The 57335-nt window shown below is 66.4% G+C and carries 54 protein-coding genes, 1 tRNA gene and 1 riboswitch (2 of these 56 cut by a window edge); of the genes, 42 read left to right on the plus strand and 13 right to left on the minus strand.

Annotation, left to right across the window (positions count from 1 at the left end; all coding sequences use genetic code 11):
- The 6 genes from VGM20_09390 to VGM20_09415 all read left to right on the plus strand — a co-directional run.
- Window positions 1-443, plus strand: the 3' portion of a protein-coding gene (locus tag VGM20_09390; GenBank protein HEY4101077.1) for an efflux RND transporter periplasmic adaptor subunit. Its footprint begins 805 nt before the window's first position; only the last 443 of its 1248 coding nucleotides appear in the window; its start codon lies beyond the left edge, outside the window; it ends in the stop codon at window positions 441-443.
- Window positions 440-3619, plus strand: coding sequence for a multidrug efflux RND transporter permease subunit (locus tag VGM20_09395; GenBank protein ID HEY4101078.1), 3180 nt, complete (start codon window positions 440-442; stop codon window positions 3617-3619). The genes VGM20_09390 and VGM20_09395 overlap by 4 nt, the downstream gene beginning before the upstream one ends.
- A complete protein-coding gene (locus VGM20_09400) occupies window positions 3616-5106 on the plus strand; it encodes an efflux transporter outer membrane subunit (protein HEY4101079.1) in 1491 nt (496 codons plus the stop codon). Before VGM20_09395 ends, VGM20_09400 begins: the two co-directional genes overlap by 4 nt.
- Before the next feature lie 113 nt (window positions 5107-5219).
- Window positions 5220-5519, plus strand: a complete 300-nt coding sequence (locus VGM20_09405) for a hypothetical protein (protein HEY4101080.1) — start codon at window positions 5220-5222, stop codon at window positions 5517-5519.
- Between the two features lie 74 nt (window positions 5520-5593).
- A tRNA-Ala gene (locus tag VGM20_09410) sits at window positions 5594-5666 on the plus strand.
- Window positions 5667-5702: 36 nt separating this feature from the next.
- The gene (locus tag VGM20_09415; GenBank protein HEY4101081.1) at window positions 5703-7118 is read left to right on the plus strand and encodes a peptidylprolyl isomerase; all 1416 of its coding nucleotides are present in this window, start codon (window positions 5703-5705) and stop codon (window positions 7116-7118) included.
- A gap of 45 nt (window positions 7119-7163) precedes the next feature.
- Here the strand turns inward: VGM20_09415 and VGM20_09420 are convergent, their stop codons facing one another.
- Window positions 7164-7664 (minus strand): hypothetical protein, encoded by a 501-nt coding sequence (locus VGM20_09420; protein ID HEY4101082.1) that lies wholly within the window; start codon window positions 7662-7664, stop codon window positions 7164-7166.
- Window positions 7665-7759: 95 nt separating this feature from the next.
- Here VGM20_09420 and VGM20_09425 point away from each other — a divergent pair, with 95 nt between their 5' ends.
- From VGM20_09425 to VGM20_09510, 18 genes are all read left to right on the plus strand, one after another.
- Window positions 7760-8998, plus strand: a complete 1239-nt coding sequence (locus tag VGM20_09425; GenBank protein HEY4101083.1) for a hypothetical protein — start codon at window positions 7760-7762, stop codon at window positions 8996-8998.
- A gap of 45 nt (window positions 8999-9043) precedes the next feature.
- On the plus strand, window positions 9044-9652 hold the full coding sequence (locus VGM20_09430) for a superoxide dismutase (GenBank protein HEY4101084.1): 609 nt from the start codon (window positions 9044-9046) through the stop codon (window positions 9650-9652).
- Between the two features lie 7 nt (window positions 9653-9659).
- The gene (locus VGM20_09435; protein HEY4101085.1) at window positions 9660-10127 is read left to right on the plus strand and encodes a redoxin domain-containing protein; all 468 of its coding nucleotides are present in this window, start codon (window positions 9660-9662) and stop codon (window positions 10125-10127) included.
- A gap of 45 nt (window positions 10128-10172) precedes the next feature.
- Window positions 10173-10643 carry a nuclear transport factor 2 family protein gene (locus tag VGM20_09440; protein HEY4101086.1) on the plus strand — a complete coding sequence of 157 codons (471 nt, stop codon included), beginning with the start codon at window positions 10173-10175 and terminating at the stop codon, window positions 10641-10643.
- Window positions 10619-12088 (plus strand): ATP-binding protein, encoded by a 1470-nt coding sequence (locus tag VGM20_09445; GenBank protein HEY4101087.1) that lies wholly within the window; start codon window positions 10619-10621, stop codon window positions 12086-12088. The genes VGM20_09440 and VGM20_09445 overlap by 25 nt, the downstream gene beginning before the upstream one ends.
- Window positions 12085-12753, plus strand: a complete 669-nt coding sequence (locus VGM20_09450; protein HEY4101088.1) for a response regulator transcription factor — start codon at window positions 12085-12087, stop codon at window positions 12751-12753. The genes VGM20_09445 and VGM20_09450 overlap by 4 nt, the downstream gene beginning before the upstream one ends.
- Window positions 12754-14220 (plus strand): ATP-binding protein, encoded by a 1467-nt coding sequence (locus tag VGM20_09455; protein HEY4101089.1) that lies wholly within the window; start codon window positions 12754-12756, stop codon window positions 14218-14220. It begins immediately after the preceding gene.
- A gap of 128 nt (window positions 14221-14348) precedes the next feature.
- Window positions 14349-15053, plus strand: a complete 705-nt coding sequence (locus VGM20_09460; GenBank protein ID HEY4101090.1) for a TonB family protein — start codon at window positions 14349-14351, stop codon at window positions 15051-15053.
- A 95-nt stretch (window positions 15054-15148) separates the two neighbouring features.
- A complete protein-coding gene (locus VGM20_09465; protein ID HEY4101091.1) occupies window positions 15149-15880 on the plus strand; it encodes a MotA/TolQ/ExbB proton channel family protein in 732 nt (243 codons plus the stop codon).
- The gene (locus tag VGM20_09470) at window positions 15861-16313 is read left to right on the plus strand and encodes a biopolymer transporter ExbD (protein ID HEY4101092.1); all 453 of its coding nucleotides are present in this window, start codon (window positions 15861-15863) and stop codon (window positions 16311-16313) included. The genes VGM20_09465 and VGM20_09470 overlap by 20 nt, the downstream gene beginning before the upstream one ends.
- A gap of 1 nt (window position 16314) precedes the next feature.
- Window positions 16315-16725, plus strand: a complete 411-nt coding sequence (locus VGM20_09475) for a biopolymer transporter ExbD (GenBank protein HEY4101093.1) — start codon at window positions 16315-16317, stop codon at window positions 16723-16725.
- Window positions 16726-16739: 14 nt separating this feature from the next.
- A complete protein-coding gene (locus tag VGM20_09480; protein ID HEY4101094.1) occupies window positions 16740-17552 on the plus strand; it encodes a hypothetical protein in 813 nt (270 codons plus the stop codon).
- On the plus strand, window positions 17553-19046 hold the full coding sequence (locus VGM20_09485) for an amino acid permease (GenBank protein HEY4101095.1): 1494 nt from the start codon (window positions 17553-17555) through the stop codon (window positions 19044-19046).
- A 15-nt stretch (window positions 19047-19061) separates the two neighbouring features.
- On the plus strand, window positions 19062-19730 hold the full coding sequence (locus VGM20_09490) for a response regulator transcription factor (protein ID HEY4101096.1): 669 nt from the start codon (window positions 19062-19064) through the stop codon (window positions 19728-19730).
- Window positions 19731-19738: 8 nt separating this feature from the next.
- Window positions 19739-21040, plus strand: coding sequence for an ATP-binding protein (locus VGM20_09495; GenBank protein ID HEY4101097.1), 1302 nt, complete (start codon window positions 19739-19741; stop codon window positions 21038-21040).
- 152 nt (window positions 21041-21192) lie between these two features.
- Window positions 21193-22341, plus strand: coding sequence for a TolC family protein (locus tag VGM20_09500; protein ID HEY4101098.1), 1149 nt, complete (start codon window positions 21193-21195; stop codon window positions 22339-22341).
- The gene (locus VGM20_09505; GenBank protein ID HEY4101099.1) at window positions 22338-23399 is read left to right on the plus strand and encodes an efflux RND transporter periplasmic adaptor subunit; all 1062 of its coding nucleotides are present in this window, start codon (window positions 22338-22340) and stop codon (window positions 23397-23399) included. Before VGM20_09500 ends, VGM20_09505 begins: the two co-directional genes overlap by 4 nt.
- On the plus strand, window positions 23396-26491 hold the full coding sequence (locus VGM20_09510) for an efflux RND transporter permease subunit (GenBank protein ID HEY4101100.1): 3096 nt from the start codon (window positions 23396-23398) through the stop codon (window positions 26489-26491). Before VGM20_09505 ends, VGM20_09510 begins: the two co-directional genes overlap by 4 nt.
- Here the strand turns inward: VGM20_09510 and VGM20_09515 are convergent.
- From VGM20_09515 to VGM20_09525, 3 genes are all read right to left on the minus strand, one after another.
- Window positions 26481-27545: a hypothetical protein gene (locus VGM20_09515; protein ID HEY4101101.1), complete on the minus strand. Its 1065-nt coding sequence runs from the start codon at window positions 27543-27545 to the stop codon at window positions 26481-26483. The two genes, VGM20_09510 and VGM20_09515, sit on opposite strands and share 11 nt — an antisense overlap.
- Before the next feature lie 125 nt (window positions 27546-27670).
- Window positions 27671-28555 (minus strand): BadF/BadG/BcrA/BcrD ATPase family protein, encoded by an 885-nt coding sequence (locus VGM20_09520; GenBank protein ID HEY4101102.1) that lies wholly within the window; start codon window positions 28553-28555, stop codon window positions 27671-27673.
- Window positions 28556-28568: 13 nt separating this feature from the next.
- Entirely contained in the window at window positions 28569-29981 is a 1413-nt protein-coding gene (locus VGM20_09525) for a sodium:solute symporter (protein ID HEY4101103.1), read from the minus strand.
- Window positions 29982-30135: 154 nt separating this feature from the next.
- Between VGM20_09525 and VGM20_09530 the strand changes: the two genes are divergently transcribed.
- Window positions 30136-30900 carry an AIM24 family protein gene (locus VGM20_09530; protein HEY4101104.1) on the plus strand — a complete coding sequence of 255 codons (765 nt, stop codon included), beginning with the start codon at window positions 30136-30138 and terminating at the stop codon, window positions 30898-30900.
- Between the two features lie 76 nt (window positions 30901-30976).
- Here VGM20_09530 and VGM20_09535 read toward each other — a convergent pair whose 3' ends face one another.
- From VGM20_09535 to VGM20_09545, 3 genes are all read right to left on the minus strand, one after another.
- Window positions 30977-31351 (minus strand): iron-sulfur cluster assembly accessory protein, encoded by a 375-nt coding sequence (locus VGM20_09535; protein ID HEY4101105.1) that lies wholly within the window; start codon window positions 31349-31351, stop codon window positions 30977-30979.
- Between the two features lie 109 nt (window positions 31352-31460).
- Window positions 31461-32660 (minus strand): serine hydrolase domain-containing protein, encoded by a 1200-nt coding sequence (locus VGM20_09540; protein HEY4101106.1) that lies wholly within the window; start codon window positions 32658-32660, stop codon window positions 31461-31463.
- The gene (locus VGM20_09545; GenBank protein HEY4101107.1) at window positions 32657-34423 is read right to left on the minus strand and encodes a glycoside hydrolase family 3 N-terminal domain-containing protein; all 1767 of its coding nucleotides are present in this window, start codon (window positions 34421-34423) and stop codon (window positions 32657-32659) included. The genes VGM20_09540 and VGM20_09545 overlap by 4 nt, the downstream gene beginning before the upstream one ends.
- Between VGM20_09545 and VGM20_09550 the strand changes: the two genes are divergently transcribed.
- Window positions 34418-35671: a DUF1343 domain-containing protein gene (locus tag VGM20_09550; GenBank protein HEY4101108.1), complete on the plus strand. Its 1254-nt coding sequence runs from the start codon at window positions 34418-34420 to the stop codon at window positions 35669-35671. The two genes, VGM20_09545 and VGM20_09550, sit on opposite strands and share 6 nt — an antisense overlap.
- A gap of 29 nt (window positions 35672-35700) precedes the next feature.
- Here VGM20_09550 and VGM20_09555 read toward each other — a convergent pair whose 3' ends face one another.
- Window positions 35701-36045: a hypothetical protein gene (locus tag VGM20_09555; GenBank protein HEY4101109.1), complete on the minus strand. Its 345-nt coding sequence runs from the start codon at window positions 36043-36045 to the stop codon at window positions 35701-35703.
- A gap of 170 nt (window positions 36046-36215) precedes the next feature.
- Here VGM20_09555 and VGM20_09560 point away from each other — a divergent pair, with 170 nt between their 5' ends.
- The 5 genes from VGM20_09560 (at window position 36216) to VGM20_09580 (ending at window position 40171) form a co-directional block, all read left to right on the plus strand.
- A complete protein-coding gene (locus VGM20_09560; protein HEY4101110.1) occupies window positions 36216-36845 on the plus strand; it encodes a CDP-alcohol phosphatidyltransferase family protein in 630 nt (209 codons plus the stop codon).
- Between the two features lie 66 nt (window positions 36846-36911).
- Window positions 36912-38189 carry an inositol-3-phosphate synthase gene (locus tag VGM20_09565; GenBank protein ID HEY4101111.1) on the plus strand — a complete coding sequence of 426 codons (1278 nt, stop codon included), beginning with the start codon at window positions 36912-36914 and terminating at the stop codon, window positions 38187-38189.
- Window positions 38190-38203: 14 nt separating this feature from the next.
- Window positions 38204-38494: a hypothetical protein gene (locus VGM20_09570; GenBank protein HEY4101112.1), complete on the plus strand. Its 291-nt coding sequence runs from the start codon at window positions 38204-38206 to the stop codon at window positions 38492-38494.
- A gap of 15 nt (window positions 38495-38509) precedes the next feature.
- Complete coding sequence (locus VGM20_09575) at window positions 38510-39136, plus strand: DUF47 family protein (GenBank protein HEY4101113.1); 627 nt, start codon at window positions 38510-38512, stop codon at window positions 39134-39136.
- 3 nt (window positions 39137-39139) lie between these two features.
- Entirely contained in the window at window positions 39140-40171 is a 1032-nt protein-coding gene (locus tag VGM20_09580; GenBank protein ID HEY4101114.1) for an inorganic phosphate transporter, read from the plus strand.
- 28 nt (window positions 40172-40199) lie between these two features.
- Here VGM20_09580 and VGM20_09585 read toward each other — a convergent pair whose 3' ends face one another.
- Together VGM20_09585 and VGM20_09590 are read right to left on the minus strand one after the other, a co-directional pair.
- Entirely contained in the window at window positions 40200-41816 is a 1617-nt protein-coding gene (locus VGM20_09585) for an HD domain-containing phosphohydrolase (protein HEY4101115.1), read from the minus strand.
- Window positions 41817-41820: 4 nt separating this feature from the next.
- A complete protein-coding gene (locus tag VGM20_09590; protein ID HEY4101116.1) occupies window positions 41821-42375 on the minus strand; it encodes a hypothetical protein in 555 nt (184 codons plus the stop codon).
- 157 nt (window positions 42376-42532) lie between these two features.
- Window positions 42533-42624, minus strand: a riboswitch (cyclic di-GMP riboswitch).
- Window positions 42625-43043: 419 nt separating this feature from the next.
- Here VGM20_09590 and VGM20_09595 point away from each other — a divergent pair.
- From VGM20_09595 to VGM20_09605, 3 genes are read left to right on the plus strand one after another with little or no spacing between them, the layout of a single operon-like run.
- Window positions 43044-44552: a peptide ABC transporter substrate-binding protein gene (locus tag VGM20_09595; GenBank protein HEY4101117.1), complete on the plus strand. Its 1509-nt coding sequence runs from the start codon at window positions 43044-43046 to the stop codon at window positions 44550-44552.
- Entirely contained in the window at window positions 44552-45529 is a 978-nt protein-coding gene (locus VGM20_09600) for an ABC transporter permease (GenBank protein HEY4101118.1), read from the plus strand. The genes VGM20_09595 and VGM20_09600 overlap by 1 nt, the downstream gene beginning before the upstream one ends.
- The gene (locus VGM20_09605) at window positions 45526-46461 is read left to right on the plus strand and encodes an ABC transporter permease (protein HEY4101119.1); all 936 of its coding nucleotides are present in this window, start codon (window positions 45526-45528) and stop codon (window positions 46459-46461) included. Before VGM20_09600 ends, VGM20_09605 begins: the two co-directional genes overlap by 4 nt.
- On the opposite strand, the gene VGM20_09610 is transcribed toward VGM20_09605, so the two are convergent.
- Window positions 46458-46922, minus strand: coding sequence for a nuclear transport factor 2 family protein (locus VGM20_09610; GenBank protein ID HEY4101120.1), 465 nt, complete (start codon window positions 46920-46922; stop codon window positions 46458-46460). The two genes, VGM20_09605 and VGM20_09610, sit on opposite strands and share 4 nt — an antisense overlap.
- A gap of 132 nt (window positions 46923-47054) precedes the next feature.
- Between VGM20_09610 and VGM20_09615 the strand changes: the two genes are divergently transcribed.
- Together VGM20_09615 and VGM20_09620 are read left to right on the plus strand one after the other, a co-directional pair.
- A complete protein-coding gene (locus VGM20_09615) occupies window positions 47055-48170 on the plus strand; it encodes a sensor histidine kinase (protein ID HEY4101121.1) in 1116 nt (371 codons plus the stop codon).
- On the plus strand, window positions 48167-48910 hold the full coding sequence (locus VGM20_09620) for a LytTR family DNA-binding domain-containing protein (protein HEY4101122.1): 744 nt from the start codon (window positions 48167-48169) through the stop codon (window positions 48908-48910). Before VGM20_09615 ends, VGM20_09620 begins: the two co-directional genes overlap by 4 nt.
- A 68-nt stretch (window positions 48911-48978) precedes the next feature.
- On the opposite strand, the gene VGM20_09625 is transcribed toward VGM20_09620, so the two are convergent.
- Together VGM20_09625 and VGM20_09630 are read right to left on the minus strand one after the other, a co-directional pair.
- On the minus strand, window positions 48979-51636 hold the full coding sequence (locus VGM20_09625; protein ID HEY4101123.1) for an ABC transporter permease: 2658 nt from the start codon (window positions 51634-51636) through the stop codon (window positions 48979-48981).
- Window positions 51633-51986, minus strand: a complete 354-nt coding sequence (locus VGM20_09630; GenBank protein HEY4101124.1) for a PadR family transcriptional regulator — start codon at window positions 51984-51986, stop codon at window positions 51633-51635. The genes VGM20_09625 and VGM20_09630 overlap by 4 nt, the downstream gene beginning before the upstream one ends.
- Before the next feature lie 157 nt (window positions 51987-52143).
- On the opposite strand from VGM20_09630, the gene VGM20_09635 reads away from it, so the two are divergent.
- The 6 genes in view from VGM20_09635 to VGM20_09660 are tightly spaced (at most 58 nt apart) and all read left to right on the plus strand, a layout consistent with a single transcriptional unit that may run on beyond the window.
- Window positions 52144-53244 (plus strand): thiamine pyrophosphate-dependent dehydrogenase E1 component subunit alpha, encoded by a 1101-nt coding sequence (locus VGM20_09635; protein HEY4101125.1) that lies wholly within the window; start codon window positions 52144-52146, stop codon window positions 53242-53244.
- Window positions 53237-54214, plus strand: coding sequence for an alpha-ketoacid dehydrogenase subunit beta (locus VGM20_09640; GenBank protein HEY4101126.1), 978 nt, complete (start codon window positions 53237-53239; stop codon window positions 54212-54214). Before VGM20_09635 ends, VGM20_09640 begins: the two co-directional genes overlap by 8 nt.
- 22 nt (window positions 54215-54236) lie before the next feature.
- On the plus strand, window positions 54237-55628 hold the full coding sequence (locus tag VGM20_09645; GenBank protein HEY4101127.1) for a dihydrolipoamide acetyltransferase family protein: 1392 nt from the start codon (window positions 54237-54239) through the stop codon (window positions 55626-55628).
- Window positions 55629-55686: 58 nt separating this feature from the next.
- The gene (locus tag VGM20_09650; protein HEY4101128.1) at window positions 55687-55956 is read left to right on the plus strand and encodes a hypothetical protein; all 270 of its coding nucleotides are present in this window, start codon (window positions 55687-55689) and stop codon (window positions 55954-55956) included.
- Window positions 55953-56789, plus strand: a complete 837-nt coding sequence (locus VGM20_09655; protein HEY4101129.1) for a PHP domain-containing protein — start codon at window positions 55953-55955, stop codon at window positions 56787-56789. Before VGM20_09650 ends, VGM20_09655 begins: the two co-directional genes overlap by 4 nt.
- Window positions 56790-57335, plus strand: partial view of an SDR family oxidoreductase gene (locus VGM20_09660; protein HEY4101130.1) — the 5' portion only. 189 nt of this gene lie beyond the right edge of the window; 546 of the gene's 735 nt are visible here — the first part of the coding sequence; the start codon lies at window positions 56790-56792; its stop codon lies beyond the right edge, outside the window.

Below are 57335 nucleotides of genomic sequence, written 5' to 3' on the forward strand. Positions count from 1 at the left end.
TTGACTTCGTTGCACCGGTGGTCGACTCGGCGACCGGGACGCAGGAGTACCGCGCCGAGGTTCCCAATCGCCAGCATCTCCTGGTGCCGGGACAGTTCGTGCGCGTCCGCCTCGAAGGGATCACGCGCGACAGCGCGCTGCTGATTCCGCAGCGCGCCGTGGTGCAATCGCTTGGCCGGCAATCGGTGTATCTCGTCGGCCCGGGCGACACGGTTCGTGCCACGGACGTCCGCGCCACGGCGTGGGTCGGTGAGCGGTGGCTGATCGACTCCGGTCTCGTGGCCGGGGATCAGGTGATCGTCGATGGCGTGCAGAAGGTGCGGCCTGGTGGCGTCGTGCATCCCACGCCGATGGGGACCGACAGCAGCGGGACGGTGCAGCCGCCCGCAGCGTCGTCGGGAGCCGCCGCACCCTCGCCCAAGCCGGGGGCGAAGCAGCCATGACCGTGCATTCGCGCGGCACGAACGGCGAGATCAAGTACTTCTTCATCCGGCGGCCAGTGATGGCCGGCGTGATCGCGATCGTGATCACGCTGCTCGGTCTGGTCTCGCTCAAGTATCTGCCGGTCAATCGCTATCCGTCGATTTCGCCGCCGTCGATCCGGATTACGGCCGTGTACCCGGGCGCGACGGCAGAAGACGTCGCGCGGGCCGTCGCCGCACCGATCGAGCAGCAGCTGTCGGGGCTGCGCGGACTGCTCTATTTCAAGTCGTCCAATTCGAGCGACGGGACGATGAGCCTGCAGGTGTTCTTCGACATCAACCGCAGCCAGGATCTCGCCGCGGTCGACGTGCAGAACGCCGTCAAGCTTGCCGAACCGCAGCTGCCGCAGGAAGTCACCCGCAACGGCGTGGTGATCACCAAGGCGCAGACCGACATTCTCCTCGTCGCGGCGCTTACGTCGGATGACCCGCGCTACGACGCGAATTACCTCACCAACTACGCGACGCTGTACGTCGCGGACGAAGTGAAGCGGCTTCCAGGCGTCGGCGATGCCACGGTGTTCGGCGGCGGGCAGTTCGCGATGCTGCTGCAGCTTGATCCGGAGCGGATGTCACAACTTGGCCTCACGGTCGATGACGTCGCGGGCGCGGTGCGCGAACAGAACGCGCCGGCGCCGGCGGGGCGGATCGGCCGCGAGCCTGCGACACCGGGAACGCAGTTCACCCTGCCGGTCACGGCCGAAGGCCGGCTGACCACGGTCGACCAGTTCAAGAACATCATCGTGCGCGCCGAGAAGAACGGCTCGGTGGTGCATCTGAGTGACATCGCCAACGTGACGCTCGGCGGCCAGAATTCGGATCTGGAAGGCCGGCTCAACGGCAAGCCGACGACGTTCTTCCTGCTCTACCTCCAGCCCGGTGCCAACGCGCTCAACGTCAAGAAGGAACTGGTCACGCGACTTGACCAGCTGCAGGGATCGTTCCCGGCGGGGATTCACTGGTCGATTCCATTCGACACCACGCCGTTCATCGCGGCCTCGATCGAAGAAGTGTCGATCACCCTGCTCGAGGCGATGGCGCTGGTGACGCTGGTGGTCTTCATCTTCCTGCAGAGCTGGCGTGCCACCCTGATTCCGGTGCTGGCGGTGCCGGTCTCGGTCGTCGGCACCTTCGTCGGCCTGCTGGCCCTCGGCTTCTCCGTCAACGTGCTCACCCTCTTCGGGCTGGTGCTCGCGATCGGCATCGTCGTCGACGACGCGATCGTGGTGATCGAGAACGTCGAACGCATCATGAGCGACGAGGGGGTCGACGCGCAGCACGCCGCCGACAAGGCGATGCAGCAGGTCGCCGGTGCCCTCGTGGCGATCGTGCTGTCACTCTGTTCCGTGTTCATTCCGGTCGCGTTTCTCGGCGGGATCACCGGGTCGATGTTCCGGCAGTTCGCCGTCACCATCGTGATCGCGGTGGTCCTCTCCGGGATTGTGGCGCTGACGCTGACGCCGGCGCTCTGTGCGGCGCTCCTCAAGGATTCGCCGGAGCATGCCGAGCACGGCCGCTTCTTCACCTGGTTCAATCGATTCTTCGACCGGCTCCGCACCGGCTACGTCGGCAGTGTCGTCGGCGTGACCCGGCGGCCGCGGACCTTCCTCGCCGTCTTCGGGGTGATCGTCGCCTTGATCGTCGTGCTCTACCACCGCGTGCCGACCGGCTTTCTCCCGACCGAAGACAAGGGATTCTTCGTCGTCGCGGCGCAATTGCCGAGCGGCGCCTCACTGCAGCGTACCCGGGCGGTGGTGCAGCATCTGGAAGGGATCCTGCATGCGGATTCCGGGGTCAACGCCACCGTCGCACTGGTTGGGCTGGACATTCTTTCCGGCGCCAACCAGCCGAATTCCGCGGTGATCTTCGTGGGCCTCAAGCCATGGGAGGACCGCGGCAAGAACGAAAGTGCCGACGCCATTCTCGGTCGCATCAACGGCGCGCTGTATGGCATGCCCGACGCGCTCGCGTTCGCGTTCAACTTTCCCGAAATCCCCGGGGTCGGAACGACGTCGGGGCTGGAGCTGAATCTCCAGGCGCGCGGTGGCCAGGACGTGGTCGCGTTCAACGACCAGGTGAACCAGTTCATGGGAGCGATGGCGAAGCTCCCCGAGGCGACCGGCGCAGCCTCCAACTTCCGGATCGATGCGCCGCAGATCTTCCTCAACGTCGATCGCGACGCGGTGAAGGCGCACAACGTCCAGCTGGGCACGCTCTTCACCACGCTGCAGACGATGTTGTCGACACTCTACATCAACGACTTCAACCTCTACGGCCGCACCTACCGGGTGCAGGCCGAGGCGCTGCCGCAGTACCGGCAATCGCCCGAGGACATCGGCAAACTCTTCGTGCGATCGCAGGACGGCCAGATGATCCCGGTCTCGACGCTCGAGCGCCCGGAGTTTCGCACCGGACCAAGCATTCTCACGCGCTTCAACGGATTCACGTCGGCGCTCGTGACGGCGACGCCATCGCCGGGACACAGTTCGGGAGAGTTGATGGGCGCCGTTGAACACCTGATCGACCGCGACTTCGCGTCGAAGGGGGTGGGATACGCCTACAGCGGACAGTCCTACCAGGAAAAGGTCGCCAGCGGGCAGGGCGGCATGATCTTCGGTCTGGGCATCATCCTGGTCTTCCTGGTGCTCGCGGCGCAATACGAGAGCTTCAGCATTCCGTTCGCCGTGCTTCTCGGCCTCCCGTTCGGCGCCCTCGGCGCACTGATCGGTGTCTGGCTGCGCGGCATGCCGGACGACATCTACTTCCAGGTGGCGCTGATCACGGTGATCGGGCTCGCAGCCAAGAATGCGATCCTGATCGTCGAATTTGCCAACACGTTGCGCGAGCAGGGGCATTCGATCGTTGATTCCGCGCGCGAAGCGGCAAAGGAGCGATTCCGGCCGATCCTGATGACGTCACTCGCATTCATCTGCGGCGTCTCACCGCTCCTCCTTGCCGGCGGCGCAGGCGCGCAGAGCCGCCATTCATTGGGGACCGGCGTCTTCTTCGGCATGCTGATCGCCACCAGCGTCGGCATCTTCTTCATTCCGCTCTTCTTCGCGCTGATCCGACGCGTGTCGGAAGGGAAGCGGAGTCGCGACCACGACGCGGTGCCACCGGCCGAGGTGACGTCATGATCGCGATCCGTTCCATCGGAAGGCGACCGGCCGCGCTGGCCGCCGCGATCGCCACCTGTGGTGTCATCACCACCGGCTGCGCGATCGGGCCGCGGCACATCGTGCCGGAGGTTGTCCCGCAGACGGCGCAGCTGGGGACCGCGCCGACACCGCAGTCGCCACTGTTCGATTCGCTGGCGCGCGCGGCGCAGATTCCGACACCGGCCCCTCCCGGCGCGATCTTCTCGTCGCAACCCGTCGACGCTGCGGCATGGCTCGAGGTGCTCCGCGACACCACGCTCGTCGGTCTGGTGCACAGCGCGCTCACCAACAATCGCGACATCCGCCAGGCGCTGGCGCGAGTCGACGAGTATCGTGCGATGGTCGGATCGGCACGCAGCGAGCTCTTTCCCGAGCTCGACGCCAACGCGTCGGCGAGCTCCAATCAGATCGCCATCGGCGCGTCGCCGCCGATCGCATACAAGGCGATCCGGGCCACCGCCGATCTGCAGTGGGAGATCGATTTCTGGGGCCGGATCCGCAAGGGAGTCGTCGCGGCCCAGGCCGATCGCGATGCGCGGGCGAACGATGAACAGGCGCTGGTGCTCACCGTCGTGAGCCAGGTCGCCGACGGCTATCTTGAACTGCTCGAGTTGCGGGCAGACCTCGCCGTCTCCAATGCGACACTCGCCTCGCGGCAGGCGACGCTCGGGCTGGCGCGCCAGCGGTACACGCAGGGAGTTATCTCGGAGCTCGACGTGCGGCAGTTCGAGGCCGACGTGGCATCCGCGGCGTCGAGCGTCGCGCAGTTCACTCGACAGGCGTCACAACAGGAACACGCGCTGTCGGTGCTGATCGGATCGGCCCCGGTGTCAGTCTCGGCCGGCGGATCGCTTGATTCCGCGATCGTGGCGGTCGCGGTTCCCGATTCGATTCCGGCCTCGCTGTTGCTTCGCCGTCCCGATGTACAGAGCGCCGAGCGCGATCTGGCGGCCGCCACGGAGCGCGTGGGGCAGACGATCTCGTCGATCCTGCCGCGGGTGGTGATCACCGGCGAATACGGTCGACAGGCGCCGTCCACGACCGATCTCTTCGGATCGGATCACGAGATCTACACGTTGCAGGCCGGCGTCTCGATGCCGCTCTTCGCCGGCGGAAGGCAGAAGTCCGAACTCGACGCAGCCCGCGCGCGAGTCGACCAGGCACGCGCGGCCTATGAGAAGGCGGTCCTCACCGCGCTCGGCGAAGCGGCGGATGCGCTCGTCGCGGTCCGTGCCGACCGGGACCAGCTTGCGGCGGTTGCGGCGCAGACGGCCGCATTGCGAGATGCGTATCGGTTGGCGGAACGCCGGTATGAAGGCGGCATTTCCAGTTACCTCGAGGTGCTCGACGCGCAACGCAGTCTCTTCACCGCAGAACTCACATTGACGCAGACGCGCCGACTCTATCTCGAAGCCACGGTGCAGTTATACAAGGCGCTCGGCGGGAAATGGGCTCCAACCCCGTGACAATTGCGGGACCGGGCACCATTTTTCTGTAGGACAAGTTCGAACCCCCACGGATAATCACGTGAGTGATTGTCTGATTCCTCATATGCATTGGAGTGCGTCACTTGTCGGTCATGTTTCTCAAGCAGCTCAAACTGCATCGCGCGTCGCTCGAAGCGCGGATGCAGCGGCAGGGCGGGGCATCGGTCGAGCAGGAACTGGCACAGACACGGCAATTTCTGACCGCAACGAAGGATGAGCGGTGGCGGCGGCAGCTGATCAAGCGGATCAGGACACTGGAGGAATCGAAGCGCGGTTCGGCCGATGCCAGTGACCTGCAGCGGCGATTCCGGATGGTTGATGATCTGTATCAGTACATCGACAAGCATCCGGACTACAACAAGACCCGGAAACGCCGCAAGCCGGCCGGCTGAGCGCACCTCGGGCGCCAACGGATCCCCTTCGTCGGCGCCGTCGGCCGCGGTAGCTTTGGTCGGCCCGAGTACCCGGGGCGTTAGCTCAATTGGGAGAGCGCCGCCTTTGCAAGGCGGAGGTTATCGGTTCGATCCCGATACGCTCCATACCGATACCACTTTCATCCTCCACGCCAGGTGCTCATGCGACGCTCCCTGCTGCTTTGGTCCCGTCCTGCTGCCGGACTCGCCGCGATCGGGTTCCTTCTGGCCGGATGCAGCGGCGGAGCGATGTCGCCGGACAAGGCGAAGCACACGCCGGTGGTCGAGGCCGCCGGCGGCACCCTGTCCGGAGCGGTGCTCGACAGCTGGCTTGTCGCCATCAAGCAGCAGCGGCCCAGTCCGGTCGTCGCCAACGAACTGGTAAGCGCCTGGATCAACTCCGCGCTGGTCATCGACGCGATACGCCACAACGGCCAGTTGACCGATTCAGTCACCATCGATTCGGTGATCCTCCCCGACGCGGAACGAGGCATTGCAGCGCAATACTTTGCCACTCGCGCCGCGGCGCGTCCGGCGGTCACTGATGCCCAGGTCGACTCGCTGATCAACCTCGACCGGGTCCGCGTCTTCCAGCAGATCCTCTTCCGGGCGCCGCCACACGTCGACTCTGCGCAGGCCGCCACGATCGTGGGACACGCTCGCCTGGCGCTGACCCGGCTGCGCGGCGGCGCCGATTTCTCCTCGCTGGTGAAATCGATGTCGGAGGACAGCGCCAGTCGCGCCAACGGCGGCTACATCCCGCCGCTGTCGCGCAACCTGATTCCGCAGCAGTTCTCGACGATCTGGACCCTCCGACCCAATGACTTCTCGTTGATCGTGCAGAGTCCGATCGGCCTCCACATCTTCCGCCGCGCCAACCGCGACGAATCAAAGCCGATGCTCCGCGCGTGGCTCGCTCCGATTCTCGCACGCCATGCCGACTCGCTGTTCGTCGACTCGCTCGCTCGCGCCCATCACATCGCGATCGCTCCGGGCGCGCGGGTCGAAGTGCGCAGCATCGCGCATGAGCCGGTGGTCGCCGCCGCCGGCGCACCGCTGGTCACCTGGGACGGCGGATCGCTCACCCCGGCGGAGGTGCGCAGCGCGATGCTGATGCTGCAGCCGGCCGAACGGGTGGTACTCACCGACGCCTCCGATTCCACCATCACGCAGTTCCTCAAGGGGCTGGCCCGCGAACGGATCACCATCGCCAGCATCAGCACGACGCCGATCCCCACTCCCGAGGCGCGGCGCACCCTCGTGCCGGCGTATCAGCAGATCATGGATTCGATGAAGGCGGCGTTCGCGCGGCTCCCCGCCACCGGCTCCGCGGCAGATGCAGCGACGATGCTGATGGACAGTGTGGTGGCCCAGCGCGCTCGCTACTTCCCGCTGCCCGGCGCCCTCGGCACCATCCTGCGCTCACGGTCGCCGGTCAAGGTGAACCAGACGGCGCTCAACGGCGTAATCGCGGGAGCCGCCGTCGAATGGCAGCAGGTCCACAAGAACGATTCGACGCCGAGCCGCACGCCGACCCGCCCAGCGAAACCGGCAGCTGGACGCAACCCGTCGAATTGAGGGAGCTATGAAGCCACGCCGGCGGCAGCCGGCATGGCGAGGGAACTACAGCGCGGCGGGTCCGTTCTCCACGGCGCGTCGCGCCGACACCGCCAGCAGCTGACGGAGCCGTCGCCGCTCGGCGCGAGGGTAGGGATGCCTGGGCGACAGCCGGGCCCAGCCGTCCGGTCCGTGACCGACCCAGAGGACATCGAGCACCAGCACGAGTTCTCGCGCCAGCACCGCAAGCGGCACCGCGATCGCCACCGACCGCTCTTGCGACATGACCATGTTGGCGCTGCCGGAACTCCGGTCGGCCCAGCTGTGAATCCGGATGTGGACTGCCGTTCCGCGCCGCTCGAAGGTCCATTCGTGCACGCCGGGAGCATCCTCCAGGACCACGGAGGCGCGGTCGGCACCTTCGAGGAGCGTGGCGGTCGCCCGCGCCAGGTCGCCCAGCGCATCGGTCTGGTCGGTTGCCTGCATGGCAACGCGCAGATCGTCGGCCTCGAGGGCGACAACCGCGTGTCCCGGGGATGTCAGCGCAAACCGCAACGACAACGCCATGATGTGATCTCCCTGCCAACAGTATCGACCAGAAGGATGGTGATCCGCAACAGTGAGTGGTGCCGACGGCCCCATGCACCCAGATTGTCCCTTCGATGTCGGAACTTCTCTTCTGGCTTTCGCTTCCACTCCTGCTGGTCCCCTGGGCAGCCTGCGACGACAGGCGCGGTGCCGCCGCCGGACAACTGATCATCGCGGGGCTCGGTCTCGCCGCGCTGCATCAGGGAGTCGGCACGTTGGATCCGCGCGACCTCCACGATCTCGTCGCCCGGTCGGGAAGCGACGCATGGTTCATCGGGCTCACTGCGGGTTTCATGATCAGCGGCGGATGCCTCTTCCCTGATCCGCGGCGCTGGGTTCGCGTGGTGCTGGGCGTGCCACTCATCGCCGCACTCCTGTTTGCCGTCCTTCCCCAGGGCACTGTCGCGCTGCTGACAGGCGCGCTCATCGGCGTGCTGCCGTGGCTCGCGGGACGTTTTCTCCTGTCGCGTGGCTGGGTCCGCGGCCGGCGCGGCGAAAGCGACGTGGTTGCCGATGCGGTGCCTGCGCCGCTGACGCATCCGTTGTTGCGCCTCGACCGGCGAGTGCCGTCGTTGCTCCTCGCCACCCTGGTGATGATCGCGGCGCGCTTCGGCCCGATCGTCGTTGCGCTCGTCGCACTGGTGGCGCTGGTGTGGCGGGAATGGTGGCTCAATGCCGACACCGCTGCACCGCGTCCGCTACCGTTTCTTCCGCTGCTCGCGTCATTGGCGCTCGGCGTCTGGGGGTGGCTGGCAATGACGATCGCCGGCTCGCCCGGGACGTCGCTGTGGGCGTTCGGTTCGACGGCGCCGGTGTCGGACGCCGCCTCCGAATGGCTCGCAGTGATCGCGATCGCGTGGATGATCGCGATGCTGCCGCCATGGCCGATCCGCCAGCTGTTCCGGTCGCGGATCCTCCCGGTGGTTGCGGTCGCCGTGGTCGAACTCGCCGTCACCCGCGGGAGCTCCAGCGGGCTCGACCACTGGCAGCCGCTCCTGACGCTGTGCCTGGTGGTTGCCGCGATCGGCGCCTCGATCCGCCGCCACCCCGATGGTCTGGCCGCGGCACTGGTACTCCTCGCGGCGACGCGAGCAGGCCCGATGAGCGTGATTGCCGCCTCGCTCGCCGCACTGATTCCGATCGGCCGGCGGCTGGTGCGCCCGGGGCGGGCGTACAGCGTCTACGTCGGAGTGACCGGTGCAATGATCGTCGCCTCGGTGCTGCGCGATCAGGTGCTCCTCGCGGTGATGCTCGGGATGGTGCTCGCCTCCGCGGCCAACGCGCTCGATCACGTCGTTGCTGGACCGTCATAGATGGCTCATCTTTCGAGCCCATCTCACCCGCGCAGGAGCTGACCGATGGCCTTCACCTTGCCGCCGCTACCGTACGACTACGCCGCGCTCGAGCCGCACATCGATGAACAGACGATGCGGATTCACCACGACAAGCATCATGGCGCGTACGTCAACAATCTCAACGCCGCGCTGGAAGGCGAGACCGCGTTGCAATCTCTGTCGGTCGAACAGCTGCTCGCGGACCTCAATCGCGTCCCCGAAGCGAAGCGCGCGGCCGTCCGCAACAACGGCGGCGGCCATTACAACCACACCATGTTCTGGGAACTGATGACACCCGGCGGAGCCGACGCGCCCGACGGCGACCTCGCCGCCGCGATCGACAAGACTTTCGGCGGTCTGGCCGGGTTCAAGGAGCAATTCGCCAAGGCCTGCGCCACCCGGTTCGGCAGCGGATGGGGATGGCTGGTCCGCGGTGCGGACGGCAAGCTCGCGATCGAAAGCAGCGCCAACCAGGACGCGCCGATCATGGAGGGAAAGCATCCGCTCCTCGGTTGCGATGTATGGGAGCACGCCTACTACCTGAAGTACCAGAACCGTCGTCCCGATTACGTGACCGCATGGTGGAACGTGGTCAACTGGACTGTCGTCGGGAAACGGTTCGCCGCCAAGTGAGTCGCTGATGGCCACGTCACATCCCGCGGTCGGTTCGCCGGCCCCCGATTTCACGCTCAAGTCGACCTCCGGTCAGGAGGTCACGCTGTCGTCGTTTGCCGGACGCAAGAACGTCCTGCTGGCGTTCTTTCCGTTGGCGTTCACCAGTACGTGCACGACGGAGATGCGTGCCTTCACCGACGATATCACCCATTTCGAGAGCAAGGACACCATCGTCCTCCCCATCAGCGTCGACTCGACCGCGACGCTCAAGGAATTCAAGGCGAAGTGGCAGATGACCTTCGACCTCCTCAGTGATTTCAAGCGGGGCGTGTCGCGACTGTACGGTGTGCTCGACGAGGAGGCGTTCTATTCCAGGCGTGCGTACATCGTGATCGACAAGCAGGGGATCACGCGCTGGGTCTGGGAAGAGAAGAACGCGGGAGATCGGCGAGAGAACGCCGAGCTGCTCGAGGTGCTGGCGCGGCTGGGGTAGCGCGCCGGCACTTGCATCAGACCGGCGTCGCGCCACCTTCCAGACGTGCGGTTCACCCGGATCATTTCCCCCTTGTCGCTTCTCATGGCCATGGCGTGCCACTTCCAGGATCGGACCCCTGGCAGTACGCGCCATGACGAAGCGGCGTTGCAGTCGGCTGCCACGGCGTTCTATCAGGCGCTGGGACGTGGCGACTCTGCTGCGCTCCGTCGCGTCACGCTGCCGACCGCGACGGCGCTGATCGCGCCCGACCGCGGTCCGGCGGTGCAGATCCCGGTCGCAGCCCTCTTCGACGCCAGGGAGCGGCGGGAGCAGTCGGGGGGCGCCCGGATCGCCCGAACCGAACTGCACCCCGATGGCGATGTCGCCACCGTGCGACTGGTGGTCGTGGCGGGAAGTCTCGACGGCCAGGGCGAATACGAAGCCGCGGATGTGCTCACCCTCGCCCGCCGGGACGGCGGCTGGCTCGTCGCGCACGCGGTGCTCGGCACGTGGCGGATCAGGTCGGCGCCGTGACCGATCCCGGCCGGATGGTGCCGCCGCCGCTCGCCGTCGTCGCCGGCGCAGCTCGCGCACTGGCGAGCGTCGATACCCCGACCGAGCGGCTCAGGGCGCTCTGCCAGCACCTGCGCGCCGCGTTACCGGCAGCCGAGGTGCGCTTTCGCGCCGGGGCCCGGCGCACCGACCGCACGGGCGCGGGCGACGGCGCGATCTCCGGCCTGGTGCCGCTCACGGTGTCGATTCCGTGGCGTGACGGCCGCGTCGCGGTCCTCGAAGTCGTCGACTCGCCCCGTCCTCTTGCCGAGCTGCGTCCGATCGTGGAAACGATCGCCGCCCTTCTTGCGACGGTCCTCCCCGCGTTCGATACCGATGAGCACGATGACGGTGGCGTCGTCAGCCGCCTCCACCGGCTCACCATCGATTCGTTGCCGGTCGGCCTGTATGTCGTCGATCGCGAATACCGCGTCGTGCTCTGGAACCGCAAGCGCGAAACCGGCACTCAGGGGTTGCGTCGAGGTGACGTTCTCGGGAAGCGGGTGCTCGACATCCTTCGCCGCCAGCCGCCCGAGGTGCTGCGCGCCGAATTCGATGTGGTCTTCGCCACCGGCGACGTCCGCGTGAGCGAGCAGGACGTGCATGTCGGCAACGAGGTGCGCACCTATCGGACCTCGCGCCTGCCGATGCGGCTCGACGGCACGGTCGTGTCGCATGTGATCACCATCGGCGAGGATGTGACGGAAACCCGCGCCATCCAGCGCGCCATGCACCAGACCGAAAAGCTGGCCGCCGTCGGACAGCTTGCGGCCGGCGTGATGCACGAGATCAACAATCCGCTGGCGACGATCGGCGGCTGCGTGGCGGCGATCGCATCACGCGTGGAAGGGGCCGAGCCGGTGGTGAAGGAGTATCTCGAGATGATCGAGAGCGAAGTGAGCCGCTGCACCAACATCATCGACGGCCTCCTCGACTTCTCGCGTGCGGGGCGCGCGGCGGGCTCCTTCGAACCCGCGGACGTCAACGCGCTGCTCGACCGGACGCTGGCACTCCTCAAGCACCACCAGCGATTCCGCCGCCTCAACGTGACGCGCGAGTACCAGGATCCGTTGCCGCGCATCTCCGGCAATTCCGAACGGCTGATCCAGGCGGCAATGGCGATCCTGCTCAATGCGGCGGATGCCACGGGCGGCAAGGGGAATGTCGTGGTGCGGACCCGCTCCGAGGGATCGTCGGTCGTGGCGGAGTTCGAGGACGACGGTCCCGGTATTCCAGCGGACGTGGTGCCCAAGATCTTCGACCCGTTCTTCACCACCAAGGGGCCGGCCCGCGGCACCGGACTCGGCCTGGCCATCTGCTACGGCATCGTCGCCGATCATCAGGGAGAGCTCGATGTGCGCAGCGAACCGGGGATCCGCACCATCTTTCGCATGACAATCCCGGCGATGGAAGAGGAGGCCGCGTGAAATTGCTGGTGGTGGAGGACGACAAGACCGTCGGCCAGTACGTCAAGCGCGGCCTCGAGGAGCAGCAGTACATCGCCGACTGGGTCACCGACGGCGCGGAGGCGTTGCGGGTGGTGTCGGCGGTGCCGTACGATCTCATCATCCTCGACCTGCGGCTCCCGAGCATGAACGGCCTCGAGGTGCTGCGCACGCTGCGCGATCGCGGTCTCACGCTGCCGGTGCTGGTGCTCACGGCACAGGATTCGGTCGAATTCAAGGTCGACGCCCTCCGCGCCGGCGCCGACGATTACGTCACCAAGCCGTTCTCGTTCGAGGAACTCCTCGCGCGCGTGGAAGCGCTGTCACGCCGCCCCAAGCAGCTCACGGCGCGGGCACTCCGCGTCGCCGACCTCGAACTCGACCTCGAGTCGCGCGAAGTGCGGCGCGGCACGACGCCGATCGAACTCACCCCCAAGGAATACGCCGTCCTCGAGTACCTGATGCGCCACACCGGCCGCGTCATGTCACGGACGCTGATCACCGAGTACGCCTGGGATTATCACTTCGATCCCGGGACCAACATCGTCGACGTGGTGATCAACCGGCTTCGCAAGAAGATTGACGCCGGCTTTCCCCGGAAGCTGGTGCACACGGTGCGCGGCGTGGGATACGTGGTGAAAGGGTAGATGCAGTCGATCCGCATCCGGCTGGCGAAATACTATTCGCTGGCGTTGACGGCGACGATGGCCGCATTCGGTGCGGCGGTGTACTGGGAGCGGACGACCACGGCACCGCGCGAGGCCGAACTGCAACTCGATCGCGCGCTGGAGAGCGAGAGCACCTCGGCGACCCAGGTCCTGCGGCAGCAGGCGCGCACCCTCACGCCTGCCGTGCGCGCGACGCCAACCTCGGTCGATACGCTGATCAGCGGCGCGCGCCCCTATCTCAGCGCGATGGCCGACTACGTCTTCGTCGTCAATCCGCGGGGTGGCGTGGTGTACTCGTCACCGTCGGTGCAGTCGCTCTCCGAAATCGCCGCGGTGCAGATCTCGTCGCTGCTGGTGCGCCGGCCGCTCCCCTCCGGGATCGGCAATCTCGACGGCGGCGCCAATCAGCCGCCGCTCCGCTTCGTCCTCACCGCGATCGATTCTGTCGATGAACTCGGCGGCGTCCTGGTGGCGGCGCGACGCGACGTCTTCTCGGCCGACCTCCAGAACATGCTCGTCTCGATGCTGATGATGGCGCCGCTCATCATCGTCACGTCGGGCGCGCTCGGATACTGGCTCGCCGGTCGTTCGCTACGTCCAGTCGAAGTGATGATCGAGGAGCTCGACGACATTCAGGACGGTACGTCGCTCAACCGCCGGCTCGCGGTGCCACAAGGCGAAGACGAACTGTCGCGGCTGGGGCAGAAGCTCAACGACATGCTCGGCCGCGTCGAACAGTCGTTCGTGGCGCTCAGGCGCTTCACCGCCGACGCGTCGCACGAACTCAAGACGCCGCTGATGGTGCTCCGGGCCGGCGTCGAACGCTCCCTCACCCACCCGAAGACGCCGGGCGACATCGTCCCCGCGCTCGACGAAACGTTGCGCCAGGTCAACCAGATGAGCGAACTGGTCACCAACCTGCTGACGCTGGCCCGGGCCGATGAGGGACGGGCGTCGCTGGCGCTCGTCGAGGTCGACCTCCGGACGCTGATGGCCGAGGCGGCGGAAACGGCGGAGATTCTCGGCGCCGAACGCGGCGTCGCGGTCAAGGTCGAGCAGCCGCCGTACGCGGTGAATCTGCCGGTGGACGCCGGGCGCATTCGTCAGCTGATGATGAACCTCGTCACCAACGCCGTGCGCTACACGCCGGCCGGCGGGAAGGCGACGCTCCGGATCGTCGACGGCCCCGAGACCGTCACGATCGCCGTCCAGGACACCGGGATCGGCATCGCGCCGGGTGACCTGCCCAACGTCTTCGAGCGCTTCTGGCGGGCCGATCCGGCCCGGTCGCGCACCGGCGAACACCCGGGAACGGGCTTGGGACTGGCGATTTCCAAGTGGATCGTGGAGGCGCACGGCGGAACGATCTCTGCCCAGAGCCGCCCCGGCCGCGGGTCGACCTTCACGGTCGTCTTCCCCAAGCCGGTGACCACGCCGCCAGCATGACCCCCGGTGGTGGTCGTCGCGTAATCCGGTTGTCATGGAATTGTCATCCCGCGGTGACTCCGGCGCCAAGTGGACCAGACAGATTCTTTCAGCGCTGGAAAACAGTTCCCTTGGTGGAGACCAACCGCATGTTCGATAACCTCATCGAATCGAAGCCGAAGCGCGAGCGATCCTTGGGACAGACGATCACCTCCGTGATCGTTCATGTGGCGCTCATCGCCGTTGGTGTGAAGCTGACGAGTGGCGCGGCCGAAACGGTGAAGAAGATCCTGGCGGATACGCACATGGCGTTCCTGCAGCCGCCACCGCCGCCACCGCCGCCACCACCGCCGCCACCGGATCAGAAGGTGATCGTCTCCAACAACCCGCCACCCAAAGGGTTCCAGACGATCGTTCCGCCGAAGGTCGTGCCGACGGAGATTCCGCCGGTCGATCTCAACCAGAAGTTCGATGCCAAGAACTTCTCGGGCAAGGGCGTCGAGGGCGGCATCGCGAATGGTGTCATCGGTGGTACCGGTCCCGTGACGACGCAGGAGACGTACACCGACATCCAGGTCGATGACCCGGCGGCGCAGACTGCCTGCCCGCAGCCGAAATATCCGCCGGCGTTGCGGACGGTCGGCGTGCAGGGCTCGGTCACCTTGCGGTACGTCGTCGGCATCAACGGCAAGACGGAATCAGGCTCGGTCCAGGTCGTGAGCAGCACCAACAAGGCGTTCGAGGAGCCGGCGATCGAAACCATCAACGCCTGCACCTTCAAGCCCGCGAAGATCAAGGGCAGCGCGGTGCGGCAGCTGGTCGAGCAGAATGTGAAGTTCACCATCGGGGGATGAGGCGGCGCTTCGCCCCAGTTTCACGACGCGCCGCGCCGTCGCGGCCGCCAACCATCAGCACGAAAGGCATCAAGATGAACGTCAGTTTGCTGAACATGTGGACCCAGGCAGGGACGTTTGCCAAGGGGATCGTGATTGTCCTGCTGGGCATGTCGATCTTCTCCCTCACCATCGTGGTGCAGAAGCTCATCAAGGTGAAGAAGAGCGAAAGCGGCACCCGCCGGTTCGCCCCGCAGTTCTCGCGCGCGATCCAGGAGGAGAACCTCGACCAGGCGATCACGCTCGCGGAGAAGAATCGCGATTCGCACGTCGCCCGCGTGCTGGGCGGCGCACTCTCCGAGGTGAAGCCGCTCCTGCGTGACCGTGCCACCGTCACCGCCGCCGACATCAACTCGGCCGAACGCGCCGTCGAGCGCCAGATGCTGATCGTTCTCGCCGAATTCAAGCGCGGCTCGGGCGTACTGGGCACTGTGGGCGCCACCGCGCCGTTCGTCGGCCTCCTCGGCACCACGATGGGTATCGTCGACGCGTTCCAGTCGATGTCGTCGGCGGGTGGCGCATCGGGTGGCCTCGCCGGCATCGGATCGGGCATCGCCGAGGCGCTGATCACCACGGCCATCGGCCTCATGGTGGCGATTCCGGCGGTGTGGGCGTACAACTACTTCACCACCAAGGTCGAGAACCTCACCGTCGAGATGACCTACACCTCGAAGGAACTGATCGACTACCTGATCAAGAGCGTGGGGAGCGAGTTCGGCCGCTCGATCTTCACCAAGGAGTTCCAGGCGACGAAGGCGGTGAGTGGCAGTGGCCATATCCACAGCTAGTGGCCCGGGGAGGGTCAACGCCAACATCAACGTCACGCCGATGATCGACGTGATGCTGGTGCTCCTGATCATCTTCATGATCGTGACGCCGCTCCTCGAGGCCGGTTTCAAGGCCACGATGCCGACCGCCGCGAACACGGAGCAGAAGCCGGAGGGCGATGACGAGATCACGCTCGGCGTCGACGAACAGGGGAACTATTTCCTCAACAAGCAGCCGATGTCGAAGCAGCAGGTCGAGTCGCAACTCACATCGATGTTCGCCACCCGGACCAAGGACAAGCTCCTGTACTTCAAGGCGGATGAGGGGCTCAAGTATTCCAAGATCCAGGAAGCGATCGAAATCGGGCGTCGCGCCGGAGCTCGTCAGCTGGTGGCCATTGTGGAGCACCACGGCGGCCTGATGGGCGGCGACGACAAGAGCAAGGGGAAGTAACATGGCAATGTCGACCGGGGGCTCGGGAGCGATCAATTCCGAGCCCAATGTGACCCCGATGATCGACGTGCTCCTGGTGCTGCTCATCATCTTTATGGTGGTCATCGCCATGGGACGCACGGCGGTGGAGATCACCATTCCGCCGCCGGACACGGCGACCCGCAGCACGGCACAGTCGGACCAGATCGTCCTCGAGTTGCGTGACGACGGGACGTACTGGATCAACGGGACGCAGTACAGCAAGGCCGATCTCGGCCCCGGAATCAAGACGATCTTTGATCCGCGGCCGGCCAAGCTGATGTTCATCAAGCCGGGCCAGAATCGTATCTACGCCGACGTGATCTCAGCGGTCGACGTGGCGAAAGGATCGGGCGTCGAAGTCGTGGGTGTCACGCCGATCGAGGCGAACTGACGAAAGGGCCGCGCATGCCGGCCGACCTCGACAACACGGACGCGGGCGCTTCCAAGGGAAGTGTCCGCGTCCATGCTTCACTCCCCGGCAACGACCGGCGCTCACGTCTCGCGCCGGTCATCTCTTTTCTCGTGCATGCGTTGTTGATCTATCTGGCGCTCCGGGTCACCGCCGCCGTCGTCCTCCCGGCACACAGCGCTGTCGGCGACGCCATCCAGCTCGTGATCGGTGGTGGCGGGGGAGGGGGAGGCCAGCGCGGCAGTGCCTTCCACGCGTCGACTCCGCCACCGCCACCGGTTACCCCGCCCGTGGTACCGCCTCCACCCCTGCCGCCACCTCCGGTGCCGACGGTGATCCCGCCCCCGCCGCCAGTGCAACAGCAGGTCGCACCGCCGCCCGCTGCGCCCGCACCGGCGTCAGACCCGGGCGCCGCTGCCGCCGGAGCGGGGACTGGCACGGGCGGTGGCACCGGCAGCGGCATTGGAACCGGAAACGGGAGCGGTGAAGGCCCCGGCTCGGGGAGCGGGAAGGGCGGGGGCAACGGCGGCGGTACCGGTGGTTTTCCGCCCGAGCCGAAGCAGATGATCCTCCCGCCATTCGACAACACGCCGAAACAGCTGCGGGGCAAGCCGATCAACGTGACGTTCACCGTGTCTGCCGACGGACAGGTCACCGACCTCGTGATCTCGCCGGCGATCGAGAACAAGGATTTCGCAAAGCATTTCGACGAAATCATGCGCAAGTACCGCTTCAAGCCCGCCCGCGACGCGTCGGGGAAGGCGGTTCCGGGCGTTGTAACCATCTCCGTCACGCTATCTTACAAGTAGATGACCCTCTTTCAGCGAAAGCCGATCGCCGCCGAAAGCGACCGGGGTTTGATCCGAACACTTGGTTCGGGCGACCTGATCATGCTCGCCATCGGCGCGGTGATCGGCGCCGGCATCTTCGGGTCGATCGGTTCCGCCGCCGCAGGCCAGGTTGACGCCGCCGGTCACGTGATTCGGGTGGGCGCCGGACCGGCGCTGGTCCTTTCCTTCCTCCTGCTCGGTGCGGCGTGCGCACTCGCCGGACTCTGCTACGCCGAACTTGCCGCGATGATTCCGCAGGCGGGGAGCGCGTATGCCTATTCGTATGCGACGCTCGGCGAAATCGTCGCGTGGATCATCGGGTGGGACCTGATCCTCGAATACGCCGTCGGCAACGTCGCGGTCGCCATCTCATGGGGCGACTACTTCAAGTCGCTGACCGGAGACTGGCTGCACCTGCCGGCGTGGCTCACGACCGGTTATCGAACGGCGCTGCTTTCGTCAGATCCCGCGGTGCACGGGCTGCTGCAGTCGGCGCCGCACATCGCCGGACTCGCGATCCTGATCAACATCCCGGCCTTCGCGATCGTGATGCTGATCACCTGGCTGCTGCTGATGGGGGTGCGGGAGAGCGCCCGCGCCAACAACATCATGGTCGGCATCAAGCTGCTCGTGCTGGCCCTCTTCATCGTGATGGGGATGCAGCACATCAACCCGGCCAACTACCACCCGTTTGCTCCCAACGGCTTCCGCGGCATCCATCAGGGCGCGGCGATCGTCTTCTTTGCCTACATCGGTTTCGATGCGATCTCGACCGCCGCCGAAGAGACCAGGAATCCGCAACGCAACCTGCCGATCGGGATCATGGGCGGACTGGCGATCTGCACCGTGATCTACATCATCATCGGCAGGGTCCTCACCGGGATGGTCCCGTCGAGCCAGCTCGCCACCACCGCCGACCCGCTGTCGTACGCGCTCGCGGCGACCGGCCTCACCAGCATCTCCAAGATCGTCGCTCTCGGCGCGATCTTCTCGATGTCGGCTGTGCTGCTCGTCTTCCAGTACGGCCAGCCGCGCATCTTCTTCTCGATGGCGCGCGACGGCCTCCTGCCGAAGTGGGCGGCGAAGATTCATCCGAAGCACCGCGTTCCGCACGTGACGACGCTGGTGACCGGACTGTTCGTTGCCGGGTGGGCGCTGATCGGTGACGCCGGCGAAACGTACGATCTCACCAACATCGGAACGCTCTTCGCGTTCGTACTGGTCTGTCTCGGTGTTATCGCGCTCCGCCACCTCGAGCCCGAGCGGCCCCGCCCGTTCCGCGTGCCGTTCGTGCATGGGGTCGGGATCCTCGGCGCGGTGCTCTGCATCATCACGATGTTCGGGCTTCCGCACCTGGCGTGGGTCCGGTTCGGCTGGTGGCTCGCCATCGGATTGCTGCTGTACATTGCCTACGGGTACCGGCATTCCGTGCTGCGCACCGGTAAACAGGTCATCACCGACACGCTCGACTGATCGGAACGGCACGTTATGCGAGTCCTGCTGGTCGAAGACGATCCTGAACTCTCTGCCGCAATCGCCGCAGGGCTGCGGGAGCACGATGCCCCTGTCCGATGTGCGGCGACGTACGATGACGGAGCGCGGCTGGCGCGCGAGGGAGAATTCGACGTCATCATCCTCGACGTCATGCTCCCCGGCGGTTCCGGATTCGAGCTCTGTCGTGAACTGCGGGCCGAAGGAATCGCGACGCCGATTCTGATGCTCACCGCGCGCGACGCCGTCGACGACCGGGTGGAGGGCCTCGACGTCGGCGCCGACGACTATCTCACCAAGCCGTACGCCTTCCCCGAGTTGCTCGCTCGTGTGCGTGCGCTGGCCCGCCGCCGGCGCGACCTCGAACCCGAGACGGTCGAGATCGCCGATCTCGTCGTCGACCTCCGGACCCGTCGCGTGGCCCGCGCGGGGCACTCGATCGAACTGACGGCGAAGGAATTCGCCCTGCTCGCCTGTTTCGTGGAGCATCGCGACCGGGTGATCGATCGTGCCGCCATCACGACGTATGTCTGGGACGAGAACCACGATCCGTTCACCAACGTGCTCGAAGTCCTCGTCAAGCGTCTCCGCCGCAAGATCGACGACGGCTTCGAGCCGAAGCTGATTCATACTTTCCGCGGCGCGGGTTACCGCCTCGGAGTCTAGGGCCGCCGATGCCAACTGCGTCGCTGGGCCAGCTCCGCCTGCGGCTCACCCTCTGGTATCTCTCCACCCTTTGCGGCATCCTCCTCCTGCTCGGTCTCGGCCTCTTCCTCACCATCCGGCATCAGATCAGCGATCAACGCGAGGCGTCACTGCGTCAGGCGGTGGCGCTGGTGGAGCGAGCCGCCCGGACGCGCGAACGAGAATCGGGGGCGCAGGGACCGGTCACGGACGCGGTGCAGGAACTCCGGATCCCGGGGCGGACGCTCTACCTGCTCGACACCGCCGGCGTTCCGATCGTGCCGCAGAACGCGCCGGATTGGGTTCGCGAAACGGCACAGCGGGCCGCGGTGCGCGGCGCCGCCGACATCATCCGTCACGTCCAGAACGAGGGGATGCGTGATCTCTACGCCGAACGCTTCACGCTCCCCGGCGGAGGCTCGATGGTCGCCGCCGCGGCGGGTGACCTCGTGGAGCTCGAGGAGCGATACGCGTCGCTCATCGCGGCGTTCGGTGGCGCGGCCGTGGTGGCGCTCCTCCTCGTGCTGTTCGGAGGATGGCTGCTGGTGCGCAAGTCGACCGACCCGATCGAGCAGGCGATGCAGCAGATGCGTCAGTTCATGGCCGACGCGGCCCACGAACTGCGCACGCCGATCGCCGTGCTGCGGACCCGTGCCGATGTCGCCCTGCAGCGTGACCGCGATCCCGCGGCGTACGTGACGGCGCTGCACGGCATCGAGGCGGAGAGCCGCCGCATGAGCCGCATCGTGGACGACCTCCTGACCCTGGCGCGCGCCGATTCCGGTGAACGCACGATCGCGCATGACCGCGTCTTTCTCGACGACGTCGTGGCCGACGCCGCGAGTGCGGCGGAGGCGATCGCTACCGCCCGCGGCATCACGGTCACGCTCGCGGAATTCGACGAGGCGCCGGTCAGCGGCGACGCCGAACTCCTGCGACAGTTGATCATGATCTTCCTCGACAATGCCATCAAGTTCACTCCCCCCGGCGGGCGGATCGAAGTGCGCGTGGGCCGCCAGGAAGACCACGCCGTCGTCACCGTTGCCGACACCGGTCCGGGTATCGCGGCCGACCAGGTACCGCACATCTTCGAACGGTTCTACCGTGCCGATCCGGCGCGTCCGCGCGATGCCTCCCCGGCGGCGGGCGGCGCCGGACTCGGGCTCGCCATCGCCAAATGGATCGCGGAGGCGCATCGCGGCACCATCGACGTGGACTCACAGATCGGTCACGGAACCGCAATCAGTCTCCATCTCCCCGTGATGGAGCCGGCCTCGTCGGTGTCATCGTGATAACAGGTGAGCGTCACTAGGCTGGGAACCACACGCCCGGGGTCGACCCCGGCTCCACTGTCACCGCCGTCGAGGATATGCAACGGAGCAACTTCTGGAGTGTCGCGCTCGCGTGCACAGTGGCGCAAACCGCGGCAGCGCAGCAGCAACCGATGGTGACTCGCACGGCCGCGATCGGTCGCGCGGTTGCGCAGAATCCGCGCGTCGCCGCGGCGATCGCTGATACCGTTGCGGCGGTTGCGCGTCTCGGCACCGCGCGCGCACTCCCCGATCCGACACTGTCGGCGAGCTACACCAAGGACATTCCGCGCTATCATGTCGCCGCCGAGATGCCGGTGGACCAGCTGTGGAATCGCGGTCCGCGCGTCGCGGCCGCGGCGGCCGATCTGCAATCGACCCGATACAAGTTGCGATACGAGGTGGCGTCGGTCACGCTCGACGTCGACTCGTCGTACACTCACGCCCTCGCGGCGATGGCGCATTCTCGGTTGTCGGCACGCGACGCCTCCGACGCCGATTCACTGCGCAAGATGGCCGCGGAACGCCGCGACGCCGGCGATGCCAGTGATCTCGACGTCGAACTGGCGGCGCTTGCCGCGGGGCAGGCGGCCAATACCGCGGCCTCCGATTCACTGGAAGTGACGGCGTCGCTTCTCGAACTGCAGGGTCTCCTCGGCAGCGCCGCCGAGACCGTATCGATTGCGCTGGCCGACTCGCTCCAGCCAACGGATACGGCCGGGGTAGCCGCCATGGGAACGGGCGCGCCGCCGTTGCTGGTGGCGAGCGGCGCGTCGGAGGTCGAGGCCGCAGCGGCGAATATCCGCCTGCAGCATCATCTCGTGCTTGGCAGTCCGGCGCTGACCGCGGGGTTTGATACCGGCGATCCGACCGGCGATGAACCCGGTATCCTCCCCACCTTTGGTGTGTCGATTCCGCTGCCGATCTTCAATCGCAATCGGGGACCGATTGCCGAAGCGAATGCCGCGCGCGATCGCGCCGTCGCGGATCTCGCCACTGCCCGTCTCGAGAGCACCCTCGGCATTCGGCGGGCGCAAGCCACCTTTCTCGCGGCAATCCAGCGAATCGGCCGCGACAGGATCACGCTGCAGAGTGCCGCCCGCGTGGTGTCGATGTCGCTCACGGCGTACCGTGAGGGCGCGACGCCAGTCGCCAATGTGCTCGAAGCGCAACGGACCGCTCGCGAAGTGGAAGGCAAGTACATCGACGACGTTGCCGCTGCGGCGATCGCTGCGGCGACCCTCAGATTGCTGACGCTCACCCCATCCACGGCTACGCCATGATCTCCTTTCGTCGATCGCGCCGCGCGCTTCTGCTGGCCGTGGCCGCCGCGCTCGCCGCCTGCGGGCGCCATTCCGCGGATGAGTCCGACGACTCGACGGCGGCGGTGGTGGGCGCCACGATTGCACCGGTCACCCAGGGCCCGTTTGCGGAAACCGTTGGCGCCCTCGGCCAGGTGGCGCCGCGATCGGGTCACGTTGCCACGCTGAGCGCCCCTGCGCCCACGCGCGTCAACGCCGTGAGTGTGTCGATCGGCCAGCACGTCAAGGCTGGCGACGAGTTGATCGTCTTTGACCAATCGGCGTTCCGGGCCGCCACCCAGAGTGCCGACGCCGCGACCGCGGCGGCGCGAAAGACCTACGACCGCACCCGGCGACTCGTCGACGAAGGAATCAGTGCGCGCAAGGATCTCGATCAGGCGAGTGCCGAGCTTGCCAAGGCGCAGTCCGACAGCGTCGTTGCCCACCGGATCGAGCAACTCTCCATCCTCCGCGCGCCGATCACCGGCGTCGTGACCCGGCTCGACGCGGCGATCGGTCAGGCCGTCGATGTCGGGCAGCCGCTCGTCGAGATCGCCGATCCATCTGCCGTCGACGTCATCCTCACCGTGACCCAGTCCGACGCAGCACGGATGCACGCCGGCGACTCGACCGCGCTGACCTCGGGGGCGTCCCGAAGCGGATCGCGGGTCGCGACCGGCATCGTCGCCGATGTGGCCGGAGCAGTCGATTCGGTGACCCACGGCGTCACGGTGCGTGTCGCGGTGGGAAAGTCGACGCGTGAGCTGCGGATCGGTGAGTCGCTTTCGGCAGTCGTGACCGTGGCCATCCACCAGAAGGCCCTCACCGTTCCGATTGCAGCACTTGTCCCGGAGGGAGACGGATTCCAGGTCTTCGTGGTCGATTCTGCCTCGGTCGCTCATGCGCAGGCGGTCACTGTTGGCGGCAAGACCGGTACTTCCGCCGAGATCACCACGGGGCTCTCTGCCGGGCAGCGTGTCGTTGCCAACGGTGCCTTCGGCGTCGAGGACGGGGCGAAGATCGCTCCGGCCAAGCCGTGACCGAGGAGCGATCGCTCTTTGCGGCGCTGGCCTCCCAGCGCCGCTTCGTCTACCTCGTCGTCACCCTCCTCTCCCTCGGCGGGATCTGGGCCGGCTTGCGCCTCCCCTCGGCGATCTATCCGGAGCTGCAGTTTTCCCGCGTCACGATCGTCACGCAGGGCGGTGCGCTCGGCGCCCGTCAGACGATGTTCAGTGTGACGCGACCGATCGAAGAGGCGGTCTCCGTCGTCCCCGGCGTGACACGCGTCCAGTCGCGGTCGATCCGCGGCGGAAGCGAAACCAACGTCACGTTCGCGGCCAATGTCGACATGACCGTCGCGCTGCAGCAGGTGCAGGCACGGGTGAATCAGGTCAAGACCGATCTCCCCCCCGATCTCGACGTCCAGATCGAGCGGCTGATGCCATCGCTCTTCCCGATCCTGTCGTACAATCTCGAAGGTGGCGATCCCGCCACGCTCTACGACATCGGCCAGTACCAGATCCGGCCGCTTTTCTCGAGAGTGCCGGGCGTGGCACGCGTCGAGGTGATGAGCTCGCTGCAACGAGAGATCGAGGTGATCGCCGATCCGGTCCTGCTGGCGGCACATCAACTCACCTACGACTCCCTCGCCGAGATCATCAAGCAGTCGACGACGCCGTACGCAGTGGGCCGCATGACGGCGGACTACCGCCAGTATCTCATCGTCACGGCCACCGAGGCGCAATCGGCGGACGACATCGGCGCCATTGTCGTGGCGCCGAACCTCCGCGTTCGCGACATCGCCACCGTGGTCCCGTCGACCGAAGATCGGACCCGGGTCATCGCCGGCGACGGGAAACCTGCCGCGTCGATCACGGTGAGCCGGCAGATCGGCGGGAACTCCCTGACAATCGCCGACAGTATCGCATCAATCTCCAGGACACTCAAGCTGCCGCCGGGAGTGCATCTCAAGCCGCTCTACGATCAGGCACTCCTGGTGCGAGAGGCGGTGCGGTCGGTTCGCGACGCCATGCTGATCGGTGCGGCACTCGCCGTCATCATCCTGCTCCTCTTCCTGCAGCACGGGCGGATCACCGCGATCAGCGCCTCGTCGATTCCGTTGACGCTCACGATCACGGTGCTGGTGATGAGCCTCGTCGGTCAGAGCTTCAACCTGATGACCCTCGGTGCCATGGCGATCGCCATCGGCCTCGTCATCGACGACGCCGTCGTGATCACCGAGAACATCGTGCGGCATATGCAGCTCGAATCGAACGCCAGTCGCGCCGAGGCGATCCACCACGCGGTGCAGGAGCTGATCTGGCCGGTGACCACGTCGACCATCACCACGGTCGTCGTCTTCCTGCCCCTCGGCCTGCTCACCGGAGTCGAAGGGCAGTTTTTCCACGCCCTGTCGATTACGCTGACGATCGCCGTACTCGTCTCGCTCTTCCTCGCGTTGACGCTGATACCGCTGCTCGCCTCACAATTTCTCGTCGAGGGCCACGCCGCGGAGCAGAAGCCCGGGATCACGGCGCGACTCTTCGGATGGCTGAGCCGCGGCGTCGATTCGCTGGCGGAGTGGTACGGGCGGCGCCTCAACAGCGCGCTTCGCCATCCCTGGATCGCCATCGTCGGCGCCATCGTCCTCGTTGCCGGTGGCGTCCTTGCCTACCGATTTGTCGGGACGGGATTCCTCCCCGAAATGGACGAAGGCGCCTTCGTCCTCGACTATTTCACTCCGGGTGGCACGTCGCTCGACGAGACTGACCGGATCGTGCACATCGCGGAGAAGATCCTCGCGTCGACACCGGAGGTCGAGGGGACGTCGCGGCGCACCGGTGCCGAGCTTGGCCTCTTTGCCACCGAAGTGAACAGCGGCGATATCATCGTTCGCCTCAAGCCGCAGGGTGAGCGCGATCGCTCCGCCGACGACGTGATTGATGAGGTCCGCCCCAAGATCAATGCTGCGGCGCCAAAGCTCCACATCGAGTTCGTGCAGATCCTCTCCGACGTGGTGAACGACCTCGCCGGCAATCCGTCGCCCGTGGAGATCAAACTCTTCGGTGCCGACCTCGATGCCCTCGAGAGCTACGGGCGCAAGCTCCAACCGCAACTCGAGAAGGTCGACGGCGTCGAGGATCTCTTCAACGGCGTGAGCGAGCCAGGTGCGGAGATGTCGATGTCGATCGACGAGGCGAAGGCGAGCCAGGCCGGTTTGACGGTGGGTGATCTCAGCACCCAGGTGAGCAGCGCGCTGCTCGGCGCCGAGGCCGGCGATGTCCGCCTCCAGGACCGCTCGATCGGGGTGCGCGTGCGCGCACCGGATTCAGTGCGCTACGACCCGCTTCTTCTCGCTGCGCTCCCGATCGTGGCGGGTGGAAACCGCGCTCCGCTCGGCGCCTTCGCAACCTTCAAGAGCGGCGAGACCCGCGCCGAACTGCGCCGCGAGAATCAGCAACAGCTGATCGATATCACCGCCGACATCAGTGGTCGCTCGCTCGGCGGCATCATGCGCGATGTGAAGACGGTCCTTCGCAACAATCCGGCGCCCTCGGGAATCCGGGTGGAGGTCGCCGGGCAGTACGCCAGTCAGCAACGGGCGTTCCGCGCGCTTCTCGCAGTCCTCGCGCTCGCGTCGCTCAGCGTTGTGGCGATCATGGTCCTGCAATTCCGGTCGTTCATCGAACCGCTGGTGATCCTCCTCGCCGCACCGCTCTCGTTCGTCGGCGCGCTGATCCTCCTGCTGATCACGGGCACGCCGCTTAACGTCGCGAGCTTCATGGGATTGATCCTGCTGGTGGGGCTGATCGTGAAGAACGGCATCATCCTGCTCGACTTCACGCATCGACGGCTGCGGGAAGGCGCGTCGTTGCCGGAGGCGCTCGAAGAGGCAGGGAAGATCCGCCTGAGGCCGATCCTGATGACGACGCTCTGCACGCTCTTCGGGCTGCTGCCGCTGGCGCTCGCCCTCGGCGCCGGGTCACAGTTGCAGCAGCCGCTTGCGCTGGCCGTGATCGGCGGGCTCGCACTCTCCACGCCGATCACTCTGTTCATCGTTCCCACACTCCTCGTCGCGATTCGCGGCAAGGATTACCGCGAGACGCCCGAACACCCAGCAACTAGTGTTTGATCGCGAAGAACCAGGCGCCGATCATCGGTCCCTGCGGTCCACGACCGCGGCCGCCCGCACCGGCCGGCGGCGGAGTGGCTCCGGCCGGTGGCGGCCCGTACTCCGGTTGGAAGAGATACGCCATGTGCTTGTCCGGATCGACGGCGATCGTCTTGGCCCCGGGTGTCGTGTTCACCGTTCCGACGACCGTGTACTTGTCCGGCGAATCCTCATGCACGATCGTCACCGTGCCGTTGCTCGAACCGCGCGCTCCGCGCGCCGGGATATAGATCAGCTTCTGTGATTGATCCCAGCCAAGCGCGTCGACGCCTTCGCCGTTGGTGATCGTCGCGACAACCTTCCCCGACTTCGCATCAACGACCACCGAGGTGCCGCCGCAACCGGAAAAGATCCGGTCGGTCGTACGGTCGATCGCGATCCCCGTTGGTCCGTCACACGGCGCGATCGGCCAGATCGCGACCGACTTCATCGCCTTCACATCGACGACCTGAATCTCCGATTTCCCTTCGAGATTGACGTAGAGCGTCCCTTTGCCATCGCTCGCCGCTCCTTCCGGGCCATTGTCGTCGAGCGGGATCGTGCCGACGATGTCGCCGTTCTTCGCGCCGAGGACAACGACGGTTCCAGGGCGGCTGTGATTGGTGAGAATGATCCGGTCGAGATAGTCGTCGTACATGATCCCGTCCTGACCGCCCTGCGGAATGTGGATCTTCTTGATCGTCGCGAGCGTCTTGAGGTCGAACATCGTGACGGTCGAGTCGCCGCCGTTCGAGATGAAGCCGTGTCCCGACTTCTCCGACAGCGCGATCCCGTGCATCCGCGGCGTGTCAGGAATGTCCCCGAGCACCTTGCCGGTCGGGCCGTCGACGACCATGACATGATTGCCCCGCGACACAAAGACGCGGCCGGTTCCCGCCTCGGCGGTGAGATAGTCGGTCCCGCCCTCGCCGCCGATGTTGGTGCGGTCGATCTTGAACGACTGCGCATGACTCTTCATTGGCAGCAGCGCCACCACTGCCAGCGAGACGACCGCCCCCGTTTTCCAGCCGATCATGACGACCTCCAAATAGGATGAACCCGATGGTACGTGATTGCGCCCGATGCGCCGGACGTGCAGCCGTCGCGGAACACCAGAATCGACGAGTATACCGGCAAGACCTTACACCGACGTGACAGCTGTTACGCCCCCTGAGGGATCCTGGCGAAAACGACCGCTCCGCGACACGGATCGATCGCACGCCTCATGACCACCGCGCCGTGGCGTGTTTCCAGCGTGCTCGCCACCGCCTCGTGCAGCGGTCCGTCCGGCGCAATCAGCCCCCCCGAGAGCGCCACGGGAAGCTTCGCGGCGCCGGCCGACACGGCGAGGGAGACGAGCGCTTCGACCGCCTGATTCCGGATGCTGACCGCCACGGGGTCGCCGCGATCGGCGCACGCGAGGACCGCCGGCCCGAGTGCAGCGACCTCGGTCGGCGTCGCCGTGGCCGACCACCGTGCCAGCGCCGCCATCCCGGCCACCCGGGCGCCGGCGCACATCGCTTCGGCGAGGTGCGTCACGCGGCCAAGGCCGTCATGCATCGCGCCGACGCCTTCAAGCGCCTGCGCTGCGAGCCAGTACGCCGATCCCTGATCTCCCATCCGCCACCCCAGGCCGCCGACCCGCCGCGTTCCACCCCGCTCGTCGCGTGCGACCGCGATGCTTCCGGTCCCCGCGATCAGCAAGACGCCTGGGCCTCCCTCGAACGCAGCGGCCCGGGCAAGTTCCGCGTCGGTGGTAACCACCACGCGCCACGCCAGCCGCTGCTGCTCCAGCGCCGATTGCAGCTCGACGCGCTCGATCTCGCGTCCTGCGCCGGCGGCCCCGACCACCAGCGCGTCCGCTCTGACCGTGCGAGTCTGGAGCAAAAGCGGACGGGCGAGCTCTGCGAGCGCGGCGGCGAGTGGCGCACCCTCGCCGCTTCGCATCGGGCGGCCGGCACCATGGGCGTGGCCGCGCGACACGTCGCCGTCGAAGACGCGCACCCGCATCGACGTCCCGCCCAGATCGGCACCGAGAATGATCATTCGTGGGCCGCCGTCACGAAGCAGTCCGCTGCCGCGGCAACGCGACACTCGATGCACCGGCGGCGAGCAACGTCAGCACCATCCCCATCGGCACGTACCATGGGAACGACAACCTCCCGAGCGGTGCCAGCCAGGTGATCCCCGCAGCGGCGAGCCGCGCCGCAAAGATCGTCACCAGCATCACCGCCATCGCAATCGATGTTCCGGCGATCACGTCTCGCCCTTCGAATCGTCTCCCCGCGCCGCTCAGAATGTACGCTCCGAGCAGCGCGCCATACGTCACCGAGGCGATCGACAGTGCGAGGACCACCACCGGCGTGTTCGTATCGGCGGTCCAGCGGTTGACGCCGATGGCTGCGACGATGAGCGCGGTCCCCCAGACGAACGACACGATGCGGCCCACGCGCAGGAGTTTGTCGGGATCCCGCTCCCCGGTCCACGACGCGTACTGATCGTAAGTCAGCGACGACGCCAGAGCGCTGATGGCCGACGAATGCGACCCCATCGCAGCAGCAAGAATTCCCGCGATCACGAGCCCGGAGAGTCCGACCGGCAAGTGATGGAGCACGAATTCGGCGAAGAGCTTGTCCGGTCCGACGCCGACCGGTGCGTTCCCCGACGCCCAGAGCGCCACACCAACCAGGAGGAAGAGGAGAAACTGGCCGATCACGAGGACGCCCGATCCGATAATGGCCACCCGCGCGTCTCGCAGCGATTTCGTCGCGAGGAGGCGCTGCACGATCAGGTGGTCGGTGCCGTGCGATGCCGCCGACAGGAGCGCGCCGCCGAGCACGCCGCCGAGGAAGGTGTACGGTGCGGTGAGCGAGAGATGAAAGTCGAAGACCCGCAGCTTGCCCGCGGCACTTGCCAGCGACCAGGCGTGCGCCGGGCCCCCGGCGAGATGCGTGGCGATCATCAGCGAGGCGATGCCGCCCGCAACGTAGACGCACAACTGGATCACGTCGGCCCAGATCACCGCCTTGATCCCGCCGATCCAGGTATAGAGCAGCGTGATCGCCCCCATCGCGAGGATCGACGCCGGGATGCTCCATCCGGTCAGGAGCGCGAGCGGAATCGCGCCGGCAAAGACCCGCACGCCGTCCGCCAGGAAGCGCGTCACCAGGAAGACCAGCGAGAGCATCCGTCGCGTCGGAGCGCCGAAGCGAGTTTCCAGCCGCGCGTACGCGGTCTCCTGCTCGCCGCGGAAGTACCCCGGGAGGAGCCAGAGTGCGATGCCGATCCGGCCGAAGAGATACCCGATCGGCAGCTGGAGGAAGGTGAGGTCGCTCGTGGCACCGATCGCCGGCACCGAGATTACCGTCAGCGCCGACGTCTCGGTGGCGACGATCGACAGCATCACGCTCCACGCAGGGAGATTGCGTGCTCCGAGGAAATAGTCGGTCGCCGATCGCTGGCCCCGCGCCATCCGGAGCCCGACGCCGAGCGTGATGACGAAATAGACGACGATGACCGCGAGATCGATCGGGTTCAGTGCTGCTCCACGTCGTTCGGGGGGGCATTCGCCCGCGGGACCGGGAGAAGGGCATTATATACTGGTCAACCCTCATGCCGGAGCAATGATGGAGCGGCCGTACCTGCTGGCCACCAGCAAGACCGAGCAGATCCACGCCGGTATCACCTATCATCTCGATGGCGAGCTCGTCCCCGCGCTCACGGTCGAGCTCGACGCCGGACAGTCGATCTTCTTCGAGCACCACATCCTCCTCTGGAAGCATCCCGCGCTGCAGATCACGGTGCGGCCGATGAAGGGGGCGCTCAAGCGGATGATCGCCGGGATGCAGATCTTCATCACCGAAGCGACCGGGCCCGGGCAGATCGCCTTCTCGCGCGACGGCGTCGGTCACATCGCCGCCATTCACATGGGGAGCGGCAGCGAAGTGCACGTCCGCGAACATCAGTTTCTCGCCGCGACCGGCAACGTCGACTACACCTTCGAGCGGGTGAAGGGGATCGCCAACATGCTCGTCGGCGGCACCGGCTTCTTCATCGACAAATTCCATCTCACGCGCGGCGAGGGAATCCTCTGGCTGCACGGGTACGGCAACATTTTCGAGAAGAATCTTGAGCCGGGGGAGGCGATCGATGTTGAACCAGGTGGCTGGCTCTACAAGGATCCGAGCGTGCGGATGGAAACGGTGATGCAGCGGCTCTCGACCGGCCTCCTCGCCGGCGCGAATATCGTGATGAACCGGTTCACCGGTCCCGGTCGCGTGGCGCTGCAATCGATGTACGTGCATTACGGCGAAGGCGGCGGTGACTCCTCCCCAAACGTCGGGCTCGCCGGACTCGCCGGCGGGATCATCGGCGCATTGAGTCGCGACTGATTCGACCGCCAGGGGGAAAACCAAAGGGGAGCTCGACAGAGCTCCCCTTTTCCTTCGTGTCACCGATTCTCAGCGGTCAGGCGGTGAAGCTGCTCCCGCACCCGCAGCCACCGGTCGCATTGGGATTGCTGAAGGTAAATCCGCTCCCTTGCATCGCCGTGACGTAATCGATCGTCACGCCCGCGAGATACTGCGCCGAGAACGCGTCGACGAAGACTCGCACCCCGTTGAGCTCCGCCGTCATGTCGTCGTCGGCGCTCTTGTCCTCGATGTTGAGCGAGTACTTGAACCCCGAACAGCCGCCCGGGAGTACCGAAATCCTGAGGCCACCGGTTTCGGCGGGGACCTTTTCGGCAACGATGAACTTCTGCACCTCGGCCGCGGCGGCGTCGGTCAAGTTCAGGACGAAGCCATCGGGAAGCGCCTGGACGGTCAGTGCCGTGTCACTCATCATCAACTCCCACAAGGAGATACCCAAGCAAGATAGGCCGGACCCACAACCACGGTCAATCTGCGAACGCCTCCGGAGGCGCCGCTGTTCCCGGGCGCGGAACGGCCACCTATCGCGGCTGGATATCGGGAAAGAGCGATCGCATCACCGCATCGGCCACCACTCCACGAATCTGGCCGAATTTCGGCGTATTCCGCGTCGGATTCACCCGATTGGTCAGCAGGACGATCACGACCTGGTGCTCCGGGTCGATCCAGATCGACGTCCCGGTGAACCCGGTGTGGCCGAAGCTCCGCGCCGACATGTAGTGACCAGCCGACGAAATCCCCGAGGGCGTGTCCCACCCGATCGCCCGGGACGATCCCGCTGGCTGGTTCTGCCGGACCGTCCAGCTGGCAAACTCCGCCGGCGGCTGCAGCGTGCCCGTGACATGCTCGCCGAGGGAGCCGGCCAGCGCCCACTCACCAAAGCGCAGCGCGTCGTCGGCGTCGCTGAAGAGTCCGGCGTGACCGGAGACTCCGTCGAGCCACCAGGCGTTCTCGTCATGCACCGTTCCGCGAAGCGCCGAGTCGCCGCGAAATGGCAACTTCTCGATCTCGGTCGGCGCGATGTTGTCGCGCCACGCTCCCGGCGGGAGAAATCGCATCCGCGGCAGTCCCAGCGGACCGGTCACCCGCTCGGCGAAGAGCCGGTCGAGCCGTTCGTGATACACCGACTCGAGAATGGCCGCGAGCGTGATCGCGCTGAGATCGGAGTAGACGTATCTCGCTCCCGGTACCGTATCGAGGTTTGCCGCGAGCGCCCGCGCGATCGCTCCATCTCGGCCGCGCGGACCCATCCAGAGCGGTGGGACAGGGTCCGCGGGAAACCCGGCATCGTGCAGCAGCAGATTGCGCACTGTGACGGCGCGCTTCTCTCCCTTTCCCAGTGCGAATGCAGGGAGGTAGTGCACCACTGGCGAATCAAGCGCGATGCGATGCTCTTCGACTGCCATCATTGCCAGCGTCGTGGTCGCGATCACCTTGGTCAGCGATGCCATGTCGTACAGGGTGCGTCCATCCGGCGGACGTGGGTCATCCACTCCGAGCTGCCCGATCGCGTGCTCGAAATGCGCGCCGCGATACGACACGGCGAGCACCGCTCCCGGCGCCGCACCCGCGGCAATCGCCGAATCGAGCGTCCGGGCCGCCGGCTCGAGCTCGGCCGCGAGCGACGCGCTGACCGGAATCGGATCGGTTCGGGGAAGCGGGGTCGCGCGGCCACACGCACCGGCCGCCAGCACCAGCGGCAGCAGGCGGTTTCGGGTCACGGCGCGCCGCGCTGCACGCCGGTACCGATCGGCCACGACGGCGGGATCACGATCGGCGATTTTCCGCTGATCGGTGCCTGTCCGGTGAGCGCGCGTGCGACCGCCATTTCGCTGGTCGGGTTCGCGGTCCACGCCAGCAGGTACGCCTGCACCGCCGGGACCTGCGAGATCAGGTACGGTGACCCGAACGAAATCAGCAGCGTCGGATGATGCGCGGCGATGGTGTCGATCGTCTGCGCTGCACCCTCGGGAAGCGCGATCGTCCCCTTGCCCGATGTGACCTTGACCGCCGCGGCGATGACCACCGTGGTCGATTGATTCACCAGGCGGAGCACCGAATCGCGCGTCGCCGAGTCGGCGAGGAGCGGCAGCGTGACGCCGCGGACAGTGAAGCCCTTGCGTCGCAACTCGGTCGTCAGTGTTGCGCCGAGGGCGACACCGTTGTCCGCCATGCTCACGAGGCAGATCGATTGCGCGGCGCCGCGCATCGCATCCACCATCCCGAGCGAATCCTTGAGCAATGTGATTGACCGCTGCGTCACTGCTTCGCCCGTGGCGCGGAATTCGGCCCGGTCAACGACTGACGAGACATGGTTGAGATCGACCTCGCGCTGTTCGAAGAGCCCGAGGCGCGCCTTCATTTCGAGCACCCGGCGCGCCGATTCATTGATCCGGCTCATCGGGATCCGTCCGCTGTTGACCGCACGTTCCATCGAGCTGATCGCGCGGCCCACGTCGGACGGCATCAGCAGCAGATCGGAGCCGGCGAGGAAGGCGAGGACCGGCGCTTCATCGGCGCCGACTTCCTTCACGATCGCCCCCATGTTGAGCGCGTCGGTGGTGACGAGGCCGTTGAAGTGCAGCGAGTCGCGGAGAATTCCGGTGAGGATCGGCGGCGCGAGCGTCCCCGGTCGATGCTCGCCGGGGTCGAGCGCGGGGAGCGCGATGTGCGCCGACATCACCGCGTCGACGCCAGCCGCGATCGCCGCGCGGAACGGCACCAGCTCCAGTGTGTCGAACCGCGTCCACCCGGCGGTGATCGTCGGGAGGGAGAGATGCGAATCGGTCTCGGTGTCGCCATGCCCGGGGAAATGCTTGGCGGTGGCGAACATGCCGTTGTCGCGGATCCCGCGGATCGTCGCGGCGACAAAGCGGGCGACCATCTTCGGGTCGCCGCCGAACGATCGCGTGTTGATGATCGGATTGTCGGGATTGCTGTTGACGTCGGCCACCGGCGCGAACGCCACGTGAATCCCAACCGCACGCCCCTCCAGGGCGGTGATCCGCCCCATCTGATACGCGTCGTCCTCCCGGCCGCCGGCACCGACGCCCATCTGGGTCGGGAACGGCGTCCCGCCCACGAACCGGAGCGTCGTCCCCCCTTCGAGATCGCTTGCGACCAGGAGGGGGAGTGGCGCGGCGCGCTGCAAGGCATTCAACTTCGCTGCAATCTCGGTGGGCGATCCGACCGACATGATGGTCCCGCCCACGTGCAGCGAGTCGACCCACATGAGCGCCTGCTTCATCTCGGCACCGTCGATCGGCTCGTAGGTGCCGGTGATCCACGGCATCACCAGCTGGGCGATCTTGTCGCGCAGCGGGAGTGAGTCGAGCAGATGCTGGACGCGCGCTTCGTCCGTGGGCGATGCGGCGGCACGCAGGACCGGACTCGGCACGGCCGGTGCCGGAGCGACGGCGGGTGCCGGGTGCCCGCACGATACGATCAGCGACGCCAGCCCAATGAGGATGAGAGATCGATGCATTGCACTCGCTTCAGGCACTTCGGGTGGTTGGTCATTGCCGCGCTCGCCGGATGCGGTCCGTCCGCCAGCGCGGCGCCGGTGCCGCAGCATCCTGCGGTGCGCCCCGGAATCGACGTCCTCCTCACCGACTCGTTGCACCTCGTCCGCGGCAAGCGATTGGGCCTGGTCACCAACGTCGCCGCGGTCGACGCGCGCGGCGTGAGCGACATCAGCCGCATCCGGGGCGCCGGACTCACGCTGGTTGCCCTCTTTGCCCCCGAGCATGGGCTGACTGAATCCGCGGCGCCAGGGGCCCGCGTCAACTCGCAGACCGACTCCGGCACCGGCACGCCAATTTACTCACTCTACGGTCGGACCACCGCGCCCACCGACTCGATGCTGCGCGGCATTGATCTCCTCCTTGTCGACCTCCCCGACGTCGGCGCTCGCTACTACAGCTACCTTGCGACCACCGTCGGCGTGTTGCAAGCCGCGGCGGCGCATCACATTCCCGTCGTGATACTCGATCGCCCCAATCCGCTGGGCGATGTCATTGAGGGCAACATTCTCGATACCGCCTTTGCCTCCATGGTGGGCCGGATCGCCGTGCCGATCCGCCATGGCCTGACGCTCGGCGAGGAGTCGCGGCTCGCAATGTCTGATCTTCATGTACCCGCAGCGCTAACCGTCGTTCCCGTGGCTGGGTGGCGCCGATCAATCGGCTTCGACGAGACCGGTCTTCCGTTTCGCGCGCCGAGCCCCAACCTGCAGACTCTCATGGCGGTGCGAGCGTATCCCGGGCTCTGTCTCGTTGAAGGGACGTCGCTCTCCGTGGGGCGGGGAACTGACGCGGCCTTTCTCCAGTTCGGCGCCCCATGGCTCGATACCGCTGTCGTTCTGGGCGCGATCCGGAACGTGCATCTCGCCGGCGTCGAGTTTCGCGGCGTCGTGTTTCGGCCGCATGCGCCGGGCGATGGCAAGTTTGCCGAAACAGAAGTCAACGGCATTCGGCTCGTCATCACCGATCCGAAGACGTTCCGGCCGGTGACGGCGATAGTCAACCTCCTGGCGATTCTCGAGCGAGTTTATCCTGACAAGGTCGCGATTGGCGGATCATTCGATCGGCTCGCCGGTGGCCCCACGCTCCGCCAGGCGCTCCTCCGCGGTGAGTCGGCCCAGGCGATTATCGCCTCCTGGCGGGAGGGGCTCACCGCGTATCGCCACCGTGCGGCGCCGTTCCTTCTCTACCCGGGCGAACTGCAGGAATAGGTTGCTGTAGTAGCCAATACCATAGGGCCTCAGCCCTCTTCTTCCATCGTCACGAACCGTCGCAGCAGGATTCCTGCGCCGGTACCGATTGCCGCGGGGATCAACGCCACGAAGGCGCCGGCGTTGAATGGCTGAGGCGTTGCGAGGAGCCCGAGCCGCGGCAGGACGTAATCGCCGATCGGAATCATGAGCCCCAGGATCAAGGCCCGCCGCCACGCGCCCCGGGGCCACCCCAAGCCAAGGACGAACGAGCTCACCACCAGCACGAGGACGGTGGCCTGGACCTCGTCGTTATGGAGATCCACCGACACCGCAAAGACGCCGATACCGAGCGCGAGGATCGACGGAACGACAGCGGGGGCGAATGATTTCATCCTCCCATCGACGAATTCCCGCCGGCGACTGTTTCGCGCGGCCCGCGCCGCCGGTCAAACTGACACGCTTTCACGTTGCCCCACCCCCCTCCGGCGGTTAGTTTTTCGGCTCCTTCCCGCTGCCTTGGCGAGCCCTCGGGCCCCGCGCAGCAACCACCTGTAGGGGGCGCGTGACAGAACTGGTCAGCGGGGCGATCAGCGCATATCACCGCGGGACGGCGCCGCTGGTGCGGGCACTGCTGCGCAGCGGGATTACCCCCAATTCCATCACCACCGTTGGCGCCCTGCTGATCGCGCTCTCCGCAGTGGCCTACGGTTATGGACACATGCACTGGGGCGGGGGACTGCTCCTCGCCTCCGGGATCCTCGACACTCTCGACGGATCAGTCGCCAGGCTCGGTCAGCGAACGACCAAGTGGGGGGCGTTCTACGACTCCACCCTCGATCGGATGGGTGACGGGGCGCTCTTCGTCGGCCTGGCGTCGTGGATGATCTATGCGCGCGACATCTCGCTGCGCGAGCTCTCGATCATCGCCTGTCTCCTCGGGATTCTCTCGTCGCTGCTGGTGTCCTACATGCGGGCGCGGGCGGAGAGCCTCGGCATGGATGGCAAGGTCGGGATCGCGCAACGGGCCGAGCGCATCCTGGGACTGGGTCTGACCACGATCGTCTTCGGCTCCAATTGGCACGCAGTTCCGATTACTGTGGTGCTCACTATCCTGACCGTGCTGTCGCTGGTGACGGTCGTTCAACGATTCGTGCACGTGCGCCGGCAGGCGATCGCGGCCGATATCACGTAACTGGGAGTACCTGTGGGGAATTCTGAACGTCGGACGGTTGCAGCTGCGAATGGCAAGCTCGGTGTCATGTGCGTCGGCCTCGGCGCCGTGGCCTCCACCTTCATCGCCGGGGTCGAACTCACGCGGCGCGGCCTCGCGAAACCGTACGGTTCGCTCACGCAGATGGCGACGATTCGCCTCGGCAAGCGCACCGACAACCGCGCGCCGCTGATTCGTGACTTCGTCCCGCTCGCCAAGCTGGACGATCTGGTGTTTGCGGCGTGGGATCCGGTTCCTGATGACGCATATCGCTCGTGCCTGCACTGCGGCGTCTTCGACAAGCACGATCATGTCGAGCCGATTCGGGCGTTCCTCGAGGGGATCAAACCGATGCCCGCGGCGTTCGATCAGGCGTACGTCAAGCGCCTTGAGGGAACCAACGTCAAGAAGGGCAAGAACAAGCGCGACCTCGCCGAACAACTGCGCAAGGACATCCGCGACTTCAAGGAGAAGAGCGGCGTGTCGCGCTGCGTCATGGTCTGGTGCGCCTCGACCGAGATCTTCATCGTCCCAGGCGCGACCCATGAAACGCTGGCTGCGTTCGAAGCGGCGATGGAGGCCAACGATCCGTCGATCGCGCCTTCAATGCTCTACGCCTGGGCCGCGCTGATGGAAGGGGTGCCGTTCGCCAACGGCGCGCCCAATCTCACCTGCGACATCGGGGCGATCACCCAACTGGCGCGCGACAAGGGGCTCGCCATCGGCGGGAAGGATTTCAAGACCGGCCAGACGATGATCAAGACCGTGCTCGCGCCGATGTTCAAGGCGCGGATGCTCGGCGTCGCCGGCTGGTACTCCACCAACATTCTCGGCAATCGCGACGGCGAAGTCCTCGACGATCCCGAGTCGTTCAAGACCAAGGAAGAGTCCAAGCTCGGCGTCCTCGAGTTCATCCTGCAGCCGAAGCTTCATCCCGAACTGTACGGCAATCTCTTCCACAAGGTGCGGATCAACTACTATCCGCCGCGCGGCGACAACAAGGAGGGATGGGACAACATCGACATCTTCGGGTGGTGCGGCTACCCGATGCAGATCAAGGTCGATTTCCTCTGTCGCGATTCGATCCTCGCCGCGCCGCTGGTCCTCGATCTTGCGCTCTTCTTCGACCTGGCGCAGCGCGCCGGGATGAGCGGTGTGCAGGAGTGGCTGTCGTTCTACTTCAAGAGTCCGCAGGCGACGCCCGGCCTCTATCCCGAACACGACCTCTTCATCCAGCAGACCAAGCTCAAGAACACGCTGCGCTGGATGATGGGTGAGGATGTCATCACCCATCTCGGCCAGGACTACCCGCAGGACGCCGAGTAGGAAGGGAGCGGTTGATGAAATACTTCCATCGGGCGCATGCTGCGCCCGATCTCGTGATGGCGAAGGCCGCGTCGTGGTTTGGCGCGCGCCTCACGCCGTCGGGGGAAGCGCCCCGGCACCGGGCGTTCGCCGGCTCGCTCGGCAGCGTGACGGTGACGGCGCGGCCCGAAGGCGGCCACTACACGCTGGTCACGGTGGCCACCGATCAGCCCGGTGAGAGTGAGCTCGACAAGTACGCCAAGCATTTCCTCGGGACCGTGCACGTCGTCGACGAGCCGACGCACGAACTCCGCGGCGACTACTGATCGTCCGGAGACATCATGGCCCTTCGACTCCTTCCGCGCGATGAACGCTTCTTCGACCTCTTCACGTCACTGGCGAAGACGTCGGTGGACGGGTCGCGTCACCTCGCCGAACTCTTCCGGCGTGAAGACGACGATCGCTGGCAACTGGTGGAGGCGATCAAGCGCGTCGAACACGACGCCGACGATATCACCCATTCAATCGTCACCCGTCTCGACCGCACCTTCATCACGCCGTTCGATCCCGAGGATATCCATCTCCTCGCCTCCCGCCTCGATGACATCATGGATCGGATCGACAGCACGGCACGCCTCACGCGGATCTTCCGCGTGGCCGAGGTGCCCGAGGGAGCGCTGCTGATGTGCGATGCGATTCACCGTACCACGCAGAAGGTGCTCATCGCGGTCGAGGCGCTCAAGGATGGGTCGTCCGATACGGTGCTCGCGGCGTGCCGTGAGATCAAGAAGTTCGAAGAGGAAGGCGACGCGCTCTACTATCTCTGGCTCGGCCGACTTTTCGAAGACCGGCACGATCCGATCACGGTGATCACCTGGAAGGAGTTGTACGACACGCTCGAGAAGACGCTCGACAGCGCCGAAGACGCCGCCAACGTCCTCGAGTCGGTCACCATCAAGCATGGGTGACCGATGGATCACAACCTGACCTTCGTCCTGCTGGTCATCGTTGTGGCGCTCCTCTTCGATTTCAGCAACGGTTTCCACGACAGCGCCAACTCGATCGCCACCGTCGTCGCCACGCGCGTGCTGTCGCCGAGGTGGGCGGTACTCTGGGCCGCGACGTTCAACTTTCTGGCCGCATTCGTTGTCGGGACCGCCGTGGCGCAGACGTTCGCTCACGGCCTGATCAACCCGAACATCGTCTCTCCGACGCTGGTGTTCTCGGCCCTCCTCGGCGCGATCGGATGGAACCTCATCACCTGGTGGCTCGGCCTGCCGAGCTCGTCATCGCACGCGCTCATGGGGGGCTACGCCGGCGCCGCGCTCGCCAAGGCCGGCTTCAGCGCGATCATCGTCGCCGGATGGATCAAGCCGATCCTCGGGATCGTCGTCTCGCCGCTGCTCGGCATGGTCCTCGGACTGACGCTCTCCATCGTGCTGTCATGGTCGCTCTGGAAGCAGAACGGCCGGAAGATGGAGCATCTCTTCCGCAGGCTGCAGCTCCTCTCGGCGGGACTCTATTCGTTCAGCCACGGCTCCAACGACGCGCAGAAGACGATGGGGATCATCGTCGGACTTCTGGTCGCATCGCAGGAACTCTTCGTGGGTCAGCGCGGCGTGTTGCACAAGCTGCATGTCACCAATTCCGACGGCATACCGGTCTGGGTCGTGGTGATCTGCTATGGTGCCATCGCGGCGGGGACGGCGATGGGCGGTTGGCGCATCGTGCGGACGATGGGGACGCGGATTACCAAGCTTCGTCCCTTCGACGGATTCTGCGCGGAAACTGGCGGTGCAGCGACGGTGCTCTTCGCCTCGCATTTGGGCGTGCCCGTAAGCACCACGCACACCATCACCGGCGCGATCGTCGGCGTCGGGGCGTCGAAGCGCGCCGCGGCCGTCCGGTGGAATGTGGCGAGTCAGATCGTCTGGGCGTGGATTCTCACGATCCCTGCCGCCGCTCTGATCGCGGCGATCGTCTTCGAGATCCTGCCGAAATAACCGTCGTTGCGTGGCGGACGTCTGGATGCTACGCGGCGGCTTCCTCGACCCACATCTCCGCGGTTCCCATCGTCTCGGCCGCGCGCATGAACGCCTGATAGACGTCCGGGCGCCAATGCCCCTGGCTCTTCGCCATGATCCCGAGCGCCGTCTCCCGATCGAGCGCCGGGCGATAGCTGCGCGCCGACGTGAGCGCGTCCCACACATCGGCGACGCCGACGATCTGCGCCGTCACCGGAATGTTGTCGCCTTCGAGGCGGTCGGGATAGCCGGTGCCATCGTACTTCTCATGATGCCAGCGGATGATCGGCTTGATGTCCCAGGGGAATTCGACTTCTTCGAGCATCTCGATCCCCCACACGGGGTGCATCGCGATGATCTTGAATTCCGAACGGCTCAGCTGCCCCGGCTTGTTGAGGATTTCATGCGGGACCTTCACCTTGCCGACGTCGTGCAGGTACGCGCCGAGCCGGATCGTTGTCTGCTGCACGTCGTCGAGGCCAAGCGCCCGAGCCACGGCGGTCGCATAGGTCGCGACGCGCTCGCAATGACCGTATGTGTAGGTGTCGGCTGATTCGATCGACTGGCCCCAGTTGCGAAGCACCTGGAGATAGGTGTTTTCCAGTTCCTCGCGCTTGCCGTTGACGTCGACCGCGTCGGTGCGCGCATTGAGGCGCGAAAAGAGCTGATGCGCCGCGTGCAGCTGCGTCAGTGCTTCGATGTTGCGGTTCTGCGCCTGGCAGAGCACCGCCATCTCACGCGTGGCTTCCGCCTCGCTCAGGACCGACCCGGTACGCCGCGCCAGATCGAGTGCTGCCTGAAGCCGCGCTTCGGCGAGGACCGGCCGCCCCGTTTCGCGATACATGACGCCGAGCATCCGGTACGCGTCAGCCTTGTCGAGTTCCGCTTCGACCTTGTCGAAGAGCTTGAGCGCCGCTTCGGCGCTGGTCTTCGCGTCGTCGTACAGGCATCGGGCGAGATGCACCTCGGCATGATTGAGGAGGCAGAGCCCCTGCAGGTGGACGTCATCGGTCCGTTGAGCGAGGTCGAAGCTCTGCCGGAAATGACCGTCGGCCGTGTCCCATTGCTTTCGGTCGGCGTTGAGCATCCCGAGGTTGTGATGCGCCAGCGCACGTCCGTTCTCATCCCCCGCCCGCTGGTACGCGTCGAGTGAGTGCTCGTAATGCGTCAATGCGCTGGCGTAGTCACCTTCGATGTTGTTGAGGATGCCGAGATTCTGCTCGATCCGAGCCACGAGGGCGGAATCGCCGCTGCCGGCGGCAAGCGCGTCCGCGTACCAGGTGCGCGCGTCCGCCATGTCGCCGTTCTCGAAGGCCATGCTGGCCCGGGCATTCAGCGCCTGCGCCACGAGGAGCTGATTGCCGAGTTGCGCGGCAAGCTTGTGACTCGCCTGGCAGAGCGACCGGGCGAGTGCCGGCTGGTTGCGGCGGTGATGCAGGACGCTCAGGCACCGATAGGCTTCGGCCACGATCTCGAGTTCGCCGCTCTCCTGCCCGACCCGGATGACGGAATCGTACCCACGGATTGCTTCCGTCACCCGGCCGGCACGGTCGTGTCCCTTGGCGTCGCGGAGAAGATCCGCCGCCGATCCTGCAGGGCGCGCCGCCGTGCCTATGAGCCGCATTCCGTTACCAGGCCACCGCGTAGCGCGAGAAGTGATGGATCTGGGCCGAAATGGTGTGCGAGGTCCGCGAGGTCGGGAGCCGCTCGAGGATGTTGCCGAAATCGTCGGTGTAGACGACCTGCGCATTCGCCGGGTTGCCGAGACAGTCGGTGTTGAACGTCAGTGTCGGCGGTGCGTCCGAGGCGAATTTCAGTCCTTCAGGGAAGTACTGGACGGTGATCGTCTTCCCGATGAGCGAGGGAAGGGCGACGATGTGCGTCAGCTGCGACAGGGCGTGCTTCGGGATGACGAGCGACGTCGCGCCGAGCGTGACGGTGCCACCGTTCGGCCCGATGTCGACACTGATGCTGCCCGACAGCGCGCATCCCAGCGACGTGAGCGGCCCGGGGAGGTGCAGCGTCGGCAGCGGCAGCGAGAGCGTCAGGTTCTCGCTCGGCTTCGGAGCCGTGGTGGTGGTCTGCGATTCGGGCGCGGACGGCGCCGTCGGCAGCGAGCCGCCGCAGCCGGCCAACATCACGGCGGCGAGTGCAGTCGCGAAACGAACGGGGGTGCGGAACATCGACCTGCTCCTTCCACTTGTGGTTAGTCGTGACCAGTCAGACTTCCGAGGCATCGCGCTCCGTGTCTCCTGCTCGCCGACTCCACGACGCAGAAACGCGGTACCTCCACTCCGAGAACCGAGGGGAGACACCGCTGTCTCGCGACCCTGGTCCACCTTCGGCACCTAGCCATCTCGCCTTCCGCCCGTGGCGGTGCGAGACCTTCGGTTTTGCGACCCCGGATCACTCCGGGTGTGCTGTATCGAGTGAATCAGTTTTGACCACTTGCCCGCAATTCAGGCGATCGAAAGGAGAGGCAAAGGGTATGCCGCGGCTTCGTCCTGGTCTCTTGATGAGATCAACTGTCGAGAAAGTATTGACGTTTTGGTGCAAAGTGCTACGAAAAAGTCTCTATTCGAGAGCGTAATTGCAGATCAACTGCAACGCTGCAGCAACCATTTGATGGACGACGGCAACAAAGTGTGGCGGCTCGGCATCGTTTGTGCCCATCAGGTTACATACCATGCCCAATCGTCGCTACCCGATCTGTTGGTCTGCAAGACTGTCGATGATTTGCACAGTTGTCGTCTCGTCATGCGCGCCGCACGCCCGCGAAACGTGTAGCGGAGACTACTGCGGGACCCTGGTCATCGCGGCACCGGGAGAGCCGACGACTCTCCTTCCGGTCATGACTGATGAGGCGCTAGACCGCGACATTTTTGATCAACTCTTTCTCAAATTGGCGGAGATCGGACCCGACGGTAATACGGTCAGTGACCACGGCTTTCAACCAGCTCTCGCTGCACGGTGGGAATGGCTGACTCCCGTCACGATCGCGTTCCACCTCGATCCCCGCGCTCACTGGACTGACGGCCCTCGCGTCTCTGCGGCGGACGTCGCCTTCACCTTTGCGGGCTACGCTGACAGTGCGGTCGACTCGCCGTATCGCGAAGGTCTCTCGCACATTCGTTCGGTCCAGGCCCGCGACTCGGCGACGGCGGTCTTCACCTTCGACCATCCGTATCCCGAGATGTTTTTCGACGCCGTCTACCAGATGCGGATCCTGCCGAAGCACGTCCTCGATTCGATCCCGCGAGCGAACTGGCGTTCAACCTGGTTCGGCCGCGCACCAATTGGCGACGGACCGTATCGGCTGGCGCACTGGACTACGGGGCAGAGCGTTGAACTCGTCGCGGACTCCACCTTCTATCTCGGCCGGCCGCATCTGCGCCGGCTGATCTGGCGCTTCACTCCCGATCTCTCCGTCGCCGTCACCCAGGTCGTCGCCGGTGACGCTGATGCGATTCAGGTCCTCGCCACGCCCGACAACATCGCTCGCGCAGAGGCGGCGAACCAGTTGAAGCTGTACCCGTATCCGGGGTCGGTCTACTCGCTGATGACGTTCAACCTTCGAGCCAACGGCGATCGGACGCGACCGCACCCGATTCTTGGCGATCCGGTCGTCCGGCGCGCGCTGGTTCTTGCCACCGACCGGACCCGGATGGCCGAGAACATCTTCCGCGGCCACGCGCGAGTGCCGCCAGGGCCGCTGTCGGAGATGTGGAAGGACCTCTGGTTCGACGATCTCCCGGTCCCTCCCTTCGACACGGCGCAGGCGGACCGCATGCTCGAGAGTCGGGGATGGATCACCGGACCAGACGGGATCCGAGTCCGCAATGGCACCCGCCTCGCGATCCACCTCGCCGTGCCGAGTTCGAGCGGGATGCGGAAGGCATACGCGCAGTTGATCCAGGAGGAGTTGAGCGTCGTGGGAGTCGACGTCGCGATCGACCAGATGGAGGCCGCGACGATGCAGGATCGGGAACGATCGGGTCACTTCGACGCGGCGATCGAATCGTGGAACACTGATCCGAGCCCGACCTCCAACCTCGCCGATGCGTGGGTGACCGGCGGTCCCGGCAACTTCGGCGGTTACAGCAATCCCGCATTCGATCGTGCGGTGGCGCGGGCGCGCGCGGCGATGTCGCCCGATAGTTCCCGCGCCGCCTGGCACGATGCGCTGACGCTGCTGGCGACGGATGCGCCGGCCGTGATGTTGGCGGCGCTCGACAACGTCGCCGCGGTGGATGGCCGCGTCACCAACGTCTCGCTGCGGCCCGACTACTGGGGCGGCGACCTGCGCCACTGGGAGATCCCGCCCGCTCGCCTCACAGCCCGCGATCGCGCGGAGCAGTGATGCCGCACTGGCTGGCGCGGCGGATCGTCTCGGCCGCGGCCACGCTGCTTGCCGTGCTGACGCTGGTCTTCACCGCGGTCCATCTCGCGCCGGGCACCCCGTTCATGCCGCGGGGCGATCGCCCCCCGCTCGATGCAGCGGCGGTGGCGCGCTTGCAGGCTCGCTTCGGACTCGATCAGCCGATCCCGGTGCAATACGGTCGGTATCTCGCCGCGCTGGCGCACGGTGAACTTGGCGAATCGTTCAGCGCCAGACGGCCGGTTGCGGCGATGCTCGTTGACGCCATTCCCAACACGCTGCTCCTCGCCGGCGCGGCACTGGCGATCGAATTCATCCTCGGTCTTGTCCTCAGTGTCTATCAGGGGACCCACGCCGGCTCGGCGCGCGATCGTGCGTTGACGCAGGTGACGCTCCTGTTCTATTCGATGCCGACCTTCTGGCTCGGCCTCGTCCTCCTCCTCGTCTTTGGCGAGCGGCTGCACTGGCTGCCGGTGGGCGGCATCGTCGACCCCGCGATGCACGCGTCGTTCGGCGCCGTCGGCCGAATCGTCGATCGGCTCCGGCATCTCCTCCTGCCGGCACTGACGCTCGGCCTGATCGGTGCGGCAGCGACCGCGCGCTTCGAGCGACCCGCCGTGATCGCCGCGACGCGAGCGGAGTTTGTCCAAAGTGCGCGAGCCCAGGGCGTCCGGCCTCACCGAATCCTCTGGGCCCATGTGATCCGCAATGCATTGCTTCCGTACATCACGCTCGCGGGATTGGCATTCCCGGTGCTGCTCACCGGCGCCGTTGTCGTTGAATCGGTCTTCGCGTGGCCGGGGATGGGAAAGCTTGCTGCCGACGCGATCGCGACCCGTGACTATCCGGTGGTCATGGCGGCGACACTGCTCGCCACCGTGATGGTCGTTGTCGGCAACCTCATGGCGGATTGCTGCTACGCTGTCGCCGATCCGCGAATCCGCGACGCGACCGCATGACGCTTGCGCACTGGGTCGCGCTCGCCGTGGTCCTGCTTTTCGCGACGGGTGTCGTCGAACGCTGCCGCCGCCGCGGGAACGCAGCGGTACGGCACTGCCTCTCGGACGCGATGACGCGGGTCGCGGTGCGTTGGCTGGTGATCCTCGCGGTCGCGGCGATCGTGGCGCCGTGGCTGGCGCCGTTTCGACCCTCGCGGCAACTCGATATTGTCGCGCTGGTCAATCAGGCGCCGTCATGGACGCATCCATTCGGTACCGATTCCTATTCGCGAGACGTGTACAGCCGGATGCTCTACGGCGCCCGGGTATCGCTTGGAGTCGGCGTCTTCGCGATGGTAGTCGCGGTGATCGCCGGCGGGACCATTGGCGTGGTGGCCGGCTACTTCCGGCGCGGCATCGACGGTGTCCTGATGCGGCTCGTCGATGTCGGGCTCGCCGTCCCGCGGATCTTTCTGGTGCTGGTCGTCACGGCGCTGTGGAGCGGCCTGGCGCTCGGGCCGCTGGTGCTGCTGCTCGGACTGACCGGCTGGTTCGCGACCTCTCGCCTGGTGCGATCCGAGGTCCTTGCCCTGCGCGACGCGCCGTTCGTGGAGGCGTCGCGCGCCGCGGGGGCGTCGCCGCTCCGGGTGATGTTGCGCGACGTCACCCCCAACGCTGCCGCGCCGATGATCGTCTCGGCAGCGCTGGGGATCGGCAACGTGATGCTGCTCGAAGCGGCCCTGTCGTTCCTTGGCGTCGGCGTGCAGCCGCCCGCCGCGAGCTGGGGCAACCTGATCGCCGACGGACGCGATCAGCTCATGATCGCACCGTGGACTACCCTCATTCCCGGAATCGCCGTGGCGTTGTCGGTCATGGCCTTCAACACGGTCGGCGATGCGCTGGAGCAGGCGCTCGACCCGCGGCGGAGTGATCCCTCCGGATCGATCGGCTAGCGGGTCGCTGCGGGAGCGGACCGGAGCTCCCAGAGCACGTTGACGATCTTCCATTCTCCGTTCCACCGGGCCAGCTGCAGGAAGTCCACCCAGGTCGACGCGTCGACCCGCGCCACCGCCGCGCCGTTGTAGATGTCGAGGATGTGGAAGTCCTTCCGTTGTGCGGCCGCCGGGGTCGCTGATCCGCCACCCGCCCGGGTGTTGTTGATCAGCGTCATCGCGCTCATCTGATTGAGCATGCTGTGGCCGGTTTTCGCGTCGGTCATGACCATCCGCTTGGCGAGTTCGGGGTGCAGCGCCCGCGCCATGCGGTCGGCATCGCCGCTATACCATCCTTCGATATAGTTCATCGCGGCCGCGTGGATGCCGGCGCTGTCGGTGGCGCTCTGGGCCATCACCGGCCGCGCGGTGACGACGGCAGTGCAGGCGATGGCAATGATGGAAAGGCGAACGAGGTGCATCGGGCATCCTGGAAGAGGTTGCCCCCACGATCACGAACGTGCCGGAGCCGAACAAGGCCGGAGGGACGAATGCAACGCGCCGCGGGACGAACCCGAGGAAACGAGGCGATCCGCGCCCTATATTCTCGTCGCATGAATGTTCCGATCGGTGAGGCGCGACCCGTCGCGACCGGCTGGCGAACCACGCGAGTGGTGCTCACCGTGCTGCTGATCTGGACCGCGCTCGCCGGCCTTTCGATCGTGCAGGCGGCGCTGACGATGCCGCCCGGTGCACCGGCGATGCCATGGGGACGCCTTGTCGTCCTGCGGCTGGCGGACTGGTACACCTGTGCGCTTTTCATCCCGGCATTCGTGTGGCTGAGCCGGCGCGTGCCGGTGACGGCGACGCGATGGGGCGGTGCAGTGGCGCTGCTCTTTGCCGCCAGCGCAGTCTTCGTGGTGCTCAAGTACCTGCTCTTCATGCCGATCGCGCAGTGGATCGTCCCGGGCACGTCGACGTCGTTCGCGCATCTCCTCGCCGGCAATGCCCTGATCGAGTTGATCATCTTCTGGGCGGTGATCGCGGTGATCCAGGCGACCGAGTTCAGGCGTCGCCTGCAGCAGCAGGAATACCAGCACATGGCGCTGCAGGCGCAGCTGACGGAGCGGCGGCTCGAAGCGCTTGGTGCGCAGCTGCAGCCGCATTTTCTCTTCAACGCGCTCAACGCCGTCGCCACGTTGATGCACCGCGACGTCGCCGCCGCCGATCGGATGATCATCCAGCTCGGCGACCTGCTGCGCGAATCGCTGCGCCGCGACAACGCCTGGGAAACCACCCTCGACGACGAGCTCACGCTGACCGCGCGTTACCTCGAGCTGATGCTGGCGCGTTTCAGCGACCGGCTCACGATCGTGGTGGAGGCCGACGCCGAGGCGCGTCGCGGCCTGGTGCCCCGGCTGATCCTGCAGCCGCTGGTGGAAAACGCGCTCGAACACGGGATCGCGCACCGGCGCGGCGACGGCTCGGTGACGATCTCGGCAACTCGGCGTGGCGACGTACTCGAACTGACGGTGCGGGATGACGGCCCGGGCGCCGCGGGCGGTCCGACCAACGGCACCGGCGTCGGTCTGCGGAATACCAGGGCACGGCTCGAACAATTGTACGGGGCATCGCAGGCATTGACGCTCGAGCGCTCGGCCGATGGCACGATCGCCCGCGTTGTCCTGCCGTGGCACGATCAGCCTGTGCTGCTCCCCGGTGGGCGATGACGCTCCGTCTCGTGGTGGCTGACGATGAACCGCTGGCGCGTGAGCGGATCCGGTCGCTTCTCGCCGCGCGGACCGATTGTGTCATCGTCGCTGAATGCCGGGACGGTGTGGAGGCGGCGCTGGCGATTGCGCAGCACGCCCCTGACGTGGTGCTGCTCGACATCAGGATGCCGGAACTCGACGGCTTCGACGTACTGGCGGCGCTCGAAGCAGAGGACCATCTCCCGGCGGTGATTTTCGTCACCGCGTTCGGTGATCATGCCGTGCGCGCGTTCGAGGTCGGTGCCGTGGACTACCTGATGAAACCGTTCGACGCCGACCGGCTTGGTCAGGCGATCGATCGTGCCGCGAGCCGCCACCTCGCGCTCTCCGACGTGCGCGCGATCCTCGCTGCGCTTCATCCTGATCGCCGGTATCCCGAACGATTCCTGGTGCGGGCGCCCGGACACATGTACTTCGTGCCGGCAGGCGATGTCGAATGGGTCGACGCTGCGTCGAACTATGTCCGCCTGCATGCGGGCGGCCGCCTGCACCTGGTGCGCGACACGATGACCGCCCTGGAATCCAGACTCCCGGCTGATCGTTTTGTCCGGATCCACCGGTCAGTGATCGTGCGCATCGATCGCATCGCCCGGATCGAGCCGACGGAGCGGGGAGAATATCGGCTGATCTTGCACGACGGGACGAAGCTGACCTCCAGCCAGACCTATTCTCCGAGAGTCCGCGCGCTCCTCCGGTGACAGGGTCGCAACCGTTCGCGGAGCGCGTCGACGCGCCGAACGTGCCTCACCGCGGGAATGCCGCGGATTCATTCCCCCCGCAGCGACTCGATCGGATCGACAGCTGACGCCCGCCGCGCCGGCAGATAGCTCGCAACGATGCCGACGCCGATCAGGAGTGCCGACATCCCGGCAAACGTCGTCACGTCGATCGCGGTCACGCCGAACAGCAATGAGCGGAGCGCCTGTGTCGAGAGCGCCGCGCCGAGCAGCCCGAGGACGATGCCGGCGCCGACCACGCGCGCCCCCTGCGCGACGACCATCCGCCTGACCTGCGCGGCGTCGGCACCGAGCGCCATGCGCACGCCGATCTCGCGGGTGCGTTGCGCCACCACGTAGGAGAGCACGCCGTACAGGCCGACAATGCCGAGGATCAACGCGAGCACGGCGGCGATCGCCAGCGTGAGCATCGTGAACGAGAGATCGACCATCGACCGCTGCGCGAGTCCCGCCATGGTATAGATGCGGTACATCGGCGCCTCGGGGGCGATGTCATGGACGATCGCGCGGACTTCCGGTGCGATCTTCTCCGCGCGCGTGGTCCGGATCACGTACCCCGGCGACGATTCCGCCCAGCTGGTATCGGTGGGACCGACGATCGGGAAGTACACCACCGGATTCGGCCGCTGCCGGAAATCGTCCTGCATCACGTCGGCGACCACGCCGATCACCGTGAACCAGGTGGTGTCGCCGCCCATCTGCAGTCGCCGTCCGATCGGATTGAGCCCCGGCCAGAGCGCTGTGGCGGCCGCCCGGCTCACCATCGCATTCCCGCGCCACGTCAGGCTCTCGTCGTCGGTGAACGATCGCCCCGAGAGCACCTTGATCTTCATTGTCTTGAAATAGTCGCCGGCGGTGAAGTTGTAATGAAGCTCGGCCGAAGCCTCCGCGCTGCGGTCGGAGCGGAATCGCGTTTCGTCGGTGTTCTCGTCAAGCGGAACGTTTTCGATCAGACCGACCGATTGCACGCCGGGGAGCGCGCGCAGTCGATCCATGAAGGCGAGGTCGAACCGCGCGAAGGTGGGACCGTCCTTAAGCGACGGGCGGTCCGGCGCGATCTGGAAGGTGAAGGTGTCGTGGGTGTCGTATCCGGGATTGACGCGCCGCAACCGCTCGAAGCTCCGCAGCAGGAGCCCGGACCCGATCAGCAGCACGAGCGCCAGCGCCGTCTGCGCCACAACGAGGCCGTCACGCACCCACGGCCGCTGATGCGTCGATCCTCGTCCGCCCTGGCGCAGGCGCCGCAGGTCGGGCGCGGACCCGCGAATCGCCGGGATCAGTCCGCACGCAATTGCCGTGATGAAGGTGACTGCCACGACGAACCCGACCACCACCACGCCGAGTCCTGCATCGCCGAGCCGGGGGACGTCGGCGGGAGCCGCGCGCACAAAGAGCGGTAGCGAGACTTTCGCAAGCGTGGCTGCAACGCCTCCCGCGACGATCGCGATCACCACGGCCTCGGCCATCTGCATCCGGATCAACTGTCCACGGCGGGCGCCGATGGCACGACGGACAGCCAGCTCGCGCAGCCGCCCTTCGGCGCGCACGGTGAATAGATTCGCCACATTGGCACACGCGATCAGCAGCACGATTCCCACGGCACCAAAGAGGACCAGCAGCGGCGTCTCGATGCCGCCGACAAGTTGATCACGCAAGGTGCGCACGACTGCCCGGTGCCGCGCGATGGTCCGGGCGTAGTTGGCGGATCCGCCGAAGCGCTGCGGGAGGCCTTGCGCCAAGGTGTTGAGTTCGTTCGTCAGCGCGGCGGTGGTGACGCCGGGCTTCATCCGCGCGACCATCCCCTCGCCGAAGTGTCCGGGGTCGACGTCGGCCAGTCCGGGCGCGCTTGAGATCCACAGCATCGTACCGTCGACGGGGAACCGGAAGTCCGGGCCCATCACGCCGATGATCGTGCGCATCCCTCCGCCGACTTCGTACGACCGGCCGATGACGCTCCGATCGCCGCCGAACCACGACTGCCAGAGCGCGTACGAGATCACGAAGACCCGCGACTCATCGTCCGCGACCGGAAGCCGGCCGAGAATCGGTTTCACGCCGAGCGTGGAAAACAAGGTGTAGGTGGGCCACGACATGCGGACGCGCTCCACCCGGTCGCCGACGCGAAGTGAGTTCGTGAAGGAATTGTAGAGCGCGACATCCTGGAGGAGATGGGATCGTTCGCGATACTGGAGATAGAACTCGCGGCTGACGCCGAATTCGGCGGGCATCTCCGTTCCCGGCGCCGAGGCCGCGACATACACCAGGCGATCGGGGTGCGGGTACGGCAACGACCGCAACAGGACCGCGTCAACGACGCTGAACATCCCCGCGTTGACGCCGATGGCGAGCCCGAGCGTGGCGATCGCGACGACCGCAAACCCCGGCGACCGCCGGAGAGAACGCGCGGCATGGCGGAGGTCGCCGGTCCATTCGCTGAGCATGTGTTGCACTCCTTCTCTCTCGGGATCGACGATGGCGTGCGCCGTGACTGTCGGGTTCCATCGCTCGGCAACGGACGTTCCGATCAGGTCACCAATGGCGGACATGGTGTAACGGGCGGTGGCGAACGGCCCGCGGCGCCGGGCGGCGTCGAAGTCGCGTTCGAGCTGGTCGATGATCTCCGCACCGAACTCCCGCCTGAACCAGGCGGGGAGGATCCGGCTGCACCAGCTCAGCACTCGTTTCACGACCGGTCCGGCACGATCCGCAACCGCTTCTCGGCGACGAGCGCCGCATGCCTGAGCCGATGCGCTTCGGTCGCCAGTGCCCGGCGACCGGTCGCGGTCAGCGTATAGTACTTTCGCGGCAGCCCGGGGTGCCGCGGCACATCTGTATCCTCGGCCGTTTCGCGCACGAATCCGTTCCCCATCAGCCGCCCGATCACACGGTACAGCGAGCCGGCCGGCGGGTTGAGCGTTCCCGACGACTCGTCCGCCACGGCGGTCCGGATCGCGTAGCCGTAGAGCGGCGCCCCGGCGAGCGCCAGGAGGACGTGGAATTCGAGGGGGCTCAGTTCGGGAACGCGCGGCCGGTGCACGATGACTCCAGGGTAATTGCTCCTTGAGAGTATATAGACACCGCCGCCACCGGGAAGGTTGCCACCGGCGGTCGCCGGTCCGCCGTGCTTGACCTAAATCGGTGCCACACCGAAGTTTCCGCCCCTGCTCGATTCCACTGCGAGGCGCGCTTTCAGCATGGCAGTTCGGACCTCTTCCCGCGACACCGCGCCACCTGCCGGCCTTTCCCGTGCACAGCTGCTGGAGCTCTATCGCTGGATGCGGCTTACCCGCACGCTTGAGGAGCGTCTGGTCGCCCTCTACCGGCAGACCAAGGTGGTCGGCGGGCTCTTCCGGTCACTCGGCCAGGAGGCGTGCGCCGTCGGCTCCGCCTTCGCGCTGGAGCGTCGCGACGTTCTCTCGCCGCTGATTCGCAATCTCGGATCGATGCTGGTGAAGGGCGCGGAGCCGCTGGAGATCCTGCGCCAGTACATGGCCAAGGGGAATTCGCCGACGCGCGGCCGGGAGCTCAACATCCATTTCGGCGACGTGGTCGACCGCAACTTCGTGGGCCAGATCTCGCATCTCGGCGACATGGTCCCGGTGATGGCCGGGGTGACGCTCACCTTCAAGATGCGGAACGAACCGCGCGTCGGCCTGGTCTATGTTGGCGACGGCGCGACGAGCACCGGTGCATTTCACGAAGGAATCAACTTCGCCGCAGTGCAGCGCTGTCCACTCGTCGTCGTGGTCGAGAACAACGGCTACGCCTACTCCACGCCGACGAACAGGCAGACCGCCGCCGATCGTCTTGTCGACAAGGCCGCGGGATACGGCGTGCCGGGCGTGCGCGCCGACGGAAACGACGTCCTCGAGGTCTATCGCGTCACCCGCGCCGCGGTCGACAACGCTCGCGCCGGTGGCGGCGTGACACTCCTCGAGTTGATGACGTACCGCCGGAAGGGGCATGCGGAGCATGACTCCCAGAGCTACGTCCCGCCCGGCGAAATCGAGACATGGGCGGCGACCAACGATCCGGTCGATCGCTATGTGGCGCGCCTCGCCGACGAATTCGGTTTCGACGCATCCGAACTCGCGGCGATTGATGACGAGGTGCGCGCGACCGTCGACGCCGTGACGGACGAAGCGGAGTCCGCCCCGCCGTGCGACGGCCCCGATGCGCTCCGCGGCGTGTACGCCGATCCGGGGGAGATGCCCGTGCTCTGGTATCGCGGAGAGGCGTCGAGTGCGGTGACCGCGCACGAGCGCCCGGTCTCGTGGGGGACGCACGATGGCTGAGATCACCTTTGTCGAGGCGATTCGCGAGGGATTGCTGGAAGAGATGGAACGCGACCCGAACGTCTTCTGTCTCGGCGAGGACATCGGCCGGTACGGCGGCGCGTTCAAGGCGACCGACGGACTCCTCGACCGGTTTGGCGAGGGACGCGTGATCGACGCGCCGATTTCGGAAGCCGCGATCGTCGGCGCTGCCGCGGGCGCCGCGCACTACGGCATGCGACCGGTCTGCGAGATGCAGTTCATCGATTTCATCTCATGCGCATACGACATGCTGACCAACTACGTCGCGACCGCGCGCTACCGAGCGATGTTGCCCTGCCCGATCGTCGTGCGCGGTCCGTCGGGTGGCTACGTCCGGGGCGGGCCGTTCCACTCGCAGAATCCCGAAGCGGCGTTTCTGCACACTCCCGGTCTCAAGATCGCCTATCCGTCGACCGCCGAAGACGCCAAGGGAATGTTGAAGGCGGCGATCCGCGACGACGATCCCGTGCTCTTCTTCGAGCACAAGTATCTCTATCGACGGATCAAGGGGACGATGCCGTCCGGCGATCATGTCGTGCCGCTCGGGAAGGCCCGCGTCGCCCGCGAAGGGCGCGATCTGTCGATCATCACCTACGCGGCGACGGTCTGGAAGGCGCTGGAAGCAGCGGAGGAACTGGAGCGGTCGGACGGCCTGTCGGTCGAGGTAATCGATCTGCGCTCCTTGCTGCCGCTCGATGACGATGCCATCGTTGCCACGGTGCGGAAGACCAATCGAGTGCTCGTGGTGCATGAGGACACGGTGACCGGCGGCATCGCCGGCGAAATCACTGCGCGGATCAACGAGCTCTGCTTCGAGTGGCTCGACGCGCCGGTGCGGCGTGTCGCCGCGCACGACGTGCCGTTGCCGTACGCGCCCCCGCTCGAGGATTTCGTCCTCCCGCAAACATCGGATATTGTGCGCGCGAGCCGCTGGCTCGCCGCCTACTGAACGCAGTCGAACAGGAGTCAACGTGGCGCGAATTGATGTCATCATGCCGCAAATGGGCGAATCGATCGCCGAAGGAACGATGTCGAAGTGGCTCAAGAAGGTCGGTGACGCCGTGAAGCGCGACGAGCCGATCTTCGAGATCTCCACCGACAAGGTCGACGCAGAGATTCCTGCGCCGAACGGCGGCGTGCTGACCGAAGTCCTGGTCACCGAGGGGCAGACCGTCGCGGTGGGGACGATCGTCGGGCGGATCGAGACCGAAGCTGGCGCGGCGGCCGCGGCCTCCGCGCCGGCGACGAGTGCACCGGCTCCCGCCGCACCGCCGGCGAAGGCGCCGGAACCGGCACCGGCAAGGGCAGCGACACCGGTACCGGCCGCGAAGCCGGCACCCGCACCGGCAGCATCGAGCGCGCCAGAACCAGCCGCGGGGACCGAGTCGGCGGAGGATCGCCTCAAGCGGAAATCAACGCCGCTGGTGCGCAAGATGGTCGAAGAGCATCACCTCGATCTCGGGGCGATTCCCGGAAGCGGATCGGCGGGTCGGGTGACCAAACAGGATGTCCTGAGCTATCTCGAGTCGGGTGCGCCCGCTCCGGAGCCATCGCGTGCTGCCGACCTGGCACCCGCGGCGATGAGCACGTCGTCGGTGGCACCGGCCGCCCCCTCGGCACCGGTCTCCGTCCCGGCCAGCGCGACCGTGGCGGCGTGGGAGGGCGATCGCGTCGAACCGTGGAGCAGGATTCGCAAGCTCACCGCCGACCACATGGTGATGTCGCGCCGGGTGTCCGCGCACGTCAATTCGCTGATCGAAATCGACTTCACGCACGTGGCCCAGGTCCGCAAGCGGTATCGCGACGTCTACGCCGAGCGCGGCGTCAACCTGACGTTCCTGGCATTCATCGCCAAGGCGATCGCGGAGAATCTCCGCAAGCATCCGATCGTCAACGCCGCGGTGTCCGGCGACAATACCATCTATCGCCGCGACATCAATCTCGGCATCGCCGTGGCGCTCGACTGGGGCCTGATCGTCCCGGTGGTTCGCCACGCGGACGAGTTGTCGCTGCTCGGCATCGCGCGCGCGGTACAGGATCTGGCCGAGCGCGCCCGGGGCAAGCGGCTCAATCCCGACGACGTGCAGAAGGGGACATTCACCATCACCAATCCGGGTGGCTTCGGCACCTACGTCGGCACGCCGGTGATCAACCAGCCGCAGGTCGCGATTCTCGCCGTCGGTGCGATCGAGAAGCGGCCGTCGGTGGTGACCCTTCCCGACGGCAGCGACACGATCGGCGTACGCACCAAGGGAATGTTCTGCCTTGCGTACGATCATCGCGTGGTCGACGGTGCGGATGCCGACCGATTCCTCGCGGATGTTCGCAAGACGTTGCACACCTTCCCGGAGCATCAGGGGTAGCTGGCGCGGTGCAGGTGAGGCAGGTCGCACGACGCGGTGGCGTCATCAAGGAGGTACTGTGGCGCGGCAGATACGGGATGCAGCGGGGGCGATCTGGGAAGTGGTGCCCAGTGGTCGCCGGACGCAGTACGGCGCCGACGAGTCGTCGCTGGAATTCCAGCGAATCGGCGGCAACGGTGAACTTCGTTTCGCCCGCTATTCTCCCCGCGGCGCCAAGGCGCTGGAGATTGCGCTTGAAGAGGCGACGGACCAGGCGCTGCAAACGCTGTTGTCGCAATCGCAGCCGGCGTGGACATCGCCGGACGGGAGCTACGGCCGCCTGACGTGATCGATCTCCACTGCCATTCGACGGCATCGGACGGTCTTCTCTCGCCCGCCGACGTTGTCGCTGCCGCGGCGGCGGCCGGACTCATGGCGGTGGCCCTGACCGACCACGACACCCTCGCCGGCCTTCCCGAGGCGCGCGTCACCGCCGCGAGGCTCGGCGTCGAACTGATCGGTGGATGCGAATTCTCCGTCGGCGTCACGTGGGGAGAGATGCATCTACTGGCGTACTTCCTCGAGCCCGGAACTGTGGCGGTCGAAGCCGCCCTCGCCGACGCGCGCGCCGATCGGTCGCGCCGCGCCTCCGCCATGGTGACACAACTCTCCCGCCTCGGCGTCCCGCTGACACTCGATGATGTCCGGACCGAGGCGAATGGTGGCGCGATGGGTCGACCCCATGTTGCTCGCGCGTTGCATCGGCGTGGCCACGTCCCGTCGGTGCAGGCGGCGTTCGATCGATACATCGGCCGCGGTCGCCCGGCGTTCGTCGAGAAGGAACTTCCGGCGTTCAGTGCGATCGCCGAGCTGGTTCACCGGTGCGGCGGAATCGTGTCGGCGGCGCACCTCAAGGGGTACGGCACCAGGAACAACCTCGAGCGGCTGAAGCACGAGGGGCTCGACGCCGTCGAAACGCGGCACCCCAGTCATCACGGCGACACCCTCGCGACGATCACCGAGGCTGCGTTGTCGCTCGACCTCGCGCGCACCGGAGGGTCGGACTGGCACGGCGAAACGGACCCGAGCGGAACCCACGCCACGCTCGGTTCGCAGCATGTACCCGACGAATGGCTCGTCGCGTTGCGGGCGCGGGCCGCAGCACGCGCCGGGAACGGTTGAATGGAACTCGACGGGCGAGTGGCACTCGTGACCGGCGGGGCTGTCCGGCTCGGTCGCGCGTTCGCCGAGGCGCTGGCGGGGCGCGGGATGCGCGTCGCCGTGCATTACGGTTCGTCGAGCAGGGAAGCCGACGAAGTGGTGGCGGCGCTGCGATCACGCGGCGCCGATGCGGCTGCGTTCGGTGCCGATCTTCGTGACGTGTCGGCGGCGCTGAAGCTGGTCGATGATGTGGTGCAGCACTTCGGACAGCTTGACCTGCTGCTCAATTCGGCCGCGGTGATGGAACGGATCGGTGTTGCGGATACATCGGCCGAGCAGTGGGACGATGTCCTCAATCTCAATCTTCGCGCCCCGTTCTTTCTCGCACAGCGTGCCGCTCCGCATCTCGCGAAAACCCACGGCACGATCATCAACATGGCCGACCTCGGCGGACTCGAGCCGTGGCCCGGCTACGCTGCCCATTCAATCAGCAAGGCGGGAGTGGTGATGTTGACCAAGGTCCTCGCCACGGCGCTCGCCCCGGATGTCCGCGTCAACGCGCTCGCG

Source organism: Gemmatimonadales bacterium (assembly GCA_036500345.1).
Taxonomy (GTDB): domain Bacteria; phylum Gemmatimonadota; class Gemmatimonadetes; order Gemmatimonadales; family GWC2-71-9; genus Palsa-1233.

Excerpts from the sequence above, each read along its gene's own strand:
- VGM20_09535 (HEY4101105.1), bottom strand. The coding sequence starts at position 31,351 with ATGAGTGACACGGCACTGACCGTCCAGGCGCTTCCCGATGGCTTCGTC.
- VGM20_09465 (HEY4101091.1), top strand. The coding sequence starts at position 15,149 with ATGTGGACCCAGGCAGGGACGTTTGCCAAGGGGATCGTGATTGTCCTG.
- VGM20_09590 (HEY4101116.1), bottom strand. The coding sequence starts at position 42,375 with ATGTTCCGCACCCCCGTTCGTTTCGCGACTGCACTCGCCGCCGTGATG.
- VGM20_09415 (HEY4101081.1), top strand. The coding sequence starts at position 5,703 with ATGCGACGCTCCCTGCTGCTTTGGTCCCGTCCTGCTGCCGGACTCGCC.
- VGM20_09640 (HEY4101126.1), top strand. The coding sequence starts at position 53,237 with ATGGCTGAGATCACCTTTGTCGAGGCGATTCGCGAGGGATTGCTGGAA.
- VGM20_09430 (HEY4101084.1), top strand. The coding sequence starts at position 9,044 with ATGGCCTTCACCTTGCCGCCGCTACCGTACGACTACGCCGCGCTCGAG.
- VGM20_09605 (HEY4101119.1), top strand. The coding sequence starts at position 45,526 with ATGACGCTTGCGCACTGGGTCGCGCTCGCCGTGGTCCTGCTTTTCGCG.
- VGM20_09575 (HEY4101113.1), top strand. The coding sequence starts at position 38,510 with ATGGCCCTTCGACTCCTTCCGCGCGATGAACGCTTCTTCGACCTCTTC.
- VGM20_09520 (HEY4101102.1), bottom strand. The coding sequence starts at position 28,555 with ATGATCATTCTCGGTGCCGATCTGGGCGGGACGTCGATGCGGGTGCGC.
- VGM20_09610 (HEY4101120.1), bottom strand. The coding sequence starts at position 46,922 with ATGCACCTCGTTCGCCTTTCCATCATTGCCATCGCCTGCACTGCCGTC.
- VGM20_09595 (HEY4101117.1), top strand. The coding sequence starts at position 43,044 with ATGACTGATGAGGCGCTAGACCGCGACATTTTTGATCAACTCTTTCTC.
- VGM20_09400 (HEY4101079.1), top strand. The coding sequence starts at position 3,616 with ATGATCGCGATCCGTTCCATCGGAAGGCGACCGGCCGCGCTGGCCGCC.
- VGM20_09615 (HEY4101121.1), top strand. The coding sequence starts at position 47,055 with ATGAATGTTCCGATCGGTGAGGCGCGACCCGTCGCGACCGGCTGGCGA.
- VGM20_09505 (HEY4101099.1), top strand. The coding sequence starts at position 22,338 with ATGATCTCCTTTCGTCGATCGCGCCGCGCGCTTCTGCTGGCCGTGGCC.
- VGM20_09460 (HEY4101090.1), top strand. The coding sequence starts at position 14,349 with ATGTTCGATAACCTCATCGAATCGAAGCCGAAGCGCGAGCGATCCTTG.
- VGM20_09495 (HEY4101097.1), top strand. The coding sequence starts at position 19,739 with ATGCCAACTGCGTCGCTGGGCCAGCTCCGCCTGCGGCTCACCCTCTGG.
- VGM20_09580 (HEY4101114.1), top strand. The coding sequence starts at position 39,140 with ATGGATCACAACCTGACCTTCGTCCTGCTGGTCATCGTTGTGGCGCTC.
- VGM20_09435 (HEY4101085.1), top strand. The coding sequence starts at position 9,660 with ATGGCCACGTCACATCCCGCGGTCGGTTCGCCGGCCCCCGATTTCACG.
- VGM20_09490 (HEY4101096.1), top strand. The coding sequence starts at position 19,062 with ATGCGAGTCCTGCTGGTCGAAGACGATCCTGAACTCTCTGCCGCAATC.
- VGM20_09420 (HEY4101082.1), bottom strand. The coding sequence starts at position 7,664 with ATGGCGTTGTCGTTGCGGTTTGCGCTGACATCCCCGGGACACGCGGTT.
- VGM20_09480 (HEY4101094.1), top strand. The coding sequence starts at position 16,740 with ATGCCGGCCGACCTCGACAACACGGACGCGGGCGCTTCCAAGGGAAGT.
- VGM20_09475 (HEY4101093.1), top strand. The coding sequence starts at position 16,315 with ATGGCAATGTCGACCGGGGGCTCGGGAGCGATCAATTCCGAGCCCAAT.
- VGM20_09500 (HEY4101098.1), top strand. The coding sequence starts at position 21,193 with ATGGTGACTCGCACGGCCGCGATCGGTCGCGCGGTTGCGCAGAATCCG.
- VGM20_09550 (HEY4101108.1), top strand. The coding sequence starts at position 34,418 with ATGCATTGCACTCGCTTCAGGCACTTCGGGTGGTTGGTCATTGCCGCG.
- VGM20_09635 (HEY4101125.1), top strand. The coding sequence starts at position 52,144 with ATGGCAGTTCGGACCTCTTCCCGCGACACCGCGCCACCTGCCGGCCTT.
- VGM20_09485 (HEY4101095.1), top strand. The coding sequence starts at position 17,553 with ATGACCCTCTTTCAGCGAAAGCCGATCGCCGCCGAAAGCGACCGGGGT.
- VGM20_09570 (HEY4101112.1), top strand. The coding sequence starts at position 38,204 with ATGAAATACTTCCATCGGGCGCATGCTGCGCCCGATCTCGTGATGGCG.
- VGM20_09555 (HEY4101109.1), bottom strand. The coding sequence starts at position 36,045 with ATGAAATCATTCGCCCCCGCTGTCGTTCCGTCGATCCTCGCGCTCGGT.
- VGM20_09525 (HEY4101103.1), bottom strand. The coding sequence starts at position 29,981 with ATGGCGCGGGGCCAGCGATCGGCGACCGACTATTTCCTCGGAGCACGC.
- VGM20_09425 (HEY4101083.1), top strand. The coding sequence starts at position 7,760 with ATGTCGGAACTTCTCTTCTGGCTTTCGCTTCCACTCCTGCTGGTCCCC.
- VGM20_09600 (HEY4101118.1), top strand. The coding sequence starts at position 44,552 with ATGCCGCACTGGCTGGCGCGGCGGATCGTCTCGGCCGCGGCCACGCTG.
- VGM20_09405 (HEY4101080.1), top strand. The coding sequence starts at position 5,220 with ATGTTTCTCAAGCAGCTCAAACTGCATCGCGCGTCGCTCGAAGCGCGG.
- VGM20_09565 (HEY4101111.1), top strand. The coding sequence starts at position 36,912 with ATGTGCGTCGGCCTCGGCGCCGTGGCCTCCACCTTCATCGCCGGGGTC.
- VGM20_09585 (HEY4101115.1), bottom strand. The coding sequence starts at position 41,816 with ATGCGGCTCATAGGCACGGCGGCGCGCCCTGCAGGATCGGCGGCGGAT.
- VGM20_09545 (HEY4101107.1), bottom strand. The coding sequence starts at position 34,423 with ATGCATCGATCTCTCATCCTCATTGGGCTGGCGTCGCTGATCGTATCG.
- VGM20_09620 (HEY4101122.1), top strand. The coding sequence starts at position 48,167 with ATGACGCTCCGTCTCGTGGTGGCTGACGATGAACCGCTGGCGCGTGAG.
- VGM20_09395 (HEY4101078.1), top strand. The coding sequence starts at position 440 with ATGACCGTGCATTCGCGCGGCACGAACGGCGAGATCAAGTACTTCTTC.
- VGM20_09515 (HEY4101101.1), bottom strand. The coding sequence starts at position 27,545 with ATGATCGGCTGGAAAACGGGGGCGGTCGTCTCGCTGGCAGTGGTGGCG.
- VGM20_09530 (HEY4101104.1), top strand. The coding sequence starts at position 30,136 with ATGGAGCGGCCGTACCTGCTGGCCACCAGCAAGACCGAGCAGATCCAC.
- VGM20_09455 (HEY4101089.1), top strand. The coding sequence starts at position 12,754 with ATGCAGTCGATCCGCATCCGGCTGGCGAAATACTATTCGCTGGCGTTG.